At 60.8% G+C, this 54,755-nt stretch carries 57 protein-coding genes and 2 pseudogenes (1 of these 59 running past the window's edge); 29 read left to right on the top strand and 30 right to left on the bottom strand.

The annotated features are described in order from the left end of the window. Together BMI87_RS05015 and BMI87_RS05010 are read left to right on the top strand one after the other, a co-directional pair. On the top strand, nt 1–399 hold the final stretch of the coding sequence (locus BMI87_RS05015) for a glutamine-synthetase adenylyltransferase (protein ID WP_078520096.1). The gene continues 2,376 nt to the left of window position 1, outside the view; only the last 399 of its 2,775 coding nucleotides appear in the window; its start codon lies off the left edge, out of view; it ends in the stop codon at nt 397–399. Nucleotides 400–414: 15 nt separating this feature from the next. After that, nucleotides 415–681, top strand: a complete 267-nt coding sequence (locus BMI87_RS05010; protein WP_078520556.1) for a hypothetical protein — start codon at nt 415–417, stop codon at nt 679–681. Between the two features lie 8 nt (nt 682–689). Here the strand turns inward: BMI87_RS05010 and eda are convergent, their stop codons facing one another. Continuing rightward, nucleotides 690–1,331 (bottom strand): bifunctional 4-hydroxy-2-oxoglutarate aldolase/2-dehydro-3-deoxy-phosphogluconate aldolase, encoded by a 642-nt coding sequence (eda, locus tag BMI87_RS05005; protein WP_075775624.1) that lies wholly within the window; start codon nt 1,329–1,331, stop codon nt 690–692. A gap of 133 nt (nt 1,332–1,464) precedes the next feature. Beyond that, nucleotides 1,465–3,270: a phosphogluconate dehydratase gene (edd, locus tag BMI87_RS05000; RefSeq protein WP_078520095.1), complete on the bottom strand. Its 1,806-nt coding sequence runs from the start codon at nt 3,268–3,270 to the stop codon at nt 1,465–1,467. Nucleotides 3,271–3,510: 240 nt separating this feature from the next. Between edd and BMI87_RS04995 the strand changes: the two genes are divergently transcribed. From BMI87_RS04995 to BMI87_RS04965, 7 genes are all read left to right on the top strand, one after another. After that, entirely contained in the window at nt 3,511–4,719 is a 1,209-nt protein-coding gene (locus tag BMI87_RS04995; RefSeq protein WP_078520094.1) for an RSP_2647 family RNA methyltransferase, read from the top strand. Beyond that, on the top strand, nt 4,719–5,261 hold the full coding sequence (locus tag BMI87_RS04990; protein ID WP_078520093.1) for an RSP_2648 family PIN domain-containing protein: 543 nt from the start codon (nt 4,719–4,721) through the stop codon (nt 5,259–5,261). Before BMI87_RS04995 ends, BMI87_RS04990 begins: the two co-directional genes overlap by 1 nt. A 64-nt stretch (nt 5,262–5,325) precedes the next feature. Next, nucleotides 5,326–5,826, top strand: coding sequence for a DUF2478 domain-containing protein (locus tag BMI87_RS04985; protein ID WP_078520092.1), 501 nt, complete (start codon nt 5,326–5,328; stop codon nt 5,824–5,826). A 106-nt stretch (nt 5,827–5,932) separates the two neighbouring features. Further along, nucleotides 5,933–7,387, top strand: coding sequence for a glucose-6-phosphate dehydrogenase (zwf, locus tag BMI87_RS04980; protein ID WP_078520091.1), 1,455 nt, complete (start codon nt 5,933–5,935; stop codon nt 7,385–7,387). Continuing rightward, on the top strand, nt 7,384–8,055 hold the full coding sequence (pgl, locus tag BMI87_RS04975; protein ID WP_078520090.1) for a 6-phosphogluconolactonase: 672 nt from the start codon (nt 7,384–7,386) through the stop codon (nt 8,053–8,055). The genes zwf and pgl overlap by 4 nt, the downstream gene beginning before the upstream one ends. Before the next feature lie 16 nt (nt 8,056–8,071). After that, complete coding sequence (pgi, locus tag BMI87_RS04970; RefSeq protein WP_078520089.1) at nt 8,072–9,679, top strand: glucose-6-phosphate isomerase; 1,608 nt, start codon at nt 8,072–8,074, stop codon at nt 9,677–9,679. A 117-nt stretch (nt 9,680–9,796) separates the two neighbouring features. Then, nucleotides 9,797–10,117, top strand: coding sequence for a hypothetical protein (locus BMI87_RS04965; protein ID WP_078520088.1), 321 nt, complete (start codon nt 9,797–9,799; stop codon nt 10,115–10,117). Here BMI87_RS04965 and BMI87_RS04960 read toward each other — a convergent pair. Beyond that, nucleotides 10,114–10,539: a DUF1489 family protein gene (locus BMI87_RS04960; protein WP_078520087.1), complete on the bottom strand. Its 426-nt coding sequence runs from the start codon at nt 10,537–10,539 to the stop codon at nt 10,114–10,116. The two genes, BMI87_RS04965 and BMI87_RS04960, sit on opposite strands and share 4 nt — an antisense overlap. Before the next feature lie 159 nt (nt 10,540–10,698). Between BMI87_RS04960 and BMI87_RS04955 the strand changes: the two genes are divergently transcribed. Then, on the top strand, nt 10,699–12,963 hold the full coding sequence (locus BMI87_RS04955; protein WP_078520086.1) for an adenosylcobalamin-dependent ribonucleoside-diphosphate reductase: 2,265 nt from the start codon (nt 10,699–10,701) through the stop codon (nt 12,961–12,963). Between the two features lie 550 nt (nt 12,964–13,513). Beyond that, complete coding sequence (locus tag BMI87_RS04950) at nt 13,514–14,152, top strand: hypothetical protein (protein WP_078520085.1); 639 nt, start codon at nt 13,514–13,516, stop codon at nt 14,150–14,152. Nucleotides 14,153–14,532: 380 nt separating this feature from the next. On the opposite strand, the gene BMI87_RS04945 is transcribed toward BMI87_RS04950, so the two are convergent. Then, nucleotides 14,533–15,195, bottom strand: a complete 663-nt coding sequence (locus tag BMI87_RS04945; RefSeq protein ID WP_078520084.1) for a metalloregulator ArsR/SmtB family transcription factor — start codon at nt 15,193–15,195, stop codon at nt 14,533–14,535. A gap of 85 nt (nt 15,196–15,280) precedes the next feature. Between BMI87_RS04945 and BMI87_RS04940 the strand changes: the two genes are divergently transcribed. The 4 genes from BMI87_RS04940 (at nt 15,281) to BMI87_RS04925 (ending at nt 17,916) form a co-directional block, all read left to right on the top strand. After that, complete coding sequence (locus BMI87_RS04940) at nt 15,281–16,138, top strand: sterol desaturase family protein (RefSeq protein WP_078520083.1); 858 nt, start codon at nt 15,281–15,283, stop codon at nt 16,136–16,138. Next, nucleotides 16,131–16,847, top strand: a complete 717-nt coding sequence (locus BMI87_RS04935) for a DUF1499 domain-containing protein (protein ID WP_168175166.1) — start codon at nt 16,131–16,133, stop codon at nt 16,845–16,847. Before BMI87_RS04940 ends, BMI87_RS04935 begins: the two co-directional genes overlap by 8 nt. Further along, entirely contained in the window at nt 16,792–17,058 is a 267-nt protein-coding gene (locus BMI87_RS23005; protein WP_078520081.1) for a helix-turn-helix transcriptional regulator, read from the top strand. The genes BMI87_RS04935 and BMI87_RS23005 overlap by 56 nt, the downstream gene beginning before the upstream one ends. A 96-nt stretch (nt 17,059–17,154) precedes the next feature. Beyond that, the gene (locus BMI87_RS04925) at nt 17,155–17,916 is read left to right on the top strand and encodes a glutaredoxin (protein ID WP_078520080.1); all 762 of its coding nucleotides are present in this window, start codon (nt 17,155–17,157) and stop codon (nt 17,914–17,916) included. Nucleotides 17,917–18,287: 371 nt separating this feature from the next. Here the strand turns inward: BMI87_RS04925 and BMI87_RS04920 are convergent, their stop codons facing one another. Continuing rightward, nucleotides 18,288–18,611, bottom strand: coding sequence for an SHOCT domain-containing protein (locus BMI87_RS04920; protein WP_078520079.1), 324 nt, complete (start codon nt 18,609–18,611; stop codon nt 18,288–18,290). A 254-nt stretch (nt 18,612–18,865) separates the two neighbouring features. Here BMI87_RS04920 and BMI87_RS04915 point away from each other — a divergent pair, with 254 nt between their 5' ends. Genes BMI87_RS04915 through BMI87_RS04900 form a run of 4 tightly spaced genes read left to right on the top strand, consistent with a single transcriptional unit; the run spans nt 18,866 to nt 22,267 of the window. Continuing rightward, nucleotides 18,866–21,361 (top strand): heavy metal translocating P-type ATPase, encoded by a 2,496-nt coding sequence (locus BMI87_RS04915; protein ID WP_078520078.1) that lies wholly within the window; start codon nt 18,866–18,868, stop codon nt 21,359–21,361. A gap of 30 nt (nt 21,362–21,391) precedes the next feature. Next, nucleotides 21,392–21,787: a DUF302 domain-containing protein gene (locus tag BMI87_RS04910; RefSeq protein ID WP_078520077.1), complete on the top strand. Its 396-nt coding sequence runs from the start codon at nt 21,392–21,394 to the stop codon at nt 21,785–21,787. Between the two features lie 29 nt (nt 21,788–21,816). Further along, nucleotides 21,817–22,020, top strand: a complete 204-nt coding sequence (locus BMI87_RS04905; protein WP_078520076.1) for a heavy-metal-associated domain-containing protein — start codon at nt 21,817–21,819, stop codon at nt 22,018–22,020. Between the two features lies 1 nt (nt 22,021). After that, nucleotides 22,022–22,267: a glutaredoxin family protein gene (locus tag BMI87_RS04900; protein WP_078520075.1), complete on the top strand. Its 246-nt coding sequence runs from the start codon at nt 22,022–22,024 to the stop codon at nt 22,265–22,267. A 66-nt stretch (nt 22,268–22,333) separates the two neighbouring features. Here BMI87_RS04900 and BMI87_RS04895 read toward each other — a convergent pair whose 3' ends face one another. Continuing rightward, on the bottom strand, nt 22,334–22,720 hold the full coding sequence (locus tag BMI87_RS04895; RefSeq protein WP_078520074.1) for a DUF302 domain-containing protein: 387 nt from the start codon (nt 22,718–22,720) through the stop codon (nt 22,334–22,336). 28 nt (nt 22,721–22,748) lie between these two features. Next, entirely contained in the window at nt 22,749–24,134 is a 1,386-nt protein-coding gene (locus BMI87_RS04890) for a rhodanese-like domain-containing protein (RefSeq protein ID WP_078520073.1), read from the bottom strand. Nucleotides 24,135–24,427: 293 nt separating this feature from the next. Between BMI87_RS04890 and BMI87_RS04885 the strand changes: the two genes are divergently transcribed. The 3 genes from BMI87_RS04885 (at nt 24,428) to BMI87_RS04880 (ending at nt 26,440) form a co-directional block, all read left to right on the top strand. Then, nucleotides 24,428–25,162 carry a DUF4396 domain-containing protein gene (locus BMI87_RS04885; protein WP_078520072.1) on the top strand — a complete coding sequence of 245 codons (735 nt, stop codon included), beginning with the start codon at nt 24,428–24,430 and terminating at the stop codon, nt 25,160–25,162. A gap of 359 nt (nt 25,163–25,521) precedes the next feature. Continuing rightward, complete coding sequence (locus BMI87_RS21985) at nt 25,522–25,896, top strand: hypothetical protein (protein WP_143593930.1); 375 nt, start codon at nt 25,522–25,524, stop codon at nt 25,894–25,896. An 88-nt stretch (nt 25,897–25,984) separates the two neighbouring features. Next, complete coding sequence (locus tag BMI87_RS04880; protein ID WP_078520071.1) at nt 25,985–26,440, top strand: cytochrome c; 456 nt, start codon at nt 25,985–25,987, stop codon at nt 26,438–26,440. Nucleotides 26,441–26,695: 255 nt separating this feature from the next. Here BMI87_RS04880 and BMI87_RS04875 read toward each other — a convergent pair whose 3' ends face one another. The 4 genes from BMI87_RS04875 to BMI87_RS04860 form a co-directional block, all read right to left on the bottom strand. Continuing rightward, nucleotides 26,696–27,415 carry a DsbA family protein gene (locus BMI87_RS04875; protein ID WP_078520070.1) on the bottom strand — a complete coding sequence of 240 codons (720 nt, stop codon included), beginning with the start codon at nt 27,413–27,415 and terminating at the stop codon, nt 26,696–26,698. A gap of 4 nt (nt 27,416–27,419) precedes the next feature. Then, nucleotides 27,420–27,890 (bottom strand): cytochrome c, encoded by a 471-nt coding sequence (locus tag BMI87_RS04870; RefSeq protein ID WP_078520069.1) that lies wholly within the window; start codon nt 27,888–27,890, stop codon nt 27,420–27,422. A 199-nt stretch (nt 27,891–28,089) separates the two neighbouring features. Beyond that, nucleotides 28,090–29,034, bottom strand: a complete 945-nt coding sequence (locus BMI87_RS04865; protein WP_078520068.1) for a cytochrome c — start codon at nt 29,032–29,034, stop codon at nt 28,090–28,092. A gap of 2 nt (nt 29,035–29,036) precedes the next feature. After that, nucleotides 29,037–29,612 (bottom strand): cytochrome c, encoded by a 576-nt coding sequence (locus BMI87_RS04860; protein WP_078520067.1) that lies wholly within the window; start codon nt 29,610–29,612, stop codon nt 29,037–29,039. A 466-nt stretch (nt 29,613–30,078) separates the two neighbouring features. Here BMI87_RS04860 and BMI87_RS04855 point away from each other — a divergent pair, with 466 nt between their 5' ends. Further along, nucleotides 30,079–32,241 carry a protein-disulfide reductase DsbD gene (locus BMI87_RS04855; protein WP_078520066.1) on the top strand — a complete coding sequence of 721 codons (2,163 nt, stop codon included), beginning with the start codon at nt 30,079–30,081 and terminating at the stop codon, nt 32,239–32,241. 205 nt (nt 32,242–32,446) lie between these two features. Here BMI87_RS04855 and BMI87_RS04850 read toward each other — a convergent pair whose 3' ends face one another. Together BMI87_RS04850 and BMI87_RS04845 are read right to left on the bottom strand one after the other, a co-directional pair. Beyond that, nucleotides 32,447–33,841, bottom strand: a complete 1,395-nt coding sequence (locus BMI87_RS04850; RefSeq protein ID WP_210402189.1) for a cell wall metabolism sensor histidine kinase WalK — start codon at nt 33,839–33,841, stop codon at nt 32,447–32,449. Beyond that, nucleotides 33,838–34,560, bottom strand: coding sequence for a response regulator (locus BMI87_RS04845; protein ID WP_078520554.1), 723 nt, complete (start codon nt 34,558–34,560; stop codon nt 33,838–33,840). Before BMI87_RS04845 ends, BMI87_RS04850 begins: the two co-directional genes overlap by 4 nt. A 468-nt stretch (nt 34,561–35,028) precedes the next feature. Between BMI87_RS04845 and BMI87_RS04840 the strand changes: the two genes are divergently transcribed. Continuing rightward, nucleotides 35,029–35,406, top strand: a complete 378-nt coding sequence (locus BMI87_RS04840) for a rhodanese-like domain-containing protein (protein WP_246832093.1) — start codon at nt 35,029–35,031, stop codon at nt 35,404–35,406. A 15-nt stretch (nt 35,407–35,421) separates the two neighbouring features. After that, nucleotides 35,422–36,849, top strand: coding sequence for a multicopper oxidase family protein (locus BMI87_RS04835; RefSeq protein ID WP_078520064.1), 1,428 nt, complete (start codon nt 35,422–35,424; stop codon nt 36,847–36,849). A 98-nt stretch (nt 36,850–36,947) separates the two neighbouring features. On the opposite strand, the pseudogene BMI87_RS04830 reads toward BMI87_RS04835, so the two are convergent. The 7 genes and pseudogenes from BMI87_RS04830 to BMI87_RS04800 all read right to left on the bottom strand — a co-directional run. Further along, nucleotides 36,948–37,090 (bottom strand): annotated as a pseudogene (locus BMI87_RS04830) (integrase core domain-containing protein); the annotation flags it as partial. 221 nt (nt 37,091–37,311) lie between these two features. Then, nucleotides 37,312–38,658: an NAD(P)/FAD-dependent oxidoreductase gene (locus BMI87_RS04825; protein ID WP_078520062.1), complete on the bottom strand. Its 1,347-nt coding sequence runs from the start codon at nt 38,656–38,658 to the stop codon at nt 37,312–37,314. A 36-nt stretch (nt 38,659–38,694) separates the two neighbouring features. Beyond that, nucleotides 38,695–39,024 (bottom strand): YnfA family protein, encoded by a 330-nt coding sequence (locus tag BMI87_RS04820; RefSeq protein WP_078520061.1) that lies wholly within the window; start codon nt 39,022–39,024, stop codon nt 38,695–38,697. A 34-nt stretch (nt 39,025–39,058) separates the two neighbouring features. Beyond that, the gene (merA, locus tag BMI87_RS04815; RefSeq protein WP_078520060.1) at nt 39,059–40,474 is read right to left on the bottom strand and encodes a mercury(II) reductase; all 1,416 of its coding nucleotides are present in this window, start codon (nt 40,472–40,474) and stop codon (nt 39,059–39,061) included. Nucleotides 40,475–40,486: 12 nt separating this feature from the next. After that, nucleotides 40,487–40,717 (bottom strand): mercury resistance system transport protein MerF, encoded by a 231-nt coding sequence (gene merF, locus BMI87_RS04810; RefSeq protein WP_078520059.1) that lies wholly within the window; start codon nt 40,715–40,717, stop codon nt 40,487–40,489. Continuing rightward, nucleotides 40,714–41,010, bottom strand: a complete 297-nt coding sequence (locus BMI87_RS04805) for a heavy-metal-associated domain-containing protein (RefSeq protein ID WP_078520058.1) — start codon at nt 41,008–41,010, stop codon at nt 40,714–40,716. Before BMI87_RS04805 ends, merF begins: the two co-directional genes overlap by 4 nt. Nucleotides 41,011–41,022: 12 nt before the next feature. Next, nucleotides 41,023–41,421, bottom strand: a complete 399-nt coding sequence (locus BMI87_RS04800; RefSeq protein WP_078520057.1) for a mercuric transporter MerT family protein — start codon at nt 41,419–41,421, stop codon at nt 41,023–41,025. 73 nt (nt 41,422–41,494) lie between these two features. Here BMI87_RS04800 and BMI87_RS04795 point away from each other — a divergent pair, with 73 nt between their 5' ends. After that, nucleotides 41,495–41,926: a helix-turn-helix domain-containing protein gene (locus tag BMI87_RS04795; protein ID WP_078520056.1), complete on the top strand. Its 432-nt coding sequence runs from the start codon at nt 41,495–41,497 to the stop codon at nt 41,924–41,926. 37 nt (nt 41,927–41,963) lie between these two features. Here BMI87_RS04795 and BMI87_RS04790 read toward each other — a convergent pair whose 3' ends face one another. Continuing rightward, nucleotides 41,964–44,330 (bottom strand): hypothetical protein, encoded by a 2,367-nt coding sequence (locus BMI87_RS04790; protein ID WP_078520055.1) that lies wholly within the window; start codon nt 44,328–44,330, stop codon nt 41,964–41,966. Between the two features lie 229 nt (nt 44,331–44,559). Between BMI87_RS04790 and BMI87_RS21980 the strand changes: the two genes are divergently transcribed. Beyond that, nucleotides 44,560–44,802 carry a hypothetical protein gene (locus tag BMI87_RS21980; protein ID WP_146681512.1) on the top strand — a complete coding sequence of 81 codons (243 nt, stop codon included), beginning with the start codon at nt 44,560–44,562 and terminating at the stop codon, nt 44,800–44,802. Here BMI87_RS21980 and cyoE read toward each other — a convergent pair. Genes cyoE through BMI87_RS04765 form a run of 6 tightly spaced genes read right to left on the bottom strand, consistent with a single transcriptional unit; the run spans nt 44,775 to nt 49,968 of the window. Then, on the bottom strand, nt 44,775–45,692 hold the full coding sequence (gene cyoE, locus BMI87_RS04785; protein ID WP_078520054.1) for a heme o synthase: 918 nt from the start codon (nt 45,690–45,692) through the stop codon (nt 44,775–44,777). The two genes, BMI87_RS21980 and cyoE, sit on opposite strands and share 28 nt — an antisense overlap. Next, on the bottom strand, nt 45,689–45,865 hold the full coding sequence (locus BMI87_RS22475; protein WP_168175164.1) for a hypothetical protein: 177 nt from the start codon (nt 45,863–45,865) through the stop codon (nt 45,689–45,691). The genes cyoE and BMI87_RS22475 overlap by 4 nt, the downstream gene beginning before the upstream one ends. Before the next feature lie 13 nt (nt 45,866–45,878). Next, entirely contained in the window at nt 45,879–46,436 is a 558-nt protein-coding gene (locus BMI87_RS04780; protein ID WP_168175163.1) for a cytochrome c oxidase subunit 3, read from the bottom strand. Next, nucleotides 46,433–48,262 carry a cbb3-type cytochrome c oxidase subunit I gene (locus BMI87_RS04775; protein ID WP_210402457.1) on the bottom strand — a complete coding sequence of 610 codons (1,830 nt, stop codon included), beginning with the start codon at nt 48,260–48,262 and terminating at the stop codon, nt 46,433–46,435. Before BMI87_RS04775 ends, BMI87_RS04780 begins: the two co-directional genes overlap by 4 nt. A 27-nt stretch (nt 48,263–48,289) precedes the next feature. Next, nucleotides 48,290–49,324, bottom strand: a complete 1,035-nt coding sequence (locus BMI87_RS04770; RefSeq protein ID WP_168175162.1) for a cytochrome c oxidase subunit II — start codon at nt 49,322–49,324, stop codon at nt 48,290–48,292. Between the two features lie 11 nt (nt 49,325–49,335). Next, nucleotides 49,336–49,968, bottom strand: a complete 633-nt coding sequence (locus BMI87_RS04765; protein WP_078520051.1) for a hypothetical protein — start codon at nt 49,966–49,968, stop codon at nt 49,336–49,338. A gap of 138 nt (nt 49,969–50,106) precedes the next feature. On the opposite strand from BMI87_RS04765, the gene BMI87_RS04760 reads away from it, so the two are divergent. Beyond that, nucleotides 50,107–51,720, top strand: coding sequence for a histidine kinase (locus BMI87_RS04760; protein WP_168174829.1), 1,614 nt, complete (start codon nt 50,107–50,109; stop codon nt 51,718–51,720). 51 nt (nt 51,721–51,771) lie between these two features. Continuing rightward, nucleotides 51,772–52,377 (top strand): response regulator transcription factor, encoded by a 606-nt coding sequence (locus tag BMI87_RS04755; protein ID WP_078520049.1) that lies wholly within the window; start codon nt 51,772–51,774, stop codon nt 52,375–52,377. A gap of 177 nt (nt 52,378–52,554) precedes the next feature. On the opposite strand, the gene BMI87_RS04750 is transcribed toward BMI87_RS04755, so the two are convergent. The 3 genes and pseudogenes from BMI87_RS04750 to BMI87_RS22470 all read right to left on the bottom strand — a co-directional run. Further along, complete coding sequence (locus BMI87_RS04750) at nt 52,555–53,385, bottom strand: FTR1 family protein (RefSeq protein ID WP_078520048.1); 831 nt, start codon at nt 53,383–53,385, stop codon at nt 52,555–52,557. Between the two features lie 27 nt (nt 53,386–53,412). Continuing rightward, nucleotides 53,413–53,754, bottom strand: a complete 342-nt coding sequence (locus BMI87_RS04745) for a cupredoxin domain-containing protein (RefSeq protein WP_078520047.1) — start codon at nt 53,752–53,754, stop codon at nt 53,413–53,415. Nucleotides 53,755–54,209: 455 nt separating this feature from the next. Then, a pseudogene (locus BMI87_RS22470) lies at nt 54,210–54,755 on the bottom strand (hypothetical protein); the annotation flags it as partial.

Below are 54,755 nucleotides of genomic sequence, written 5' to 3'. Positions count from 1 at the left end.
GCCCGGATCTTCGCGGCCAAGGCTCCCGATGGCGATTGGGAGGCGAAGGTCGGCCCCGGACGGCTGCAGGATATCGAGCTTCTGGCGCAAAGCTTCGCGCTCCGCGCGGGCGTCCCGGCGCGCAAGGTCGAGGCACAGCTGCGCGCGGGGCCGCGTGGCGGATTCGTGACGCGCGAGGAGGGCGAGCAGCTCGCCACCGCCTATCGCTTCCTCTGGCGGCTACAGGCAGGCGGGCGCTTGCTGAGCGAAAAACGCCTGGATATGGCGGCGATCGGGGAGGGCGGCCGCGCTTTCCTGTTGCGCGAGACGGGGCTGGATGATCTCGATGCTCTGGCGGCGCGTCTGAACGAGGTCACGACCGAGACGGCCGCCATCGTGGACAGGGCTCTGGAGGGCTGAATGGCGCGCAAACTGATGGAATTGAGCGAGGCGGACCCGAAAGGACTGATCCGCGAGAGCTTCAAGATCGACGGAATCACCACGGAAGAGTGCCGCTCGATCTTCATGGATTGGGCGCTGAGCCTTGACCCCGGGATGGATGCGAACGAAGCGATGCGCACCGTGCTCGCGGCCTATCAAGCGCCGCCCGAGCACCCGATGACCCGGGTGCTCGAGGAAGGTCTGACCCGCGAGAGCGGCCCGCCGATGCGGCGGGGCGGCTGGCGGGCACGTCGTCCCTAGCAGGGTGGTTAGCGCGGCAGCGCCGCCGCCTCGCGCGCAAGCGCTTCGATCCCGGCCCAGTCGCCCGATTGCACCATCGCATCGGGCGCGACCCAGGAGCCGCCCGCGCAAAGAACGTTCGGCAGGCTCAGGTAATCATTGGCGTTTTTCATGCTGACGCCGCCTGTCGGGCAGAAGCTGACCTGTGGGATCGGGGCGCCGATCGCCTTCAGCGCAGGCGCGCCGCCCGAGGCTTCCGCCGGGAAGAACTTCAGCACGTCGTAACCCATCTCCAGAAGCTTCATCACTTCCGACGCGGTGGCGGCACCGGGCAGAAGCGGCAGGCCTTCGTCTTCGCAGGCTTTCACCAGCGTTTCGGTCGCGCCGGGCGAGACGCCGAATTTCGCGCCCGCGGCTTTCGCGGCTTTCACATCGGCCGGGGTCAGCAGCGTGCCCGCGCCGACCACGCCGCCTTCGACATCGGCCATCGCACGGATCGCGTCGAGCGCGCAGGGCGTGCGCAGGGTCACTTCCAGCGCAGGCAGGCCGCCCGCGACGAGCGCCTTGGCAAGAGGGGCGGCATGGGCCACATCCTTCACCACGATCACCGGCACGATCGGGGCCAGTTCGCAGATCTTGCGGGCGGATGCGGATTGTTCACTCGGGGTCATCGGATCACTCCAGTCTGGGCCGCCCGCTTGGGCGGAGAGGGCAGGACGCTCCGCGGGGGATATTTATCGCCAAGCCGAAAGCAGAACCCTGTCTTCGCCTTGGTACAAATATCCCCGCCGGAGGCAAGAAAACTCACAGCACCACGGAGGCGCCTTTGGTGGACGGGCCGACATGGGTGCGGAAGGCGCCGAACAGCTCGCGGCCGAGGCCGAACTGGTTGCCGCTGAGGTCGGGCACGACCGGCGTGCGGCTCTCGAAACCTTCGGTCAGGCAGGTCAGCTCGCCCGTCGTCGCGTCGAGCCGCACCATATCGCCGTCCTGCAGCTTCGCAAGCGGTCCGCCATCGGCGGCCTCCGGCGAGACATGGATCGCCGCCGGGACCTTGCCCGAGGCGCCCGACATCCGGCCATCGGTGACCAGCGCCACTTTCAGCCCGCGATCCTGCAGCACGGCGAGGGTCGGGGTCAGCGAGTGCAGCTCCGGCATCCCGTTCGCCTTCGGCCCCTGGAAGCGCACGACCACGATCGTGTCGGAGGTGAACTCACCGTTCTTGAAGGCGTCCTTCACCTCGTGCTGCTCCTTGAAGACGCGGACCGGCGCTTCGATCACATGGCGCTCGGGCTTGACGGCGGAGACCTTGATCACGCCACGCCCGAGATTGCCTTCGAGCTGCTTGAGGCCGCCGGTTTTCTGGAACGGATCGGCGGGCTTGCGTAGGATTTTCTCGTTCTGGCTCTCGGGGTCGGACTCTTCCCAGATCAGACCGCCCTCGGTGATCTTCGGCTCCTGCGTGTAGCGGGTGAGGCCGTCGCCCGCGACAGTCTTGGCGTCCTCGTGCAGCAGGCCCGCCTCCAGCAGATGACGGATCATGAATTGCAGCCCGCCCGCCGCATGGAAGTGGTTCACGTCGGCGAGGCCGTTCGGATAGACCTTCGCCATCAGCGGCACGACCGAGGAAATCTCGTCGAAATCTTCCAGATCGAGCACGATCCCGGCGGCGCGTGCCATCGCGGGCAGGTGCAGGACATGGTTGGTCGAGCCACCCGTCGCCATCAGGCCGACCATGCCGTTCACGAAGGCTTTCTCGTCGAGCACTTCCGAGGCCGGGCGGTAGTCGTTGCCAAGCGCGGTGATCTCGGCGGCGCGTTTCGCGCCTGCCACCGTCAGTGCCTCGCGCAGCGGCGTGTTCGGGTTCACGAAGGACGCGCCCGGAAGGTGCAGCCCCATGAACTCCATCAGCATCTGGTTGGTGTTCGCGGTGCCGTAGAAGGTGCAGGTGCCCGGGCCGTGATAGGAGGCCATCTCGGCGGCCATGAGCGCATCGCGGCCAACTTCGCCCGCGGCGAATTGCTGGCGCACCTTGGCTTTCTCGTCATTGGGCAGCCCGGTGGTCATCGGCCCGGCGGGGATGAAGATCGCCGGGATATGCCCGAAGGTCGCCGCCGCCATGATCAGGCCGGGCACGATCTTGTCGCAGACGCCCATGTAGAGCGCCGCGTCGAAGGTGTTGTGGCTCAGCGAGACCGCCGCCGCCATCGCGATCACGTCACGCGAGAAGAGCGACAGGTCCATCCCCGGCTGGCCCTGCGTAACCCCGTCGCACATCGCAGGAACGCCGCCCGCGACCTGTGCGGTGGCGCCGACTTCGCGCAGCGCCGTCTTGATCGTCTGCGGGAAGGTCTCGAAAGGCTGGTGCGCCGAGAGCATGTCGTTATAGGCGGTGACGATGCCCACATTGGGGGCGCGATCACCGGCGAGCGTGTCTTTGTCCTCGCCCATGGCCGCATAGGCGTGGGCCTGATTGCCGCAGCTGAGATGCGCGCGGGCGGGGCCTGCATCGGCAGCCGCCTGCATCCGGGCAAGATAGTCGCCGCGCGGGCCTTCGGAGCGGGCGCGGATTCGGTCGGTCACACGGGCGATTGTGGCATCGAGGGTCATCGGCGGGGCCTTTCCTTGCTATGCATCTCATGCGGAACATGCAGCCCTTGCGGGCCGCTCGCGCAGCGGGCGCGGATCGCGGTCGCTTCTTCGCTATCATGTTAGCGCTAACGTCGCAACCCGTTCCCTTTGCGGATTATCTGGGGCAGAGCGGGGATGCGGCAAGCGCGAGGGCTTTCGCGCCGGGTCGCTTGGCGCTAGGAAGGCGGCGCTTGAGACAGCGCGCGCAAGGAGCATCCGATGAGCCAGTCCGAAGACACCGCCACCCGCCCGACCGTTCGGCTGCGCCCGAAGGCCGAGGCCCGCGCGATCCGCCACGGCTTTCCTTGGGTCTATGCCGATGAGCTGGTGACCGACCGGCGCACCAAGGCGATCGCGCCCGGCACGATCGCGACGCTGGAGGATGGCGAGCGCCGTCCGCTCGCGACGGTGACGGTCAACCCGAACTCGAAGATCATCGGCCGGGTGATGAGCCGCGACGCGGAGGCGGTGATCGACCGCGACTGGATCGCCGCGAAGCTGTCCCGCGCGCTGGAGATGCGGGCGCGGCTTTTCGATGCGCCGTTCTATCGTCTGGTCCATGCCGAGGCGGACGGGCTGCCCGGCGTCATCATCGACCGCTTCGGCGATGCGGCGGTGATCCAGCCGAATGCGGCATGGTCGGAGGTGATGATCGCCGATCTCGAGGCCGCGCTGGCCGAGGTGACGGGCGTCACGACGATCATCAAGAACGCGGCAGGGCGCGCGCGCGCACTCGAAGGGCTGGACGAGGAAATGCTCACCTTGCGCGGCGGGATCGAGGCGCCGGTCGAGGTGCCGATGAATGGCGCGATCTATCTCGCCGATCTGCTGGGCGGGCAGAAGACGGGGCTGTTCTACGATCAGCGCCCGAACCATGCTTTCGCCGCACGGCTGGCGGAGGGCGCGCGAGTCCTCGACGTCTTCTCCCATGTGGGCGGCTTCGCGCTGGCCGCGCTGGCAGGTGGTGCGACCTCGGCGCTGTCGGTCGATGCCTCGGCTCCGGCGCTGGATCTTGCGACCAAGGGTGCGGCCGCGATGGGCATGGCGGACCGGTTCGCCACGCGGCAGGGCGATGCCTTCGACACGCTCGACGCTTTGAGCCGGGAAGGGGAGCGTTTCGATCTGGTGATCTGCGATCCGCCCGCCTTCGCGCCCGCCAAGCCCGCACTGCAGGCGGGGCTGCGCGCCTATGAGCGGATCGCTCGGATGGCCGCGCCGCTGGTCGAGCCGGGCGGCTATCTGGTGCTGTGCTCCTGCTCGCATGCCGCCGATCTGTCGCAATTCCGCGCAGCCTGCACGCGCGGCATCGGCAAGGCAGGGCGGTCGGCGCAGCTGATCCATACCGGCTATGCCGGGCCCGATCACCCGATGCTGCCGCAGCTAGCGGAATCGGGCTATCTGAAATCCCTGTTCTTCCGGCTCGACTGATGCGGGTCGTGCTCGATGCCTGCGTGCTCTATCCGACGGTGCTGCGCGAGATCTTGATCGGGGCGGCGAAGGCGGGGCTCTACCGTCCGCTCTGGTCGGCGCGCATCCTCGAGGAATGGGCGCGCGCCGCCGCCCGCCGCGCGCCTGCCGATGAGGCCATCGCGCGCGGCGAGATCGCGCTCTTGCGCGCGGGGTTCCCGAAGGCCGAGATTTCCGCTCAGCCGGGGATCGAGGCGCGGCTGGTGCTGCCCGACGAGAATGACCTCCATGTTCTGGCGGTGGCGATTGCGGGCAGTGCCGATGCGATCCTCACATTCAACGCGCAGGATTTTCCGCGTGGGACCTTGGCGGGCGAGGGGCTGGAGCGGCGCGATCCGGACGGCTTCCTCTGGCGGCTTCTGTCCGAGCATCCCGAGCAGATGCGCACCATCACCGAGGCCGTCCGTTCCGAAGCCGAGCGCCTGTCGGGCGAGCCGCAGCCGATCCGGGCGCTGATGAAACGCGCGCGTCTGCCGCGCTTCGGCAAGGCACTGGCGGCGTGATCTCGCGCTGCCTGTCCGGGTGTCGCCCCTTGACCGCCCGCGAAAGCCTCGCCAAACAGGCGCAATGATCGGGTTCATCACATGCCAAGAGCGCGGCGCGGCCGACAAGCTCCTTGCCCAGCTCGCCGACAGGCTGCTGTCGCAGGGGCGCGACGTGATCGGCATGGTGCGCGCCGAGGTGCCGCAGCGCTTCGAGTGCGAAATGCATCTGCGCCTTTTGCCCGAGGGCGAAACCCGCACGATCTCGCAGGATCTGGGGCAGGGCGCGGGGGCCTGTTCGCTCGATGCAGGCGCGCTCGAAGAGGTCGTCGCGCAGGTCGGTCATGCGCTTGAGATGGCGCAGCCGGGTGCCATCGTGATCCTCAACAAATTCGGCAAACAGGAGGCCGCAGGGCGCGGGTGTCGCGACCTGATCGCGCAGGCAATGGCCTCCGATTTTCCGGTCCTTCTGTCCGTTCCGCCCGAAACGCGCGCCGATTTCATGACTTTCGCAGATGGTATGGCCGAAGAAATCGTGCCGGAAATTCAGGCGCTTGAGGCATTTCTTTCGCGTGAGAGCGCTTAATCCGCGCCCTCGCGTTGTCTCGTGTCGCTCCCATGCTAGACTTGTTCAGGTAAGGTGAGTAAAAGGGGGTCGTTAGCGCTAACGGACCCCAAACACGGAGCAGCCCATGGTTTCGCGCGTCATTCCCGTCGATCGTTTCGACCTGGTGATTTTCGGCGCCACTGGCGACCTCGCCAATCGCAAAATTCTCCCCGGCCTGTTTCGCCGCTATTGCGCGGGGCAAATCCCTGATGGGTCCACCATCATCGGGGCTGCCCGCTCGGAGATGACCCCCGAGGAGTTCCGCGACCAGACCCGCGCCGCGATCGCCGAATTCGGCGGCAATAAATGCGACGACGAAGGCGCGCTGGACGGCTTCCTGCCGATGCTCGACTATGTCGCGATCGACGCGAAAGGCGATGGTGGCTGGGACGATCTGAAGTCGAAAGTCCGCGACGACACCGTCAATGCGTTCTACTTCTCGGTGGCTCCGGCGCTGTTCGGCGATCTGGCCGAGCGACTCCACACGCGCGGTATCGCGGGTCCGGAGGCGCGGATCGTGGTCGAGAAACCTTTCGGGCGCGACCTCGCCTCGGCCAAAGCGCTCAACGCGGCGCTGGCGGAGTATTTCGACGAGACGCAGATCTACCGGATCGACCATTACCTCGGCAAAGAGACCGTGCAGAACCTGATGGCGGTGCGCTTCGCCAACATCCTGTTCGAGCCGCTCTGGAACAGCCAATTTGTTGATCATGTGCAAATCACCGTGGCTGAAACGGTGGGCGTCGGCGGTCGCGGGTCGTATTATGACAAGTCGGGCGCGATGCGTGACATGGTGCAAAACCACATGATGCAGCTTCTGTGCCTGATCGCGATGGAGCCGCCCTATCACTTCGATCCCGATGCGGTGCGCGACGAGAAGCTCAAGGTGATCCGCGCGCTCCAGCCCGTCCAGCCTGCCGATATCGTGCGCGGTCAATACGCGGCCAGCAAGGATGCGCCCGGCTATCTCGAAGATGCCGAGGACCCGGAGTCGACGACCGAGAGCTATATCGCGATGAAATGCCATGTCGCGAACTGGCGCTGGGTGAACACGCCCTTCTATCTGCGCACCGGCAAGCGGCTGCGCGCGCGCACTTCCGAGATCGCGATCACCTTCAAGGAGCCGCCGCACCAGATCTTCGACGACGCCGAGGGCGAGTGGCGCGAGAACGTGCTCGTGATCCGGCTGCAGCCCAATGAGGGCATGAACCTGAAGATGATGATCAAGGAGCCGGGGCCGGGCGGGATGCGCCTCGTGCAGGTGCCGCTCGACATGTCCTTCGCGGACGCTCTGGGCGAGGAGGCCGACATCACCGACGCCTATGAACGCCTGATCATGGATGTGATCCGGGGCAACCAGACGCTGTTCATGCGCGGTGACGAGGTCGAGGCGGCCTGGGCCTGGACCGACCCGATCATCGAGGGTTGGGAGGCGCGTGGCGACAAACCTCAAACCTATGACAGCGGCGCGTCGGGGCCGGATGACGCGCTGATGCTGATGCATCGCGACGGACGCCGCTGGCGGGAGATTCGTGAATGAATTTTGAGAGTTATCCCGATCGCGAGATGCTGATGATGGGGCTTGCGGACCGCATCGCGAGCCAGTTGCGCGCGTCGATCAACAACGAGGGCCGCGCGACCTTGTCGGTGCCCGGCGGCTCCACGCCGGGACCGATCTTCGACATCCTTTCCGACATTGATCTGGACTGGTCGAAGGTCGCGGTGCTCCTCAATGACGAGCGTTGGGTGCCCGAGAGCTCGGAGCGTTCGAACACGCGTCTGATCCGTGCGCGGCTCCTGAGGGGTCGGGCGGCAGCGGCGACGCTTGTACCGCTCTATGCCGAGGCGGAACGTCCCGAGGACAAGATGGAAGAACTGGCCGAAGGCATCGCGCCGCATCTGCCGATCTCCGTCCTGCTTCTGGGCATGGGTGCGGATATGCACACGGCGAGCCTGTTCCCGGGTGCCGACCGGCTGAAAGAGGCGCTGTCGAACGATGCGCCGATCCTGCTGCCGATGCGGGCCGAAGCTGCGGGCGAGCCGCGTATCACCCTGTCCGCGCCCGTGCTACGCGACGCGATGTATACGCATATCCTGATCACCGGCGCGGAGAAGCGCGCGGCGATCGAAGCGGCCGAGAGGCTCCCCGTGGAACAGGCGCCGGTGCGCGCCGTTCTCAAGGACGCGACCGTTCACTGGGCTGAATAACTGGGCAGAGCAAGCGATGACCATCTGGCAAGACCTCCTCGACAAGGCGCAATCCGTACAATCCCGCGAAATCGGAGAATTGTTCGAAAAGGGTAATCGCGCTGCGGGGTTCAGCCGCGAAACCGGGCCGTTTCTGTTCGATTTCTCTAAGACCAATATCGATGCGGAGACGCTCGATCTGCTGGTGAAGCTGGCCGAGGAGAAGGAGGTCGCGGCCCGCGCCGAGGCGATGTTCACCGGTGAGAAGATCAACGACACCGAGGGTCGCGCGGTGCTGCATACCGCGCTGCGCAATCTCGACACGGACGTGTTCGTCGATGGCGAGAACGTCATGCCCGAGGTCCGCGCGACCTATGCCCGGATGGAAGCGTTTGCGCGCGATGTCCGCGAGGGCAAGTTCACGGGGCAGGGCGGCAAGATCACCGATGTGGTGAATATCGGCATCGGCGGCTCGGATCTGGGCCCGGCGATGGCGACGCTGGCGCTTGCGCCCTATCACGACGGGCCGCGCTGCCATTTCGTCTCCAACGTGGACGGGGCGCATATCCATGACACGCTGGCCGGTCTGAACCCGGAAACGACGCTGGTGATCGTCGCCTCGAAGACCTTCACCACGATCGAGACGATGACCAATGCGGAGACCGCGAAGCGGTGGATGGCCGAGAAGGTCGCGGATCCGGCGCAGCAATTCGCGGCGCTCTCGACCTCGGCTGAGAAGACCGCCGCCTTCGGGATCGATCAGGCTCGCGTCTTCGGCTTCGCCGATTGGGTCGGCGGGCGTTATTCGATGTGGGGGCCGATCGGGCTGTCGCTGATGATCGCGATCGGGCCGGAGGGTTTCGCGGGGTTCCTCAAGGGCGCCGCCACGATGGACGCGCATTTCCGCGACGCTGAGTTCAAGGACAACCTGCCAGTGCTGCTGGCGCTTGTCGGCATCTGGCACAACCAATTCTGCGACTACGCGACCCGCGCGGTTCTGCCCTATGATCAACGGCTTGCGCGTCTGCCGGCCTATCTCCAGCAGTTGGAGATGGAGAGCAACGGCAAGCGCGTCAGCATGGATGGCAAGGACCTGCCCTACAATTCCGGCCCCGTCGTCTGGGGCGAGCCCGGCACCAACGGCCAGCACGCGTTCTATCAGCTGATCCACCAGGGCACGCGGGTCATTCCGTGCGAATTCATGGTCGCAGCCGAGGGGCACGAGCCCGATCTGGCGCATCAACATACGCTGCTCGTGGCCAACTGTCTGGCGCAATCCGAGGCGCTGATGCGCGGGCGCTCGCTGGCTGAAGCGACTGAGATCATGCGCAAGAAGGGCTTCGAGGGCGACGAGTTGGACCGTCAGGCGCGGCACCGCGTCTTCCCGGGCTCGCGGCCGTCGACCACGCTGCTTTATCCGAAGCTCACGCCGGAGGTCTTCGGCGGGATCGTCGCGCTTTACGAGCATCGCGTATTCGTCGAGGGCGTGATCCTCGGCATCAACAGCTTCGACCAGTGGGGCGTGGAACTGGGCAAGGAGCTGGCGCTCGCGCTCGCTCCGGTGCTGAAGGGCGAGGATGCAGGCGAGGGCAAGGACGGCTCCACCCGGCAGCTCGTCGCGCGGGTGCAATCGCTGCGCGGCTAGATCAAGCTTCGTTGACGGTGCCGCCTCCGGGCGGAACCGGGGCGAACATCTGTCCGTTCGGCTTGAAGGCGGGGTGTAGCGCCCCGCCGTCTGACGTTCGAACAAAGGAATTCCACGATGATCGACTCGATGGAAAATAGCCCCGAAGGCGTGGTCGGTCTGATCGCCTCCGGCACCGTTCTTAAACATGATGTGACCGAGGCGATGCGCCTCGTCGGGTCTGCGGATCGGATGATGGTCGTCGTCGCGCCGCGCTTCGATGGCTACATGGCGGAACTGATCGGCGGGCTGCGCCAAAGCTGCGAAGACGGTCAGGCCGGGCGCTGCGCGCTGGTTGTGCCGGAGGATATGCGCTCCGAGGCGAGCATGCAGGGCGAGGGCGGCGCATTTCGCATCTTCACCGCGCAGGCAGAGGCGGAAAGCTGGCTCGCCGCTTAACGCAGGCCGATTTCCGACAGCGCCACGGCAAGCTCGCGGGGCAGGGCCTCTTCGCGGGCGCGGCCTTTGGGCAGATCGCGGGGCGCATCCTCGGGGCTGAGGTAACGCCAGCCCTGGAAGGGGCGGCGCATCAGCGCCTCGGTGCGGACGACCTCGCGGTCGAGCACGATGGCGCAGCGCGCGATCCCGTCCGCGCCCATCACTTCGGACAGTTCCAGAATGCGTTGACGTGCCAGCACCGCGCCCTTGAAGACCCAGTATAGCGACCCGCCGTTCAGGATCTCATCCGCGCGTTTCGGCCACATGCGTGTGACATGCATGGCCGGACCCTTGCCGTAACGGCTGGCCTGCCACGCGATCAGGTCTTCGACCTTCTCGGCGCCGACGCATAGCTTGATCAGATTCACCACTTTGTCACCCATGCCCCTTAATTAGGTTTTCGCTCCCGCGACGGCAATGTCCGATTTGCGTCTGGTCATGCGAAGAGGCCTTAGGTATAGTGTCAGCCCGCCCCCGACGCACGATATGCGGAGGGGGCGCTCGATTTTTACCTCACTCGAACTGCTGCCAGCGAGGACCTCATGAGCCGTTTTGCCGCCCCGATTGCCGAACAGATCTGGGACATGAAATACCGTCTGAAGGAACAGGACGGGACCCCGATCGACGCGACCGTTGAGGATAGCTGGCGCCGGATCGCGCGCGCCTTGGCCGAGGTCGAGGATAAGCCCGCGAAATGGGAAGAGAAATTCTACGGCGCGCTGGAAGATTTCAAATATCTCCCCGCAGGCCGGATCGCGGCAGGTGCCGGCACCGGCCGCGCGGTGACGCTGTTCAACTGCTTCGTCATGGGAACGATCCCTGACAACATGGGCGGCATCTTCGACATGCTGAAGGAAGCCGCGCTGACGATGCAGCAGGGCGGGGGAATCGGCTACGACTTCTCCACCATCCGCCCGCGCGGGGCCGAGGTGAAGGGCGTTGCCGCCGACGCCTCCGGCCCGCTGAGCTTCATGGATGTCTGGGATGCGATGTGCCGCACGATCATGTCGGCGGGCTCGCGGCGCGGCGCCATGATGGCGACGATGCGCTGCGATCACCCCGATATCGAGAGCTTCATCACCGCCAAGCAGGATTCGGCGCGGCTGAGGATGTTCAACCTGTCCGTGCTGGTGACCGACGCGTTCATGGAGGCCGTGAAGGCCGACGGTCCGTGGGATCTGAAATACGGCGACAAGGTCTATCACACGCTGAACGCCCGTGATCTGTGGAACAAGATCATGCGTGCTACCTATGACTATGCCGAGCCGGGCGTGATCTTCATCGACCGCATCAACAAGATGAACAACCTCAACTATGTCGAGCAGATCGCCGCGACCAATCCCTGCGGCGAGCAGCCCCTGCCGCCCTATGGCGCGTGCCTGCTGGGCTCGATCAACCTCGCACGTCTGGTGACGAACCCGTTCGAGGCGGATGCGGGTCTGGACCCCGAGCAGCTCGACGAGATGGTGCGCCTTGCCATCCGCATGATGGATAACGTGGTCGACGCCTCGCGCTTCCCGCTGGAGCAGCAGCGCGTTGAGGCGCAGAACAAGCGCCGCATCGGTCTGGGCGTGACCGGTCTCGCCGACGCGCTTCTGATGCTTGGCCTGCGCTATGGCTCGGAAGAGGCGGCCGCGCAGACCGAAGCCTGGATGAAGCAGATCGCGCGGGCGAGCTATCTCGCCTCGGTCGATCTGGCCAAGGAGAAAGGTCCGTTCCCGCTCTTCGATGCCGAGAAATACCTCGCCTCGGGCAACATGATGCAGATGGACGACGACGTGCGCGAGGCGATCCGCGAGCACGGAATCCGCAACGCGCTGCTGACCTCGATCGCACCCACGGGAACCATTTCGCTTTATGCGGGCAACGTGTCCTCGGGTATCGAGCCGGTCTTCGCCTATGCCTACAAGCGCAAGGTGCTGCAGCCCGACGGCTCGCGCACCGAGGAAGAAGTGGTTGATTACGCGGTGCAGATGTGGCGCGACAAGTTCGGGGACAAACCGCTGCCCGACTATTTCGTCAACGCCCAGACCCTCGCGCCGATGGATCACGTCCGGATGCAGGCCGCTGCGCAGAAATGGATCGACAGCTCGATCTCCAAGACCATCAACTGCCCCGAGGATATCCCCTTCGAGGCGTTCAAGTCGGTCTATATGGAAGCCTGGGACACCGGCTGCAAAGGCTGCACCACCTACCGTCCGAACGACGTGACGGGCTCGGTTCTCAGCGTGTCGGAGAAATCCGAAGACGCGCCGGAAGTCGATGAGGGCGCCGATGTGGTCTACCTGACCGAGCCGCTGGACCGTCCCGCGGCGCTCGAAGGCTCGACCTACAAGATCAAATGGCCGGGCTCGGAGCACGCGATCTACATCACGATCAACGACATCGTCCAAGGCGGTCACCGCCGTCCCTTCGAGGTCTTCATCAACTCCAAGAACATGGAGCATTTCGCCTGGACCGTGGCGCTGACCCGGATGATCTCGGCGGTGTTCCGGCGCGGTGGCGATGTGTCCTTCGTGGTCGAGGAGCTCAAAGCCGTGTTCGATCCGCGCGGCGGGGCCTGGATGCAGGGCAAATACATCCCCTCGATCCTCGCGGCGATCGGCGGCGTGATCGAGCGTCACATGATCTCGATCGGCTTCCTCGAAGGCGAAGGGTTAGGCCTGAAATCCGACCCCGAGGCAGACCGCATGGCCATCGGCGAAGCCCCCCGCGGCAAAGCCTGCCCGTCCTGCGGCTCCTACGCCCTGCGGATGGTCGAAGGCTGCATGACCTGCGCCGATTGCGGCCACTCCAAATGCGGCTGAGCCGGGTGAGTTGAAGAAGCCAGAAAAAGCAAATGAGTGCGCAGGCGAAAGCATAAGTCTGCGCACGACCTGTCAAGCTAGAATTGAAACTGGCAGACGCGCCTATTGGCATGGAGCGCACTTAGTGCTTCAAGAAATAGGCCGATGGCTCGACTAAGACCGTCGCGTTGCCCACGGGCTGAATCGTCGCCTCGTAGCCACCTGCTTTCATGCGGCGTAAATGGGATTTCTGCTCTGGGACCTTCCAGCAGTAAGGCTGGAAACGGCCCAAAGCGGTCCTTGGTGCCAAATGCAGGGGATGTCCGGCTCCCACCATCAGCGTTCTCACTCAGTCTCGGGCCGTATGTCATCGGCGCTGGCCTCTTGGCAAAGAAATGACATCAACCAACCCGACCAGCAGGTGCAACAAGTAGCTTAAATTAAGCAAATCCTGTCCGAGAGTTGGGGCGTAGCTCAAAGCAACGTTGCATCGCTGCAGTAGACGAAATGATCGAACTGGTTGATTGACCAGTATCATAGCTGGATACACTAAAAGGTGATGGGATAGGCCATGAGCCAACCCGGTAAAGCCCCATCAAGACAGCCCTCTTATGTCCAACTGATAGCGTTTCAGTTGATCGCGGCGGCATTAACACCTTTGGCGGCATTTTTCTCTACGGGAATACTTTACCAGTTATGGTCGCTGTCGGATGCGGAAGCCCTCCAATGGTCCGGCCTCGAGCCAGTCTTTTTCATGATGACATACTGGCCGATCGCGGCGATCGCCGTCCTTCCGAATACATTCTTATTTCTTTGGATGATGAGGAGGCGGTTGCTCGGTTCGCTTGCTATCTTGGCGATCGGGTTTCTCATTAGTTCGTTGTCTGGAATATCTTTTATCTCAATATTACAAAGCACTCTTCAGCCTGCGGAGGATATTTTTGTCGGAATCCTCCCAGAAAATTATCATCCACCAAAAATATGGCACGATGAGGCCTACTTTATTCGCGTGCTCGCCGTAGACGGCGTGATCACCTATGGGGCGTGGTATTCAACGATTATAAGCCTTCTATTTCGCGGTCTTCCGCTTCCTATCCGGCACCTTGAAAAAGCGAGCGGTTACGCAGTGGGGATAGTAGTATTCGTTTCCGTCTGCGCGCTGCTCTTCGCGAGCGCGATCTTGTTCTACACGCTGAACGCGAAGGCTTAGAGTAGATCCTCTGGCATGCCTTCCCAGTGCCCGTTTGGCTTCCCGTCTGCGGTTCGCAGCAGCGGATCACAGTGGTCGAGAGAGTTGTTTCTCCGTTGCCCAATGATGAGAAATCCCCGCTTTTCTGCCATTGGCGGGCACCGTAGCGAACTTCCGCTTCCCGTCCTTCCTGCTTCGGCGCAGTGAACGGCCCAAACCCGACATTCGAGCATCGCGTAGAGTGGGTCAGCAGGCGGTCCGTAGCAGACACTAAGCTGAGGTTGCTTTCTCCATAAGATCTCATGTGAAGTCTGGGCGAGTCATCATGGCATTTCGAAAGGCCTCGCACGCAGTGCGCTCACATAGTCAGATCGACCCGTAGCGGCATCGGCCTTTGTAAATCAGGATGTCGACCGAATGGTTCGACCGTCTTCGCGCCATTCAGGCAGACCGCCGTCAAGACGACGGGCATTGAAACCATTCTTGCGCAAGAACGCCACGGCTTGGTGGGCGTAGACGCAGTATGGACCACGACAATAGGCCACAATTTCGGTGTTCCGGTCGAAGTCCGTCAGGAACTTGTCCAGCTCCGTCACGGCCATGTTGAGCGCGCCCGGGATATGGGCATGGGCAAATTCGTCGGCGGGGCGCACGTCGAGGACGGTCACCGACCCTTCACTCAGTCGAGCGGCAAGCTCGTCGCGGTTGATCGGTTCCGGCGCGTCTTCGCCGTTCGATAGCCCGCGCAGAATCTCCCCAACCTGTGCGAGGTTTCTTTCGGCCACATCGCCCAAAATCCCCAACAACGTCAGCGTCCTCGCATCGGTCAGCCTGTAGATTATCGCCTTGCCATCGCGCCGACTGGTGACAAGGCCAGCGCGCCGCAATTGCTGCAAATGCTGCGAACAGTTCGCTACAGTGAGCCCGGTTTTTTCCGCAAGCGCCTCTACCCTGCGCTCGCTCTGGGCGAGCTGCTCAAGAAGCATAAGGCGTGCGGGGGCCGACAAGGCCCGCGCGACAAGGGCGTATTCTTCGAGAAGGGCCATCTTCGGGCTAATTGACATGGGCTGCCTCGGAATATTACATCATTCAATCGAATAATTGAATGATAGCGAACCCAGCCTGCGCCACAAGAGCAAAGCCGATCACATGACCGAAACGATCCTCTCTGCCGAGCCGAAGATCCGACTTGCCGCTTTCTTGGGCGTGTTGGCGGCGATGGCGTTGTGGGAGCTCGCGGCCCCCCGGCGGCGCAGAGAGATCCCGCGCTTGATCCGTTGGACCAACAATATCGCCCTGGTCTTTATAGATACGGTGATCCTGCGCCTGGCATTCCCGATCCTCGCAGTCGGATTGGCCGTCATGGCCGAGGACCGTGGCTGGGGGCTGTTCAACAATCTGGAGTGGCCGACTTGGGCGGCCATCCTTGTTTCGATGCTGGTGCTCGATTTGGCGATCTACCTTCAGCATGTCATGTTCCACGCGGTTCCCGGACTTTGGCGTCTGCATAGGATGCACCATGCCGATCTCGACTTCGACGCAACGACGGGCCTGCGGTTCCATCCGCTGGAAATCCTGATCTCGATGGGGATCAAACTGGCGGTGGTCGCGGCGCTCGGGCCACCTGCGGTCGCGGTGCTGCTGTTCGAGGTGATCCTGAATACGACCGCGCTTTTCAACCACGCTAATATCGATCTGCCGCGTCCGGTTGATAGAGTGCTGCGCCTGATCGTGGTCACGCCCGACATGCATCGCGTCCACCATTCCGTCGACCCGCGTGAGACCAATTCGAACTACGGCTTCAACCTGCCCTGGTGGGATCGGCTATTGGGCACCTATGTCGCGCAACCGGCAAAGGGGCATCAGGACATGGAGATCGGGATCGAACAGTTCCGCACGCGTCGTGATCTTTGGATCGACAGGATGCTGATCCAGCCGCTGCGCGGCCCAGCTTCGGGTCATGCTCTCGACCCACGCATCGCGGTGGAGGAAGATACAGATGCTTGAATTCATAACGCGACGCCTTGGCTATGTGGCGATCTTTCTGGGCCTTGTGTCCCTTGCACTTCTTGCTTTGTCCGTCTGGGGTTATCGTGCGGGCGGATGGCCTTGGCCCCAAGCCTATAACATCGCCGGTTGGGGTGTCTGGGCGGCATTAGTGGGGGTCGTCGCAGCGCTCGTGACGTTGGCGGGGGCTATCCGCAAGAGGCGCGGTGCCAGCAGTGCGCTGATTGGCCTGATCCTGTCATTACCTGTTGCAGGCCTCGGAGTGGCTTTCGAAATTGCTGCTCGGACGACACCGCCGATAAACGACATCTCGACCGATACCGAAGACCCGCCGGTCTACTGGTTCACCGCAACCCCAACGGACTACCCGGCTCAGAATGCCGAGCCACAACGCGCCGCCTATCCGGACGTGCGCCCGCTGGACCTTCCGATCCCGGTCGAAGATGCCTTCGCAGAGGCGTTGGCCCTTGTTGAAACGCGTGGCTGGGAGGTTCTCTCGACCGACCCTGCGGAAAACCAGATTGAAGCCATCGCCCGAAGCCGCATCTTCGGCTTCGAGGACGAAGTGGCAGTTCGGGTTACCGACATCCAGACAGGCAGCCGCATCGACATGCGGTCACGCTCGCGCCTTGGGCAGATCGACCGCGGGGCCAATGCCCGACGCATCGAGGCGTTCCTTGCGGAGCTGCAAGCACAAGTCACCGAATAAGATCGATCGGCAACGCAATGTGCTCGACGGACTGCTTCAGGGCCGGACACACAAGGAAATCGCGAGGATGCTCGGGATTTCCCAGCTCACAGCGAGGGTATATCAGGAGCGCTTGATGGAGAAATTCGGCGTCGCCAGCCGGGTAGAATTGATCGTCTGCGCGTCTAACGGGCACCTCCCCAAAGATGAAAGATCAAGTCAGCAAAACTGACGCAAGCGCATATGAGCGTTTTCACGGCTATTGCCGGAACCCTCCCGCGCTGCAAGGACGTTAGGAACCAGGTGCTATATTCGCCGGAGGAGACCAATGCCCACTGACGCTCCGCGCAAGACAGCGCAGCTTTACCGAATGGCCATGCCCGGTCATCTCTGCCCTTTCGGGCTCAAGTCAAAGGACCTGCTGGAGAGACAGGGGTTCGATGTCGAGGATCACCTCCTTGAGACGCACGACGAAACTGAGCAATTCAAGCAGCGCCACAGCGTGGAAACCACGCCGCAGACATGGATCGACAACGAGCGCATCGGTGGCTACGACGCCCTGCGCAAATATTTTGGCAAGCCGCTGCGCGAGGACGGGGAGACCACCTACACACCGGTGATCGCGATTTTTGGCGTTGCCTTCCTGATGGCGCTGGCTGTCGGCTGGGCGGCTCTCGGAACCATGCTTAGCGTCCGCGTCCTCGAGTGGTTCATCGCGATCTCGATGACTTTGCTTGGCATCCAGAAACTTCAGGACGTTGAAGGGTTTTCCACGATGTTCCTGAACTATGATTTGCTTGCCCGCCGCTGGGTCAGATACGGGTATCTCTACCCCTTCGCCGAAACTCTCGCTGGGCTGTTGATGATCGCCGGGGCGCTAACGTGGCTTTCTGCACCGCTGGCTCTGTTCATCGGCACCGTCGGGGCGGTCTCGGTATTCAAGGCAGTTTACATCGACAAACGAGAACTGAAGTGCGCCTGCGTCGGCGGAGGTAGCAACGTGCCCTTGGGGTTTGTATCGCTCACCGAAAACCTCATGATGATCGTCATGGGGCTCTGGATGGGTTTGCGGTTCCTTCTTTCTGTCTGACCAGCTTTCTCGCTCCTAATGTCTGTCCGCGACAAGAAAGCAAGACGGACACGTCCTCGTCAGCACCGGTCGATCACGACATGGGATTCACTAACGACGCCTCGGAGGCATATGCGCGCTCGCACAAGATGCGGAGCCAAGGATGTCGCGGGTGGTTGCGAGCGGTGAAGCCAGCATCGCCGTTACGAACCGCCTCCGGAGCAGACAGCATTGTGGGCTGAAACACAGGGCGACTTGGACCCAGCATCCAGCCCGATGCACCTGCGCCTGAGAATCGAATTTTCTCAGGCGCATGCTCGTGATCCGGCCAGCAAATGGCGCCTGTCTAAAGGCCTCTTCGCTTAGGCTTTACGTGTCCAAGAGTAGAGCTCTTACTCTTCCAGTGCTTTGCGCCGGGCTTGGTATTCCTCGGGGTCGATCTCGCCCTTTGCGAGGCGTTCCTTGAGAACGTCGAGCGCGGTGCTCTGGCTCCGGCTCGGGCCACGTTCCATCAGCCAGCGCACGGCGAGGATCGCAAGGACGATCAGGACGCCCCAGAAAATCACCATCATGCCGATGCCGAAGAAGCCGTAGCCGTCGCCCCACATCATCGGGTGTCCGTAGTAGCCGTCACCATAAGTGCCGGGCGCGTCAGCTAAAGCCGCATTGGCGGCCAGTGTCGAAAGAAGAGTGGTGTATACAGAAAGTTTGGTCATGTCGGCCTCCGCAGTTTCGCTTCGGGTTCGATACGCCGTTCACATGTCCAGCACTTTGAGCGAGGTCAAAAATGCGCGGTGAAACCGAGCGTTCACCAAACTGTGTTTTCCTTTGACGCACACTCGCCGAGTCACAGCGAAATCCAAAAAATCTATTTCCGGCCCTTGAGCCTCCAGTAACTGGAGCCCCTACATACCCGATAGATCCGAGTCGAAAAATCAATTTCGACTATGCTGCGATAGGAGAAATCGTCATGGATACCGCTGTTCATCACGCGCAAGAGCCCCTTGCGCTTCCGGCCCTTTCTGTCGATGTCGAGGGTATGACCTGCGCGTCCTGCAGCGCGCGTGTCGAGCGCGGCTTGAGTAAGCTTCCCGGCGTTTCCGACGCGGGCGTGAACCTTGCCACCGAGCGGGCAGAACTGCATTTCGACCCGAAGCAGATTTCGGCCGAGCAGATCGTCGAGGCGATCCGCGACACCGGTTATACCCCGGTGAGCACGGAGGCTGAACTGTCTATCGAGGGTATGACGTGTGCGTCCTGCGTGGGCCGTGTCGAGCGCGCGTTGAACAAGGCCCCGGGGGTTCTGGAGGCCAGCGTGAACCTTGCCACCGAGCGGGCCAAGGTGCGCTTATTGCCCGCGATGACTGACGCGGACACGCTCGCTGCAACGGTGGCTGATGCAGGCTATGAGGCACATCCGGTCGGCGACGCCGCTGAGGCTGCTGAGAGCGACGGGGAGAAGCGCCGTGCGTCATTGCGCGCGATGGGGCGCGACGTGGCGCTGGCGGCAATCCTGGGCGCGGTGATCGTTGTGGTGGGCATGGGGGGGGCATTCGTGCCCGCCTTCGACCGCGCGCTCGCCGCCGCCAGCCCGTTCGCGGGCTTCTGGGACTGGGTCCAATTCGCTCTCGCCAGTGTGGTGCTGTTTGTGCCGGGGCGGCGCTTTTTCAGGCCCGGTTTGATCGCGTATCGCCACCTGGCGCCCGATATGAACTCGCTGGTCGCTACCGGCACGGGTGCAGCCTGGGCCTACAGCACATTGGTTCTGCTCGCACCTGCCTTGTTCCCGCCCGAAGCGCGACACGTCTATTTCGACAGCGCCGCAGTGGTGATCGCCGCAGTTCTGGGCGGCAAGTATCTGGAAGAGATTGCCAAGGGTCGAACCTCCGCCGCGATCCGCAAGCTCGTGGGACTGCAGGCCAAAACCGCGCACCGGCTCGATAGTGAGGGCGTCGAGCAGGACGTGCCAGTCGCGCAACTACGTGTCGGCGACCGTCTCGTCGTGCGCCCGGGAGAGCGCATGCCGGTCGATGGCCGGGTGGTTGAGGGCCGCGCTCATGTCGACGAGGCTATGCTGACAGGCGAACCACTTCCGGTCGCCAAGACCGACGGCGACGAGGTCGTCGGCGGCACGGTCGATCAGGACGGACGGTTGGTGATCGAAGCGACTTCGGTCGGCGGTGACACGGTTCTGGCGCAGATCATCAAGCTGGTGGAAAGCGCTCAGACGGGCAAGCTGCCGATCCAAGGCCTCGCCGACCGGGTGGTGCGGGTCTTCACGCCCATCGTGCTGTTGATCGCGACGCTCAGTTTCATCGCTTGGATTCTGATCGGCGGCAACATCAGCGTGGCGCTGGTTGCGGCGGTGGCGGTGCTGGTTGTGGCCTGCCCCTGCGCGATGGGGTTGGCAACGCCAGCGGCGATCATGGTCGGCACCGGGCGGGCGGCGGAACTGGGTGTCCTCTTCCGCAAAGGTGAGGCGCTTGAAGCCCTTTCGCATGTCGACACTGTGCTGTTCGACAAAACCGGCACACTGACCGAGGGGCGACCGGTTCTAGTCGACATGGTTGCAGCCGAGCAGGACCAAGCGTTGCGTCTCGCTGCTGCGCTGGAGACCGCGTCCGAGCATCCGCTGGGTCGTGCCATCGTCACCGCCGCGAAGGAAAAGGGACTCGATTTACCCGAGGTGACGGACTTCCGCGCGGTCGCGGGGCACGGCATCGAAGGCCGCATCGACGGCCGGCTGGTGCGGGTCGGCGCGCACCGCTTCATGGCAGGTGAGGGGATCGAGCTGGGTGACCTCGGTTCGCGCGCGGCCGAGATGGAGGGCTCGGGACGAACGGTCGTCTATGTCGCGGTCGACGACGCAGCGCTCGGCCTACTGGCCATCGCCGATCGCGCTAAGCCCGAAGCGAAAGCGGTGGTCGACGCGTTGCGTTCGCAGGGCGTTTCCGTGGCGATGGTTACCGGCGACGCTACGGCGACAGCGCGGGCGGTGGCCGACCAGCTCGGCATCGACGACGTCCATGCGGAAGTGCTGCCGCAGGATAAGGCCAAAGTGGTCACGTCGCTGCAGAGTGAAGGTCACAGCGTTGCCTTCGTCGGCGATGGCATCAACGATGCACCAGCGTTGGCGCAGGCAGATGTCGGCATCGCTCTGGCGACCGGCACCGACATCGCCATCGAAGCCGCCGATGTCACCCTGACCCGAGGCCAGTTGGGCGAGGTGGTTACCGCGCTGAGCGCGGCACGGCACACGCTCGGTAACATCCGCGGCAACCTTTTTTGGGCGTTCTTCTACAACGTCATCCTGATCCCGATCGCGGCCGGGATGGCTGCGCCTTGGGGTATCCACCTCAACCCAATGGTTGCCGGTGTCGCGATGGGGCTGTCGTCGGTCTTCGTGCTTGGCAACAGCCTGCGCCTGCGCCGCCTGAAAGCGTTCAAGACCGGGGCCGAAGCCTGATCAACCCACTTGAAGAGAGAGGAAAAGACCATGAGCCAATTCACATTCGCTGTCACCAGCCCCGAGGGTTTCGACGCGACGGTCGCACGCGTGACCGAGGCGCTGAAGGACGAGGGCTTCGGCGTGCTGACCACCATCGATGTGGCCGCTACGCTCAAGGCCAAGCTGGGGCTTGAGCGTAGCCCCTATATCATTCTCGGTGCCTGCAATCCGCAGTTCGCCCATCAGGCGCTCGAAGCCGAGCCGGATATTGGTGCCCTGCTGCCCTGCAACGTCGTCGTTCGCGAAGAGGCAGAAGGCAAGGTCGGCGTGCTGTTCATGGACCCGGCGGCAGTGCTTGGCCTGGTCGCAAACGCTGACGTCGATCGCCTTGGCAAAGAGGTCGCCATCAAGCTGCGTCGTGTGGCCGAAACGCTTTCCGCCTGACCTATCAAAAACCAGAAAGGAGACAAAATATGAGCGACATCAATCTCAAGATTACCGGGATGACCTGCGGCCACTGCGTCAAGGCTGCGACCAAGGCGCTGGAAGGTGTAGCGGGCGTCGAAAGCGCCGAGGTTACGCTGGAACCCGGCGGAGCCGTCGTGAAAGGCGCGGCCGAGCCAACGGCGCTCATCGCCGCGGTGAATGAAGAAGGTTACGAAGCCGAGGTCCAGTAGGATGACCGAGGTGCTCGTCTATACCAGCCCTGGCTGCCCTGACTGCGCGGCGGTGAAGCGCTACCTGACCGAGCGTGGTATCGCATTCGACGAACGCGACGTCTCGCGCCCCGGCGTAGCCGAGGAGGCGAAAGCACGCTACGGCGTGCGCGTCGCTCCGATCACCGTCATTGACGGCGTAGCAACCTACGGAATCTTCGCCGACCAGAAGCCGCGTCTTGAAGCGACGTTCAATCGGTCGACTTGAAGTAACGGGCAATCCGTCAAGCGGCGGCGGGCGCAAATCTGCTCCGCCGCCGCATTTTCATTGAACTCAAATCGCCTCAATCGCCTTTGCCAGCATGTCGCGCACTTCGCCCGCGACCGACTTGAGCTGCGGATTGTCGATCGCCATCATCGAGGCCGCCGGGTCGATCGCGCAGACGAGGATATCCGCGCCGTCCTGCCGCAAAATGACGTTGCAGGGCAGCATCGCGCCGACGTTCGGCTCCAGCTGGATCGCCTGATGCGCCATCTTCGGGTTACAGGCGCCGAGGATCATGTAGCCGGCCATGTCCTCATCCAGCTTCTTCTTCATCGTGGCCTGCACGTCGATCTCGGTGAGCACGCCGAAGCCCTGCTCCTTGAGGGCCTCGCGCGTTCGGGTGTCGGCCTCTTTCAGGGTGGTATTGGTGAGGCGTTTGTCGATGGTGTAGCTCATTGTCTTGGATCCTCTGATGGTGAGCGGTTCAGGATTCGACCGGGTAGTCCTGCGCGGACCATGCGCCGAAGCTGCCCGGCACCGCGGAGACGTTCTTGAACCCGGCGCGGTGCAGCAGGCTCGCAGCGACGCTGGCGCGGTAGCCGCCCTGACAATACACCGCATAGTCGGTGGAACGGTCGAGTTCGTCCATCTCGTCTTCGAGCGTGCCGAGGAAATGGTGGATCGCGCCGGGGATATGGCCGCCGTCCCACTCCTCGTCCTTACGCACGTCGAGCGGGGTCAGATCGCTGCCCTTCAGTTCCTGCACGGTGACCTGCGGGATCTGCGCAAGCGGTCGCCCGGAGGTGCGCCATGCCGAAATGCCGCCGTTGAGGTAGCCCGCGAATTTCGTGAAGCCGACGCGCCAGAGCCGCAGCACGGCCTCGTCGATCTCGGCACTCGTTTCGCTAACAAGCGCAATCGGTTTGTCGGGATCGAGCATCCATCCGGCCCAGACCGAGAGGATCGGCTGCAGCCCGATATTGAGCGAGCCTTCGATGAAGCCGCCGCCGAAGGCGAGCATGTCGCGGATATCGACCAGTTGCACGTCCTTGTCGGCGATAAGCGCCTCGAACTCCTCCGGGGTCTTGCCGATGCAGCGCGGCAACCCGTGCATTACCTCGGGGCCCGCCGCATTGACCTTCTTGAGGCGCGGGTAATGCGTCGGCACCGGCGGCGCGTCCTTCGTCATCTCGTCCTTGAAGGCCTCAAGATCGGTGATCTGAACGTATTTGTTATGGGCCTTCTCATAGGCGATGCTGGTGGACATCCGGTCGCCGATATTCGGCCCGCAGGCCGAGCCCGCGCCGTGACAGGGATAGACCAGAACGCCCTCGGGCAGCTGCATGTAGAATTCCTGCGTGGTGCGGAACAGCGCCTCGGTCAGCTCCTCGGTCTTGTCGTCGCCCAGAAGGTCGGGGCGGCCGACCGAATCCACGAAGAAAGAATCGCCGCTGAGCACGCCCCACGGGTCGTCATTGTCCTTCTCGTAGAGCAGGAAGGAGACGTGTTCGGGCGTGTGCCCCGGCGTGTGCCGCGTCTCGAGCGTGAGCTGGCCGAAGGTGAATTTGTCGCCATCGCGGATGCCCTCATGCGCGAAGTCATATTCGGCGCCGCCTTCGACGCTGACGCAAAGCTTGGGCGTGCCATCCAGCCGGTCCACCAATTCGCGCGCGCCCGACAGGAAGTCGGCGTGGATATGGGTCTCGAACACATGGGTGATCGTCAGGCCGAGCGCCTTGGCGCGCTCGATATAGATATCGCAATCCGGGCGGGGATCGACGACCGCGGCGGTGCCGCTGCCGGTGTCGCCCAAGAGGTAGGAGCACTGGGCGATCCCTTCCGCAAGGATCTGTTCAAAACGCATGGTCATGTCATCTGCCTCCGAATTTCCGTCAGTTCGGGATTGCCGGAGAAATGCGCCGCGATCGGTTCATGTTCCAAAAATTGAATATGTTCCATTTGTAGGATGGGCATCGCGGCACTTAGACGCCGACAGTGTCGGCAGGAAGCGGCAAACCAACTTCGAATGCTGCGGCCGCCTGGAGCTCAGAGCAGGTGAATTGACGAAGCCAGCGAAGCGGGCGCGGTGACAGCCAGCCGGAACCTCACGTGAACTCGACCGTTTCGATGCGAAGTCACCCTATGCATTTCAGGAGTTCGACCATGATACCCGACTGGCTGCACGTCCTATCGTTAATCTCTCTCACTGCTGGCGCGATCTCCGCACTTTTCATCATTGGGGATGAGGCGAAGGACCCCCAGCACATGTGGATCATGAATGTCGTCTGGCCTGTCGTCGCGCTCTTTGCCTCAGGGATTGCTCTCTGGGGCTACTTCACCTACGGCAAGCTCGGGGCGCACAGCAAAATGCATGCAGCGATGGAGAAGGACGAGACCCCGCCAAACAAGAAATACACGCCATTTCCCATGATGGTGGCCAAGGGCGCATCTCACTGTGGCAGTGGTTGCACGCTTGGAGACATCATCTCGGAGTGGTTGCTGTTTTTCGTGCCGGTCATCGCGACTTGGTTCGGCTGGAAAGAACTCTTTGCCGAGAAGATCTTCGCCGCTTGGATTGTAGACTATATCTTCGCGCTCGTGATCGGGGTGGCCTTCCAGTATTTCACGATCAAACCGATGCGGAATCTCTCCGTGAAAGAGGGTATCATTCAAGCGATAAAAGCCGACGTCCTCTCCCTGTCAGCTTGGCAGATCGGGATGTATGGTTTCATGGCCGTTGCGCATTTCTGGATCTTTGCAAGCATTCTTGGCGTGAAGCTTGAGGTGAACAGCGTTGAATTCTGGTTCATGATGCAGATCGCGATGATATTCGGCTTCATCACCTCTTACCCGGTGAACTGGTGGCTGATCCGGAAAGGGATCAAGGAAAAGATGTAACTCCACGCTGGTCTGGCCCTGAGAGATGCCACCAATGTCAAGAAAAGTGCATTTGAGCGGAGGAAAGATCGATCGATGTCGATCCCGTGTTTCGACCCGTTGACGCGACTTTTCTTGACATGGCGACAACCATCTCGCCTCCGGGATGCCACGATCGGACGTGCCGACGAAACTCCATCGCAAAATTTGCCATCGCGCCTACCAGTCTGGGCGCGATAGATAGCTTGGCGTTTCAGGCGCGGGCGAATTACTCGATGTGACGACCTGCGAGTAGATTGCGCATTCAAGGGACTGCGGCGGCGGCTTGTTGCGTTGACTTGTGTCAAGGTGACAATCTGGAACCCCGGTAAGATGCTCGAATGAAGCATCTCAAAGGAATTCGGCGTGGCCAGGGGCAGCCCATGTGGGGCGCACTGTGGAGAATCTTCCTGGTGATCGCGCTCATCGCAGTCACTTTGCAGGTGCCAGCTGTTATCGAGGAACTGGGCAACCATACCTCTCTCACCGTATCGGCGCACAATGCCTTGCCCCCCATTGAAAGCGGCGTTTCCTTAGTGGGCTGCCATCGTGCGCATCACCATGCGCATTCACTATGTGCCCCAGCGGTTATCCTAACGGAAGAGGCTGGTATCGAACCAAAAATCTACGATAGCCATACCCTCCCAATAAATGTGCTTTCGATGGAAGGGCATATCGATAGCCCGCGCGCTCCCCCTCCCAAATCTCTCGTCTGACAGAAGTAACGGCTTCAAAGCTTTTGGCGCTGCTGCGGAACATCCTTCCGAGCGCCAACTAGCCACACACAGACGAAGGAAAAGAAAGATGAAACATTTTTATTTTGTGTCGACGATAGCGGTTGTCGCATCATCCTTGCTTGCCTTTTCGGCAAGCGCTGAGCAATCCGGTGTTATGCACGACGGTGCCATGATGGGCGGGCTTGTCGTTCCGGAAATGGATTCGGTTGAAGGGCGGCGCCTGTTCGCGTCGAAGGGCTGTGTCGTATGTCACTCAATCAATGGGGTAGGGGGGACAGACGCTCCGAACCTCGATGCGAGCACGATGGCAATGCCCATGGATCCGTTCAGCTTCGCTGCCAAAATGTGGCGAGGGGCTCCGGCAATGATCGCAATGCAGGAAACGGAACTGGGAGCCCAGATCCAATTTACCGGGCAGGAACTGGCGGACATCATTGCCTTCGTGCATGATCCGACCGAACAGAAATCGTTCTCGGAAGCCGACATTCCAGAAAATATTAAAGAGCACATGGAAGGTGACTGAGCTAGGCTCAAGCTGGCGGCCCGTCTTTCGGGCCGCCGGATTTGCTATGGCTTGCCGAATTGAACACCTTTGTTAGCTCGGGCTTTTTCAACGCGCCCGATCCGGCTGCGGTCCTGCTGAAGGCGCTAATACCTCGGCTCAGTAGGCCCCAGCAGGGGCAATGAAAATCCGTCGGCTTTGTCGCCGTAAGGTTCGCTAAAGGAACGAGAACTCTACGCGCCGTCATTAGCGGCGCTGTTTCCGCGCACTATTCGTTCATTCGCGGGCTTTATCAACGGCCTCTGCGAGCTTCTCGCTTTCGACAAAGCCCGGAACAAGATTATCGCCAATCACGAATGCAGGAGTTCCGCTAAATCCAAGGGATTGCGAGAGGCGCATCGAGGTCTCGATGTGCTCTGCAATTTCCGGGCGGTCCATATCCGATTTGAGGCGTTTCACATCAAGTCCGATGTCTTCTGCGATCCGAAGGACGCTCGCTTCGTCCGCATGCCCGTTCATGCCCATCAAAGCCCAATGAAAAGCCTCGTATTTACCTTGAAGCCGCGATGCCAACGCCGCTTTGGTGGCGAACACGGAGCCTTCCCCGAGAATTGGCCATTCGCGATAGACGAGACGGACATTGGGATCGGCGTCTAGAAGAGCCTGAACTTCTGGCATGGCACGCCGGCAGTAGGGGCAATTGTAATCAAAGAATTCCACGACGGTTACATCTCCATCAGGATTGCCGAGGACCGGTGCGTTTGGGTCCTGCTCAAGCAACGATCGTTGATCACTCAAGACAGATGCCTGCGCTTGAGCTTGGGCTTCGGCATCCTGACGCTGAAGGATTGCAACGGCTTCCATGACGATTTGTGGGTTCTCGCGGATCGCTTCATATACGAGTTCCTTGACCCGAGCCTCATCCAGATCGGCTGCCTGTCCCGTCATCGGAAGCAGGGCCAGCGAGGTAACGAGCACCAAATTCCTGAACAACATTTTATTATCCTTCCTGTTCTGCTTCTGTGCGTGCGGCCTGAGCCTTTCGCTCGCGTTCTGGCCAAGTTGATTTGATGAAACCAAGAACGTCATTGATTTCTTGATCGGTTAGCTTGTCACCGAACCCAGGCATTCCGCTGTCGAATTCGGAGCCTTGTTTCCGCATGAGCTCCTTCCCCCCAAGCTTTGTGTAGGAGAACAGGATTTGATCGCTGTGGTGCCAAGTATGTCCGCTACGGTCATGCGGAGGCGCTGGAAGACGACCGTCCGGGCCGGTGTCCCGCCAGTTCGGTTGCCCTTCGAGATCGGCACCGTGACACGATGCACAGTTTTCCGCATAGAGCACCCGTCCCCGTTCGGTGTCGATCGCGGTTTCGGAGGCTGATTTGTCTGGCGCTGGAATGGCGAGCCACCATACGGCACCTATCGCAATCACGCCAAGGCTCGAGAACGCCGCCAGATACGTCGGTTTCATAAAGCCTTCCCCCGTTCCGCCAGTCCGGATGAGAAGTGGCGGTTTGCGTCGTGCTCGGTGGGTTTGCCTTTGCAGTTCAACGGCGGCGTGCGAACTACACTCCGCGAAACCGTCGCATAAATGTGTGCTACTGGGGTGGCCCTCATTTTATTCTCTTCTTTTCGGAGACAAGATCGGTTTTCAGATATTCGTCGCAAGGTCACATATCTCGTTGCGATGCCTCGCCGACCCCTTGTGCGACGCGATCAGGAGATGGTTCATCGCCATCAAGCAGGTAGACGGCCATTGCTTCGAGGTCTTCTTTCGAGAGGAAACGTGTGTTGCCCTGCACGATCTCGGCCATGCCGCCGCCGAAAGCATCACCTGAAGGTGTCACTCCCGTGCGCAAGGCATAAGCGAGATTAGAGACGGTCCAACCTTGCTCGGACAGGGACTGTGGCGTAATCGCAGGAGCTTTGTTTTCGCCTGGGAGTGTGTCGCTTCCAGCAAAGACAGCATCGAGCTTACGACCGCCGCCAATATTGCGTGGGGTGTGACATGCGCCACAATGAGCGGCTCCTCTTACCAATTCCCGGCCGCGGTTCCATCTCGCGCTTTTCTCAGAAACAGGCTCTGTAGGAGGATCGTGCAGAAAGGCCACTCGCCAAAGCTTCAGCCCTGATCGCTGATTGAATGGAAACCCGACTTCATGCTCAGGCGCTGCTTTGGCAACCGGGGGGACAGTCTGGAACGCCGCCCATAGGTCCGCGATATCTTGATCCGTAAAGTCAGCATAGAACGGATAAGCGAAGGCTGGATAATAGGGGTGACCGTCGGGGCTGATCCCCTGGCGAACCGCCCTAGCAAATTGCTCGATCGTCCACCCGCCAATGCCGTGCGTTTTATCGGTCGTCAGGTTCGGAGGATAGAAAGTGCCGAATTCTGTCGCTAGACCAGCGCCACCTGCAAGCGCTGCGCTTCCTTCCTCTTTATTCGTGTGACACGAAATGCAGCCCGACGCCCGCGCCAAATACGCGCCGCGTTGGACATTGCCCGGTTGCGAGATCGGCGACGGCATTTTGCCGATCGGCCAGACTACTAAGGCCCCAACCGCAAGGGCGCCGAGCGCCCCTGCGGCAAGTGTAAGTTTTTTAAGCCAGCTCATCGTTACTTCGCCTCGAAGCGAAACTTCGCATGACATGAGGAGCAGGTTTGGGTGACCATGTTGAAAGCGCCATCCGCTGGCATCGAGGCATAATCCATCATTCCGCCGTCTGAGGCCGTCCCCATCATCGACGATGTGCCCATCATGCCGCCCCCAGAAGACTGCGTGCCCATCATCGAGCCTGCGCCAAGATTTGCCCCGGACGCCATCAGACCATTGCCCGCCGCTTCAGCGAGTCCCTCGCTCGCCGTCTTCAACTGGTCTGCTAATGCACTGAATTTGTCCCATTCCGACCAAATTTCCGGCTTCGCTTCAGACGGCTTGCTATCAGAACCTTCCGGAAACAGCTCCGTCAAGCCATCGCTGTGTTCGATGAACACGCGCGCTGCCGCACGCACCGCAGCAGCATCGTAGTCGGTCTCGCCACGCATCATCGGGGCCAATTTCTTTACCGATTGTCCCATCGCGCTCATGGCATCCATGCGCTCCTTGACAACACCCTCCGCACCGCCATGTGCGAATACTGCAGTAGCCATCGTTGCCCCTACCAAGAGGCCGATCGTCAGTTTGCTCTTCATTGTTCCGTATCCTGTGTTCGAGTTATTGATAGGTGAAATGGGCGATGCTCGATCGTCCAATTTTCAGGATAGGTGTTTGGGAGGAGGCGGCTCGCTCGGGACATCTCGGTCGGAAAAGCTCAGATCTGAATGCTCGCGTTCGCGGGAGGGTGACGAAGGCACCGGACAACATTACAAAGCTCCGCCGGTTCAGACTTTGATTTCTTGCCATTTGTTCATCGTGGGGTTCTGGACGGGACGTCTCATCGAATACTCGGGATGGCTCGAACCTCAACCATGGCGGGCAGTGATTTTTGTATCGAACTGTATCCTTGACCCAGAGGCAGAATAGCGAGCTAAACAAGTCTTGCCCACTTGACTGGAGGCCAGTTTCGCCAGGCTCGGAATCCAAATGGGTCGGTGAGCCGGTCCGCGAAAGTAGGTGAACGGAATTCGTGGCTAATCAAATGCCAGGGGAGACGATTTGATGAAGTTTAGATTCGCGCTGCATGGTTTCCTCTGGCTCGGCGCGATTGCAGTGGCCCAATTCGGCCTATTGATGCCGACAACAGCAACAGCCGCGAGTTCCTCTGCATATGAAGTTGCAGCCGTCGAGGCGCGGCTGATTTCGGCTCAAGACGCCGTGTCGGCAGAGGCTGAAACTCTTTCCGCCGGTCTGGAGCTCAATCTTGGCGATGGTTGGAAAACCTACTGGCGCTCTCCCGGAGAGGTAGGCGTTCCTCCGCAAATTGACTGGAGTGGATCTGAGAACGTTGCGAGCGTCGATTTCCTCTGGCCTGCACCGGAACGGTTTACTGCCTTCGGCATCGAGAATTTCGGCTATCATGAAGAGGTCGTCTTTCCGCTACAAGTCACTCTAGAGAACCCAGGGCAGCCTGTAGACCTCAAGGCCAACGTCAAGTTGCTGACCTGCTCGGAGGTGTGCGTCCCGCAGGACTTTGATTTGGTGCTCAGGTTGCCAAATGGAAGCGGAATTGATCAGGATTCGGCAGATCGCATCGGCACGTTTCTGGCGCGCGTTCCCGCCGAAGGGGATGCCGCAGGCATCGCCACCGCGAGGTCTCATATAAACGAAGATTTTACTCGCCTGACCATTGAGATTACGTCCAGCAGCGAGTTCCAGGCGCCGGATCTCTTTCCCGAAATCGGAAACGGAGGTGCGCTGGGAAAACCCGATATAAGAGTCGGAGGATCACGGACGCTTTGGGCGGAATTTCCCATTCTTGCTTATATGGCGGAGAAAGCTACACCTCTGTCAGTGACTGTTACCGATGGGCCAGAACGCGCCTTTACCGTTACGCCTGAACCTGTGACCGCCGCGCCAGTTCCTCCATTCGACGTTGCCCGAGTGATCCCAGGCGTCGATCAGTTGGTCTGGATTGCCCTTGTCGCATTTCTCGGCGGGCTGATCCTGAATGCTATGCCCTGCGTTCTTCCTGTCCTGTCTATAAAGCTTTCCTCAGCCATGAAATCCGAGGGTCGCAGTCGTGGTCAAGTGAGAGCAGGCTTCCTCGCCGCCGCAGCCGGAGTCATGGTCTTCATGTGGCTGCTTGCGACACTACTCTTCGCTTTGCAAAGGATCGGCGTTGCCGTCGGATGGGGGCTTCAATTCCAGAACCCAGTATTTCTGGTGCTGATGTTGCTTGTCCTCGGCCTGTTTACCGCGAACCTCTTCGGCTTCTTTGAAATTTCTCTGCCAGCGGCTCTGACAACTCGGTTAACGAGAGTTGGCGGCGGGGCCGGATACTGGGCTGATTTTGCCACCGGACTTTTCGGGGCTGTCATGGCAACTCCCTGCTCCGCACCGTTTCTGGGGACGGCTATCGCATTCGCTCTTGCGGGCCGTGCAATGGACATCGCTATGGTCTTCACCATGCTTGGGCTCGGCCTCGCCTCTCCATATATGCTCGTAGCTATTGCACCAGGTCTCGTTCGGTTCCTTCCGAAACCCGGCCGCTGGATGATCGCTTTGAAGACAGGCCTCGGTCTGCTCTTGATCGGCACCGCAGCATGGTTGTTTTATGTTCTCATCGGTGTAGCCGGTTGGCGCGCTGCGCTTGTCGTCGCTTCACTCGGAGCGGCGCTGGCTGTAGTGTCGGTATCTACATGGCTTTCAAGAAAACTGCGTTGGGCACTGGGGCTCACCCTTGCGGCACTAGCGATCGTGGCCGCGCCATCTTTGACCACGGGCCCTGAAATTGCCGGTCAAAGCGGGACAATCTCTTGGATCGCATTTGACCGTGGCGACATTGCCCGGCGGGTGTCGCGCGGAGAAGTCGTGTTCGTCGATGTGACCGCAGATTGGTGCCTGACCTGCAAAGCTAACAAGGCCCTCGTGTTGGAACGCGATCCAGTTCTCGCTGCCTTGAATGGGCCAGAGGTTTCTCCGATGCTCGCGGATTGGACGCGGCCGAACGAGGCGATCGCTCGATTTTTGGAAGCCAACAACAGATACGGCATTCCATTTAATGCGGTATATGGACCTTCCGCTCCCGAAGGGATTATTCTCTCGGAGATATTGTCCAGCGGTGCCGTCCTTACGGCGTTGCGAGATGCTGGTTCTTCCACAAATTCGGATGGCGATGGAAAGTATACTGAGCTGACGGGAGCGGCAGGAGCCCCGGACTGATGAGCGGCAACGCTCATCTCCATCACCACTTGTTTTGAGTTGGGGAGTCACTGTGCGATCCCTTTCGCGAGGATCTGTTCAAAACGCATGGCCATGTCGCCTGCCTCCGAAATTCTTTCAGCGCGGGATGCAGATGGGTTCTTTCATATGGCCCCGTGAGTGCCGCGGGCGCGTAGGAGCGGCTTCAGGCTTGCCTGCATCGTATCTAATCGAGCTGTGGCTTTGCTTTCGGCAGCCGAACTGTCGCGACGAGCCCCCCGCCGGGATGGTTCGCCAAGCTAATTTCACCTCCCTGTCCATGCAGAATTGACCGCGCGATCGACAGCCCCAACCCATGTCCGCCAGTTTCAAGAGAACGGCTTTCTTCAAGTCTGACAAACGGGTCAAAGACGCGCTCCAGATCGCTGGCTGGAATGCCCGGTCCTTTATCAGAGATCGTGATTTCGATGTCTTCACCGAGGACCTGCCACCCTACAGTCGCAGATCCGCCATACCTGACGGCATTTTCGATCACATTCCGCAATGCGCGACGTGTCGCGTTCGGGCGCAAGCGCACCCGGACAGTGGGACCGGCTGTTAAACCAAAAGACGCCACCATATCGGTTTGGAGAGTTTCGAGGAATGTCTGCAACTCAACTTCCTGCATCTCCTCGCTTCCCGAAAGCCCTTTCGCGAAGGTAAGAGTTGCCTCGACCATTGATTGCATTTCCTCGACGGTCGACACGAGGTTTTCACGTAACTCTTCTTCTTCAACCATTTCCGAGTGGACGCGCATGGCGGTCAACGGAGAGCGCAGATCATGCCCGAGCGCTGCAAGAACGCGCGTGCGGTCCGTCACGAACCGCGTCAGCCTTTCCTGCATTCGATTGAAGCCAGCGGTCAATTCTCGCACTTCCATGGGGCCTCTCTCTGGAAGCGCGTTCGCGTTCTCGCCACGTCCTAGACGGTCCGACGCTCTCACCAATCGCCTCAAGGGACCCAATAGGCCCGCCATTACAAACCAAGTAACCCCGACCAGAAGGGCCATCGCCGTAAGGCCGAACGTCAGAATTGAGTAGCGAGGCCATTGAATCGGTGGGCGTTCGAAGCGCGTGCTGACATTTAGCCATTGGCCACCGGCAATCGAGATCGAGAGGTTCATTTCGATTGCGGAGAGTTCGCCGCGCATCATGGCCAAGTGCATTTCCGTCATCTCGCGCGACAAATTCGGCAGTGGTAGGATAGCGCCTTGGATTTGGTGTAGCTCGACACGAATATCGCGACTGTAGCTTTCATTGAGAAGCCCGCGCACGCGTGCCTCAACCACCCCACCATCGGAATGATCCGTATGCTGAACGAGCGGCTTTGCAGTTAAGTCGAAGCGAACAAGTGGGGAGTTCGCCGCGCGGATAATCGACGGGCGCAAGTCTGCAGGCGCCTCTTCGATCAGGCGGGCGACGTTGGCAGCGCGTCCAGCAGCCTCAAATCCTAACGCCGCTCGAATGGCGAGGCTACGTTCATCTGCAAAAAGCCATAAGCTGATAAGCTGCGCTACGCCGAGCGCGGCGATGATCAGGAGCACGAGCTGGACTCTCAAAGACCGCATGAAGCGCCCGATCATCCGGAAACCTCTACGTCCACGGATAGGCAGTAGCCACCACCCCTAATCGTTTTTATGATACTGGGCCGGAGGATGTCGGGTTCTAGTTTGCGTCGAAGGCGAGAAATCTGGTTGTCAATTTTTCGATCCAACGGGCCGGCAGAAATACCTTGGGACAAATCAAGCAACTGGTCACGGCTCAACACCACCCGAGGTCGTTCTAGCAGGACCATCAGGAGCTTGAAGTCAGCGACCGTGAGGGCGGTCTCGTGTCCAGTCTTGTCAACGAGAACTTGCCGATCAACCTCCAAAGTAAGGTGTGCAAAGTGAACTTTCCGACCGCTCAAGTTTCCGGTGAAAACTTCCTGATTTTCGCTTCGTCGCAGGACCGCTTTGATCCTCGCAAGCAGCTCGCGGGGATTGAAGGGCTTCGGCAGATAATCGTCGGCACCGGTATCAAGGCCGGTAATTCGGTCCTCGTCATCTCCTAAGGCGGTCAACATGATGATCGGTAAGCGCCCTTTGTCCGATAAACGTTGGCAGACTGAGAGACCATCTTCGCCAGGCATCATGACATCCAGCACCAACAGGTCATAGTTGCCGAGAGCCAACTTCGTGTCCATCTCCTCCGCGTCTTTTGCAGCGGTCGCCCGCATACCGTTTTTCGTCAAATAACGAGTGACGCTTCTGCGGATTTGCTCGTGGTCATCTACGATAAGGATATGTGGAGCGTTCTGCATGGGTCTCATCAACTGTGCTAGCTCGACGTCTGGCATCTTTCTTGTAGCTAATGCTGTTAGCCTTAGTCCAATGCGACAAACGGATACAATTCCGCGACTGCACCTCGGAACGTTCAGATGTTTATACTTAGTCTGTCCCGCCATAGCCATTCTCGGAAGGAGCGCCGCTCTTGCTGACGGCCACCGTCATCGACCCACGGATCGCAAACTTTCTTCCACGGGTGGATTTGCATGGCCCGAGATTGGGCGCTGCGGCCCCAATTTCGCAGCCGGTTCTGGCGCAATGCTCTTAGATCATTTCTTCTGGCCGTTAGGAACAGAGCGAAGGCGCAAGCGCTAAGCGTAGAGGGCGTAAATGCACGAAATAAACTTTGGAGAAACAACATGCTAACCCGACGTGATACCTTGAGCATTTTCGCTTCGAGTGTCGTATTCGCATATGCGCCCGCTTGGGCGGAAACTCACGACATGTGGTCGCTCGAGGTTCTTCACGATGCATTGAACCGCGATTTGGCACGGCTTGTGGATATTCGCAGGCCAGACGAATGGACGGAAACCGGCGTCGCAAAAGGGGCTTGGCCAATTGATATGACCCATCCCCGGTTCGGGGAACGCCTCTTCGCGGCCCGCGATCTCGCGAAGGGACGCCCTGTCGCTTTGATTTGTCGGACCGGCCATCGTTCGGGTTTCGTCATGGGAAAGTTGCGTGAAGCGAATGCAACAGGTTTCGTTGACGCCGTAGGTGGGATGCTCGGCGCACCGGGCCTTCCTGGTTGGATCGAACAAGGTTTGCCCACCGTGTCGAAAGAAACCGCACTTTCTAACCTTCCCAAAGAACTCGCCTGAGAGACAATATAAACAATGATCGATCGTAGAGCATTCATCTCGGGCTTGGCGGGACTATCCTTCTCGGCTGCCCCGCTCGCTGCCGGCGCGCAGACAAAAGCCAGGAAATTGGCAATGCCGCCCTTAGTGGACGCAACGGGAGATCGGCGCTTCAGTCTGACTGCGCAGAAGGGCATGAGGGATTTCACCGGACTTGGGGCTGGTGAGACTTGGGGCTTCAACCAATCTTATTTGGGGCCAACACTTCGACTTTCTTCGCGGGCTTCGACGCAAGCGCGGATCGAAAACACACTACCCGAAGAAATCTCGGTTCACTGGCATGGCATGCTGATCCCCGGTCACGCTGACGGCGGTCCGCATCAGACGATTGCCTCTGGTGCGACGTGGGCTCCCGAACTGAATGTGATGCAACCCCCAGCCACGCTCTGGTATCATTCGCACGTTCACAGGGAGACCGGAAAGCAGGTTCAAAAAGGATTGGCTGGAGTTCTGCACGTAACGGACGGACAGGACGATGCGAAAGGCCTTCCATCGGAATATGGTATCGATGACCTTACATTGGTCCTGCAGGACAGGCGCTTCGACCGGCGCGGCCGCATCGACTACGGTCTGTCGATGCCAGACCAGATGATGGGCTTTATGGGCAATGTCATGCTGGTCAACGGTCAGATGGGCACCCATGCTGTCGTTCCGCGTGGCATTGTTCGCTTGCGTCTTCTCAACGGGTCCAATGCAAGGATCTATCCTTTGACCTTTGCGGATCGTCGCGAGATGCATCTCATTGCGACGGACAGTGGATATCTCGATCGTCCGGTCGCGATCGAGTCACTCGTGATCGCTCCCGGCGAGCGCTACGAGGTCCTTGTTGACTTTTCACGCGGAGAAGGGGGCACTTTGATGTCTGCGGCAAGCCCAAATCAAATGATGGGAGGGGCAGGGGCGGACTTCGAAGTGCTTCCATTTTCTGTGGATGGAACTCTTCCCGCACGCATCGCGAAAATCCCCACCGACCTAGGTGGGGATCTGCCAGCCGGGAAGAGCTCTTCCGGCGGTCGCCGCAAGATTACGCTCGATATGCCGATGGGGATGGGCATGATGATGCGCGGGCTCAATGACCGGTTCGGCATCAACGGCCGCGCCTTTGATATGAGGCGGATTGACCTATCGATTGCCAAAGGTTCAACGGAAATCTGGGAAGTCTCCTCAAGCATGATGATGCACCCGTTCCACGTTCATGGTGTGAGGTTTCAGGTTCTAACGGAAAACGGTCGAAACCCGAGCATTCAAAACACAGGTTGGAAGGACACAGTGCTTGTAAATGGTCGGGCCGAGATATTGATTGACTTCGACCAAGCCGCGGATCGTGGCACTCCGTTTATGTATCACTGTCATATCCTCGAGCACGAAGATGGTGGAATGATGGGGCAGTTCACTGTCACATGACTGCTAAAGCAGGGACATATGAGCTACTCCCTATCTCTTGGACAGTTTTCGGGAAGATTTAAGCTACTCTTTGCACCTGCTGATCGGGTCGGTTGATATCATTTCTCTGCCAACAGATCACCCGCCGGTGGCTTACCGCCCAGGGCTGAGTGAGGGCGCTGGTGGTTGTAGAAGGTCATCCATTTCCGGATGACCGCTTTGTCTCCGATCCGGTCTCCCAAGCATGCAGGTGGACGTATTCTCATCTCCGGTCTGAATACAAAGCCACCCGATTTGATGCCCCCCGCCACAGGCTTCCATGGCTACGACGCAGGGCAAAAGAATATCAAGAAAGTCCAGCAGCCGATGGCTGGCTCGTTCCGGGATTTGGGACACAGAGCCGGGAAACGATCTGTTTCCCGGCTCTCAACATTCTTATCGCGCCTTTCTGCGCCGAACCCTCCAGGCGAAGACGCGCAGGGCTCAGAACATCGACCCGATGTCGGATGCCCCCGTCGGGTAGGCAGCCGGCATGGCCTTAACCTGCGCAGCCGTCAGTCCCAGCTTGATCGCCAGTGAGAAGACGTTGATCAGTTCGGCGTAGTCGGGCCCGAACATGTGCGCGCCGAAGATCTTGCCGTCCTTAGCGGTGATTACCTTTGCGCCGGCATGGCTTTCACCCAAACGCTTCTGCGAGAACCAGCCAGAAGTGTCGGTGAGGCGCACCTCGACGTCCCCCCTCGCGCGCGCTTCTTCCTCGAGCATGCCGACCCGCGCCAGTTCGGGGATGGTGAAGACCACACTCGGCACACCGGTGTAATCGGGCTCTGTCCGCTTGTCCTTGAGCATGTTCGATGCCGCGATCTTGCCCTCGAAGACCGCTACCGGGGTCAGCGGCTTGCCGGGCGAGGCGGCGGCGTCGCCGGCCGCGAAGATGCGCGAGTTCGACGGCGATTGCAGCCATGGCGTGACTTTCACGCCGCCTTGCTCGGTCGCGATGCCTGCGGCGCCGAGCTCGAGATGGTCGACCGAGGGCACCCGCCCGGCACCATGCACGACAAGATCGGCCTCCATGGTGTCGGTGCCATCCGCCTTCCGGTAGACCACTCGGTGCGCCCCGTCCGCATTCTCGACACGCTCGATCGCGGCCTCGTCGATGATCTCGATCCCCGCGGAGCGGCTGCGATCAAGCAGCATGTCGACCAAGTCGGGATCGAACATCTTCAGCTGCCGCGCGCCACGGTCGAGGATCGTCACCTGAGCTCCGGCGCGTGCCGCGATATGCGCGAACTCGAAAGAGATGTAACCGCCGCCGACGAAGACGATCCGACGGGGCAATTCGGCGAGGTTCAGGAAGTCGGTGCTGTCGATCAGCTTCTCGGCGCCGGGGAACTCCAGAGGCCGTGGCTTGGCCCCCGTGGCGATCAGTGCGTGGCGGAAGGCGATCTCGCCCTGATCCTCGATCTCGATCCTGTCCTCGGCGGTGAAGCGGGTCCGACCGTGGAACGTCCGCACCCCAGCCTCCTTCAGCCCACTCTCCATGCTCTGGGGCACCGGATCGGTGAAGCTCTCCTTGTGCTTCATCAGGGCCGGCCAATCTATCCGGGTCTCGCCCGCGATGCCTTTGCCGGACAGTCGCTGCGCGGCCTCCATTGCCTCGGCTCCGGCGCGCAGCATCTTCTTAGGGTCGCATCCCCTGAGCGCGCAGGTGCCGCCGTAGGGGAGTTCGTCGACGACGGCGACGGACCAGCCGGCGTTGCTGCATTTCTTTGCGGCGGTGATCCCGGCCATGCCGGCACCGATGACGATCAGGTCGAGCTTGTCGGTCATCTTTGCTCCTTGTTCTTTCGTAGTGGCTGCGTGGGGTCAGACCGGCGCACGGGGCCCTGCGATAATGATGCCGGCGCCCAGAAGGCAGATGCTGACGCCGATCAGATCCCACCGATCCGGCCGGACGCCTTCGACCGCCCAGAGCCAGAACAGCGAGGCCGCGATATAGATGCCGCCATAGGCTGCGTAGGCTCGTCCGGCGGCGGCGCTGTCAGCCAGCGTCAGCAGGTAGGCAAACAGCGCGAGCGAAGCCATGCCCGGACCGACCCACCAGATCGGCTTGTCCAGCCGGAGCCAGACCCAGAAGGCGAAGCAACCGGCGATTTCGGCAAGTGCGGCGCCGATATAGGCGGCAAGGGTCGGCATGGGATTTTGGGTCTCCTGTCGTGGTCGAGGGTCGCTACCCCGCGCAGCAGCTGAGTGCACCGACGTCTTTCTCGAAAGTCTGGGCGGCAAGCTTCAGCCCCTCGACCGTCGTGAGATAGGGCATGATCGTGTCACCAAGCTCCTCGTAGGTGAACCCGGCCCTGAGGGCCATCGCGGCGGTCTGGATGCTGTCGGCGCCCTCAGGGGCGAGGATCTGCGCGCCCAGCAGCCGCTTGCTGCCCGCCTCCGCCACCAGCTTGATCAGCCCACGCGTATCGCGGGCCGCCAGTGCGCGCGGCACGGCGTCGAGCGGCAGAACCGAGGTGACGACCTCGTGCCCGGCGGCGCAGGCCTGCGCCTCGCTCAGGCCCACGCCCGCCACCTGCGGGTCGGAAAAGACCACCCAGGGCATCGTGCCATTGTCATAGGTGCGCGCCTCGTCCGCCACGGCGTTCCGGGCGGCGATCTTGGCGCCGTAGGCCGCCATGTAGACGAATTGATCGCGCCCGGTGACATCGCCCGCGGCCCAGACGTTCGGGTTGGCGGTGCGCATCTGCGGGTCGACGACGATCCCGCCCGGCGCATCGGTTTCGATCCCGGCGGCACCCAGGTTCAGCCCGTCGCTGTTCGGCATTCGCCCGGTGGCGAGCAGCAGGCGCTCGGCGCTGAAGGTCTCACCCTCGTTCCCGGTCAAACGCACGCCACCGCCGTGGCGCGCCACACTGTCGTAGCCGGAGACGCGCGCGAGGCGGATGCCCTCCCTGGCAAGGTAGATCTCCAGCGCCTCGGAGATCTCCGGCTCAGCCTCCGGAAGCACGCCTCTGCGGCTGACCAGCGTTACTGCGACGCCAGCCCGGACGAAAAGCTGCGCCAGTTCCACGCCGATGTAGCCCGCGCCGAGGACCAGCAGAGAGGAAGGTAGCGCGGTCATCTCCAGCGCCGAAGTGCTGTCGAGGGCGTCGACCTCCTCGATGCCTGGAATGGCCGGCACATGCGGCCGGGAGCCAGTCGCTAAGATGATCTTCGTCGCCGGAAAGGCGGCGCTGTTCACGGTCAGTCGGCCGTCGTCGTCGAAACGGGCGCGGCCCTCAATGTATTCTACATTCTCGTGCCGGGGCAGCACGTCGGCGTATTTCGCCGCGCGCAGCTCATCCACCAGCGCCTGCTTCTGTGCCACCGTCGCGGCCCACTCGGTCACGCGGGCCTCCCCCTCGATGCCGTTGAACCGGTTGGCCGCGCGCGCGTGGTGCAGGCCTTCGACCGCGCGGATCAGAGCTTTGGAGGGCACGCAGCCCACGTTGACGCATGTGCCACCAAGGGTTCCGTCACCGATCAGGGCGACCCGGGCCCCGGCCTCGGCAGCGGTGATTGCGGCCGAGAATCCGGCGGAGCCCGCGCCGATCACGGCAAGGTCATAGGCGCCGCCCTTGGAAGTGCAGCAATCTCTCATGTCAGTCTCTCTTCATCTGGTGCGTTGGCGCTGCCAGAGCGCGTAGAGGGTGATGCCGATGAACACCGCGAGCGCGGGCAGAAGCACGATGTCGAGCCAGCCCATCAGGGCCGAAAGTCCGACCGCGCCCAGCAGGATCACCAGGATCGGGGTGAAGCAGCACAGCGCGACGAGGACGGTGCCGATCAGCCCGTATTTCAGGAGGCGGTCATTTTTCTTGGAGGAGGTTTCGAGTTCGGTCACGACCCGCTCCCGTCGACCAAAGTCGCACCGTATCCGACGCCGGAGACGGTCGCGATCAGAGCGTCGGGGTCGGTGACGGAATCGTCGTAGTGCAGAACATAGATACCATCCTCGGCGTCGCCTTCGACGAACTCGGCGATCTCGACCGTGTCCACCCGCTTGAGCGCGGTCGCGACTATGTAGCTGCACGAGGGGCAGGTCAGCCCCGTGACGTGAAGCCGAGTCTGCGCTTCCTCAGCCAGGGCCACCGCGGGCACCACAAGCAGGATCGCAGCAAGCAGGATGCGTTTCATGAGAACTCCGTGTCAGAATGTCAGGACGAGGGGAGCGGCGTAGGGAAAGGCCAGAGCCAGGAGCACGACCGCCAGCGCTCCCCAGAGCAGCCCGCGCATCAGACGGCGATCCACGGGACGGGCGCAGGCACCGTCTCCGCAATCCTCGGTAGACACCGGGCGGTAGGCCTTCCAGAAGCCATAGCTGAGCGCCGCTGCCGCGAAGGAAAAGGTCACCCACTTGTAGGCGTAGAGCGCGGTGAGCTGCCCGATGAAGACCCCGGTAACGCCAAGGCTCACCAGAACAAGAGGCAGGATGCAGCAGGAGGTCATTGCCAGCGCGCCGAGCACCCCGGCGCCGGTCGCGGCCCATCCCGTCCTGTCGGGTCTTTCATCAGCCTTTCGCTCGGTCTCGATCGCTTCCGACGTCATCGCCTCATCCCGTTGTCTTTCATCGAGCTACAACGTAGGGTCTGTAGCAACTACAGGATCAAGGAGAAATCCAGTGCCAGACGATCACGCCAACGCGAGCGAGCTGAAGCGCTCCGATCTCGCCCGCCTGACCGGCTGCAATCTCGAGACGATCCGCTACTACGAGAGCGTCGGCCTGATGCCCGATCCGCCGCGCACCTCTTCGGGCCATCGCCGCTATGGCACAGCCCATGTGGAGCGGCTCAGCTTCGTGATGCGGGCCCGGGATCTCGGCTTCACCATGGAGGAAATCCGCGATCTGCTGGGCCTGGTCGATTGTGGAAGCCAAACCTGCGCCGAGGTCGAGCAGATGGGGCGCCACCATCTTGATGTGGTTCGCGCCAAGATTCGCGATCTTCAGGCGATCGAGGCTATCCTCGACGAGACCATTGCGTGCTGCACCGGCTCCGATACGCCTGAGTGTCCGCTGATCGACATCCTTCAGCAAGGACATACGGCGTCGTAAACGAGCTGGAGTCCCCACCGCATCGGGCAATCCGCAGCTATCGGGTCTCGAATTTCTTCCAAAGCGGCGTGCCGTGATACAGCCAGGGCCGGTAAAGGACGCGCCTCGGATCAGGCGCCTTCCGCGTTCGACCGTTCGCCTTTACCGAGTCTGCGCCCAGCCGCATTGCAGGCGTAAGCATCACCGGCGATGTTGTAGCGCGCTTGGGCACCTCGATCGTCTCATCGCTCCCGGGAACGCGAATTGCGGACATTCCCTCTTCGACCGGTGCCTCGCTGCCGGCGCTCGCGCCGGGGCCCTTGTATTGCCGCGGCTCGAACCAGTTGTAGTGGACCCTGTAGATGTTGAGGAATGCCATCAGAACAGCAGGATTGAAGACAGCCCCGTTGATGTAGGCCGGTCCGTTTCGCGACCCTTTGCCTCCAGCTCGTTTCGTTGGACTCGTTCGATGACGCAAGGAGGCCATAAAGGTGGAAACGGGCTGCACAGTGGCTCTCAGCGCTCGTCGCGCCAGCGCGGCCCTCAGGTCGGGATCGCTGATCTCTTGATCGAATGCGAGCTTCTTGAGCGGGTCGCGATATTTCTTCCGAAGAAGGGGGAATCCGACGATCTTCCGCGTTTCGCCGAAATACTCGGCCGGTGATCGTATCCAAATCTGCGGGAACTGGCGCGACTGGAAGTTCGCGATCGAATACGGGATTTTCACCCCGTTTCGCGCTTCTGTGAACGCCGTAGACATCCGTTCGGCACAGAACTGTTCCAAGAGATACCGGTCCGAGATTTCCTCGCCGAGAACCGCGCGGACCTTCTCTTTGTAACCCTCGAGGGCCTCTCTGAACCGCGCCATACGCTCCTTGCTTTTCGGCGCAGAGACCTCCTTGTCGAAAGAGATGACGAACCATTCGAACATGTCGTCATCGATCATGCCCCTGAAGACGTGCGGCACGACACGGACCATTGTCGCTTCCTGCTCACCGACAAGGGTGATCTTGCCCTTTGGCAGCATGTCCCGCAGGCACGCGAGGTGCGCGGCCTTCGTATAGGTCGGCTTCACCACACTTCCATTGAAGCTGCCTCGGAAGTCCCGGTCTGTGTCGTGAAACCCGAAATATCCCTGCCGGATCTGGTCCAACTGGAAGCGTTTGTCTTCGGCTTCGTTGAGTTTGTCCTGAATCTCCGGAGGAAGTGCGATGCCGGCATCCACTCTCTTTTCGTAGGCATTGTTCACGCGCTCGGAAAACACCCGCCAACGGCCCTCGGCGCTGGCAAAGAGCATGGCCTCGTCCAGCCGCCCACTGGGCCGCTGGAAGTGCATCTTGGGAACCGTGAAGCTGATGCCCGACTTCTGGGTGTAGGTCTGTCGAAGGTTGGTTGGCTGACCTGCGTCGTCGAGGTAGTGCTCCTCAATGAACTCGACGGGATCGACATTCGGATCGAAGTTCGCGTCGATCCGGAAAACATATCCGCTTCGAATATCCGCGGAGACAGAAAACTGGAGCGGTGTGAGCCGTCGATCGAGACGGCTCTCCCAGTTGACAGAGATCGTCACGTCATCGTGGGCGATCCTCGTGTGGCTGAAACGTTCCGACGCATCCTCTTTCTGCTTCCACTCCCTCAGCTTCGCTTGCTCGAAAGCCAGCAGGGTCTTCTCCAACCAGAAGATTCGACTGTAGAGGCGGCTGACGCCGATCTGTTTTCCGGTGTCGGGGTCGGCCAGCACACGGCGCATGGTTGTGATGCTGTCCCCGTTGACGATGCACCTCAGGATGCGGACGTTGTCGCGCAGTTGCTTCTGCGCTTGGTGATCCAGCGATACCGAGATCCGCGCGCCACGTTTACCTTTGCAGGGGCGGTGGATGATCCGGAACCCTGAGGGCTTCGCTCTTCGGCGATTGCCACCAGCCGCCAGTTTCCCGTGGGTGCCGTTGAAGATGAACTCGTCGGGGTTCGCGAGATACCGCGCGCCGCATGCGCCGCATACCGGCCCCATGAGGCTGCCGCCTGCGAAGAGCAGTCGATAATACTCTTCCAGGAAGTGCTCGTTCGACAGGATCGTGAAGCTGATGTCGCAGACGCCGTTTCCGCGCTGATGACCGCACTCCATGGATCGGCCGTCGTCCCAACCGACCGGATCACCGTCGTATTCGAAGACCTCCGAAATACGGGGATGATGATCGTCGCTCGACATGGTGTAGGAGCCGAGCCCGGTCGTCAGGGCCGGAATGCTCGCCGCGGCCGCCTGCTGGCGCTGTGCAGCGTTTTTTCCTTTGAACACCGGGATCGTGAAGTCCGGTGCAACACCGAAGTTGCCGCAGTCTGGGTCGCCGCATGTATTGAGGTTGAAATCTGCCAACACGGCAGGATAGACTTCCGGTAGGTTCAGCTGTTGAAGCTTCTTGACCATTCGGCCTCCGATCTTTCGGTATTGATCTGTCAAGAAGGCCTCCAGGACCGAACGAGATGTTGGCCATTTTTCCTGCCAACGAAATCCCAAAGCGATTTTTCTGCTTACTGTTGCGTCGGGACAATTCTCCCGCTGCTCGTGTAAACGGCGTGTAAAAATATGTTCATAAAATCAAACGGCTACCGAGACATTTCTCGGCAGCCGTTGCAGTTGTGTCCCAGAACCCGGAATGAGCCAGCCGATGGCGCTGGAGCCATTTATGAAATACGACCGCTCCCGTCTCGTCCTGCCCGGCAAGACTCCAAACGGGTTTGCACAGATCAAATCCCAGAACCTTGATGTTTTTGAAATACTCTTCCTTCCACCTATGCCCGCAACGATCGCAGCGGGTTGGTGGGAAGGCGGTTCATCCCATTATATCAGTCGCGGTCCTGTCTCACAGCCTCAGGATAAAAGAGCCGCCATGAGATAGCTGTCGATGACAAGCGCTCCGAACAGCAGGAGGATGTAGGTGATCGAGAAGCGGAAAGTTCGCATCGGCCAGCTCGGGTCGGGCGAAACAAGCATCGCTATTGAATAAAACAGAAACATGCCGCCGAGCGTCAGCGCAGCTGCGGGATAAATGAAGCCGGTCAAACCAATCAATGCTGGCACCAGCGTCACCGCGACCATCAGGGTAGTGTAGAACAGCACCTGCCAGCGCGTGTGAACCTCACCATGGGTAACCGGCAGCATCGGCACTTCGGCGCGGCGGTAGTCCTCGATGCGGTGGATCGCGAGAGGCCAGAAATGGGGGGGTGTCCAAACGAAGATGATCATCACCAGCAGAACCGGAAGCGCTTCGATTCGGCCGGTCACGGCCGTCCAGCCCAGAAGCGGCGGAGCCGCACCGGCGAGACCGCCGATCACGATGTTCTGCGACGTCGCGCGTTTGAGAAACCCCGTATAGATGACCGCGTAGCCGATGAGCGAGGCGAACGTCAGCCCGGCAGTCAGTGGATTGATCAAAGTGTAGAGGAGGATCAGACCGGCTGTGCCCAGAGCCAGCGCGAATACCAGCGCGTGGCCCGGAGAAATTAGCCCTGTCGGGATCGGGCGCCGGCGCGTGCGCGCCATGCGTGCGTCGAGGCGTTGATCGATCAGATGGTTAATTGCCGCCGCCGATCCTGCCGCCATGGCGATGCCGAGATTGCCCAGAACAAGCGCCCGGATCGGTAGAGCCAACGGATCGGCCAGAAGCTCGCCCACCAATGCCGTGAAGATCATCACCATCACGACCTTCGGTTTGCACAACTCCAAATAGGCTCTCGCCAGTTCGGAGACGGGCGTGCGCGGCGCTTCAATATGGGGCAAGCGGATCATACCGACGTCTCATCACGGGGCTCGCCCGGGTCGGGCAGGTCGCGGGTTTCACGCTTCAAGGCGCGCCAGAACCAGACGATCAGAACTGTGTAGACGACGACCGAAACCGTGAACCAGAACAACCACCACAGGATCGGTTCGCCAGGACTTTCAGGAACATTGAGGTTTAACATATCGGACCTCCGCTCAGTAGATGAAGAAAACGGCATAGAGTATCAGCCAGGTCATCACGACGAAGGTCCAGAACATCGCTGCCGCCTCGACCTGCCAGTGATTGCCTGCGGTGAAGGCCCGGCGCCCGTCGGCTCCCGCGATTACGGCCAGCCCAATCAGACCAAGCAAGATATGCAGGGCATGATAGCCTGTGCTCATGACGTAATTTTCGCCAAAACGACTGCCGACCGCCACTTGGAGGGTCGACCAGTCGTAGACGATCAGGGCCAAGGCGATGAGCCCCAGAAGCACGGAGAGCCACAGCCAGGAGGCACCGCTAGAGCCCTTTTGCACCCGGCCGAGGCCAAGAGCGAGCGGCGCGAGGCTGATCACGAGAAGCACCGTTACCGCAAGTCCGAGCGGGGTGTTCAGTGTGTCGGGGTGCCCGGTGCCCGCCAGCAGAAAGCGCGTTGAAAACAGAGTGACGAAGATCATCGCTTCGCCAATGATCACGAGAAAGAAAGAACCTCGATACATTCGTCGTTGGCGTTCGCTCAGATCCTTCGGGACATTGATGCTTGCGGTGCTCATGTCTGATCTCCCGCGCCGTAGTTGTAGAAATGGTCCATAACGAGGGGCTCTCGCACGAAATTGCCGTGCGGAGGCGGCGAACTGGTCTGCCATTCGAGCGTCTTGCCGCCCCAGGGATTGTCGCCTGCAGGTTCGCCGCTGATCGCACTGACGAGCAGGTTCAGAAGTGCGATCCCGAAGGCGAGCCCCAAGAGGAAGGCCCAGATCGAGACCCATTCGTTGATATTGCCGAGATAGGGCATGTATTCCGCGACCCGCCGGTTCATGCCATCAAAGCCGGCCACGAACATGCCGAGGAATGTCAGGTTGAACCCGAAGAACACCAGCCAAGCCGACAGCTTGCCCCAGCCCTCATTATACATCCGCCCCGAGAATTTCGGGAACCAATAGTAGAGGCCAGCAAGCCACGCGAAGACCATGCCTCCGATGATCGTGTAGTGGAAATGGGCCACGACGAAGTAGGTGTTGTGGAGCTGGAAATCCGCTGGCACGTCGGAGAGGAATACGCCTGTGAAGCCGCCGATGAGGAAATTGAACACGCTCATGAGGGCGAACAGCATCGGCGTGCGTAACCGAAGTCGTCCCTTCCAGAGCGTCCCCAGCGCGGCGATATACATGAAGCCGGTTGGGATCGAGATCAACTCCGTCGTCGTCATGAACGGGACCAGACGATTGTCCGCGACGGTGGTGAACATGTGGTGAGTCCAGACGTAGCTGGACAGCACCGTCACCCCGATCATTCCGGCGACGGCCCATCCGTAGCCGAAGAGGCGTTTGCGCGCGAAAACGGGAATGATTTCGAGCCACAATCCCCAGGCGGGGAGCATGATGATGTAGACCTCCGGATGACCGAAGAGCCAGAACAAGTCCTGCCAAAGAACCGGGAGGCCTTCGCTGTCGAAGAAATGGGTCTCAAGCGTGCGATCGGCGAGACCGAAGATCATCCCCGTTCCGATCACCGGCACCCAAAGCAGGTTCAGCACCGAGGTCACGAACATTCCCCAGACGAACATCGGCAAGCGGCCGAGGCCAAGTCCCGGGGCGCGCATGTAGAGCGTCGTGGATATGACGTTGATCGCGGTGAAGAGAGACGACAGTCCGAGCGCGAAGACACCGAGATAATAGAGATCTTGTCCAACCGCATCCTCGGCCGCGAGGGGCGAATATCCTGTCCAGCCTGTCTGGAAACCGCCTGCAAGGGGGCTCAGAAGGATCGCCATCACGCCCGGCACGAGGAACCACCAGCTCAGCCCGTTGAGGCGTGGAAATGTCATGTCGTCAGCGCCTACCATGACGGGGACGAAATAATTCCCGAAGCCGCCGACGATAGCCACGACGGACACCGCGAAAAGCATCAGACTGCCATGCACGCCAAATGCTTCGTTATAGGCCTGAGATGTCTGAAAAACGTCGAGATTTGGAGTTAGAAGCTCGAGCCGCATCATCATCGCCGCCAGCCCGGCAGCAAGGAACGTTAGGATTGCCGTGATCTGGTATTGCATCCCGATGATCTTGTGATCGGTGTGAAAGCGCAAAAAACGGCCGATCCCGTGCCCTTCGTCCCAGGCCGGCGCATTTCTGAACCAAGGCCGGATGCAGGCCTCGAATGCACCGCCGCCGAGGATCCAGCCAGCCGTGCCCGCGAAGAAAGCCGAAACCACCGGCCACTCCCCTGCCAGCCGGTCGTTCAGGAGGACCGCAACGAGCCAGTCGGCCCCCAGAACCCCGATCGCGGCCCATAATGCAGCCCGCAACATCGGCGCCGCATGATGCAGCCAGCCATGCCGCTTCTCTTTCGTCTCCATCGTTCCGGAATGATCGCTCATCGGCGTCCTCCTATCGCTCCCCCGGCATCAATTCCCTGAGCCGTTGCTGTCCATATTGGGCATCTGCATGTCAGTGTTCGATTGGCTGGAGGGCATGTTCATACTCCCCGATCCGCCAGAGCCTTCACTGCTCATATCCATGCTGCCGACACCCTGATCCTGCATCGACGCGCTGCCGGACTGGCCCGAACCGTTCATGTTCATGTTTCCGGACGCGTTGTCCTGCATTTGCATTCCGCCGGATTGGTCAGAACCACCGCCGCCCATATTCATGCCGCTCATCGAGCCGGCTTCTTGCTTCGCTGCGTCTTGCTGCTTGGCGACCCAAGTGTCGAAATCTGCGGCGGACACCACGCGCAGCTCGCTGCGCATCACCGGGTGGCCGGCGCCGCAGATTTGGGCGCATTGAATGCGCATGGTCGGATCGCTCAAAGTGTCCATGATCTTGGTCGGGGTCACGACGAGGTCGCGTGTCTCACCGGGGATTACAGCCTTTTTGATGCCCCAGGCAGGCGCCCAGAAAGAGTGCATCACGTCCTTGGACTGAAGGATGAAATGGATCGGTCGGTCGAGCGGAACAATTAACTTGTCGACGGTCTCGATACCTTCGTCCGGGTAGCTGAAGTCCCATTCCCACTGCTTTGCGGTAACCTTCACCGTGAGGGCGTTTTGGGCAACCGCCGCGCGTGCGCTCGACCACAGAGTTTCGAGCCCATAGACGCCGGGATAGATAATGAAGATCACATTCAGCAGGGCGCTCAGGCCGACCCAAGCCGCGATGAAGAGGCCATTGGTGGCGAATTGCGCCTCGGCTGGCTTCTCGTCGTCCTGTGGCACCCGGAACCGGATTGCCGAATACCCAATGATTAGAGTGACGATCACGAAGACCGGCACCGTCGCACGCATCAGGAAGAATATCGCCTCGCCGGTGACAGCGCCTTGCGTTGAGGCAATCAGGGGCCAATGTTCCACGGCCACTTGCACGAGCCATTCACCAAGCGCGCTGAAAACGACCCAAAGAGCGCTCAGCCAGAGGATGTGATTGCGGGTTTCACGGTCCATAGCCCTTCCCCTCACGCTTTCGGCTTGTCGTGGACGACGTCGATAGTGCCGCGCATGCCGTTCACGAAATGCTGGCCTGATTGTTGGAAGCAGCCGTAGGTCCATTGCCCGGGCTTGTCCGGCACCTTGAAGGAAATCGTCAGCTGCCCTGCGGCATCGAGCAGAGGCATAAAGCCCGACATCTCTTCCATCGGCCCCATCGGTCCTTTGCGAAGAACGTCTTTCACTGGCACGCCGCTCAAGTGCGCTGCGCCCCCCATGAACATGACCAGGTCGTGTCCGCTGACCACCTTGACGTCTACATCCTTAAAAAAGGGCACATGAAAACCGTCTACGTGACGCGGTCCGAAGACCGTATCTTTTAGGTTCGGTCCACGACCGACCATCCATTCGTGTCCTTTTCTGGGATGCGCTTCGGAGTCGTTTACGAGCGTTACGGTCACGGTTTCGCCCACGTGCCAAACCATATGCGCAGGCTCGAATGCGTAATCGAGCATATGAATCGTGAAATGCGTCCGGTCGGCAGGTCGGGCATTATCGGCCCAGACCAACATGCTGCCAGTCAGCACAGCCAGCACCACGGCTCCGGACAGGACCGACCAACCGCTGACGCTTTTCATTTCCCCTTTGAATTCGTTTTTCACCTTGCGACCTCCCCCTTTCGCTGGTGATTTCCTAAAAGGGTAACCGGCAAATTTTTGCCGAATAGCCACGCGATGGAGGACAGCTGTCCCCGGTTTGGAGGACAGCAGATCGACACACGCGTGGAAGGGAGGAGCGCGATGCCAACCGTCGATAGAGCGTCATCGGGGTTTCTGACGGCTTTCAGATGGCCTCTGATCGCCTTTTCGGCGATCCTCGGCCTCACACCGCACATCCTGTTGCTCAATCACACGACAGAGCAACGACTTACGATGATCATCATTATGCATGCGGCCATCGTGCCGACATTGACGGCGATCGTTTTACGGCTCCTCGAGCGGCGGGCAATGACACTCGAGGCGGCGAATGCCGAGCTTCGCCGCACGGCTTTGGATTTGGAGCGCAAGAACCGCCAGCATGAGGCATTGAGCGGAGCTGTTCGTCTGCTCGCCGCAGCACCTTCCGTCGCCGACATTCTCAACCCGCTTGCGGAGCTTTCCCGTGAAGCCCTTAGGGCCGATCGATTGCGCTTGATCTGGACTCCGCCAGGCGTCCGACCCGAAGTGGTCGTTGTCGGACGCTCGTTCGGTCGTGATATGGCCGCAGATGGCTCAGAGCGCGTCTTTACACTGCACGAAGGCGATACGGATTTGGGGAGGATCGCAGTTTCCACCGAGGATTGGGACAGCTTTGATGAAACCAGTCTTTCCATCCTCTCAGCGGAGCTCCGGCTTCGCTGGCGTCTCAGGCAGGTCGAGGCCAACGCACTTTCCGCGCTTGACCCGGGGCATGAGCGCTTTTCCGATATAGGTCCGCGCCAGACCCATCGTTTGTTACGGGTGATGTGCGATGCTGCCGAAGCCGACGGGGCGAGCCTTTATCTGCGCCACGCGGACACATGGCAGTTACAGGCAACGGAGGGCCGCACACATCCTGTGAGCGATGAAGTCTTTACCCGCCCAATTGGCGTCTGGTCCTTCGAAGACGGGGCGACGGTATGTGTCAAAGGCACGCAAGATGGCGCGCTGCTGCTCCAATCTGCGGGCGGGAGAAAGATCGACACCGCGACTCTGGACCCGCCATTGGTCCAGATGATTGCTGGTCACAGTGCGACTCTCACGCGTATCGTCGAAGGGTATCAGCAGGCTCTATGGGCTGAGCGTCAGCGCATCGCGCGTGAGTTGCACGACGAGGTTTGCCAATCGATCGCGTCGGTTCACATGCAGCTTGGTCATCTCGAAACACTGATCTCCGAGGGGCGCCCCACCGCGGTCGATCGCTGCCATCAACTGCGCGAAGCCGCGCTTGATGCCTACGAGGCCACGCGTTTGGCGGTGGATGGCTTTCGCCGGAAACCGGAAAATGCCGAGGTCGCAACGGACTTCCTCGAGGGGATTGCGAGAGCGACCAGCGAGACCCGTGGTATCGAGCTTGCGTTTCACGCCGGACCGATCGACCTCGAGCCGGAAACCGCATGGCAACTTGGGCGCATTCTTCAGGAGGCTATCGCCAACGCGGTGCGACACGGCAGAGCCCGGACGGTCACCGTCTCACTCAACAAGGCCGACGACGAACTCGTGCTGACGGTTCTTGATGACGGCACATTCCGCGATCCTGCGTCTGGGAGCACATCTTCGAGTGGTCATCACGGCCTGAAGATAATGGCCGAGAGGGTCGAAGAGTTGCACGGCTGGTTTTCAGTTTCGCATGACGATGCGGGAACCGAAGTGCAGGTGAAGCTGCCATCGATCTGATTTTGAATGCTTTATGTTTGATGTTAACTTGAAAACGGGGCGGTTCTAGAAATGCGCATAATCATCGTCGATGATCATCCGATCTTCCGGAGCGGGCTACGGCGCGTGTTAGAAGACTATGGTCACAGCGTTGTGGCGGAATGCGCAGACGGTGAAAGCGGTGTCGCGTCGGCACGGGATTTGACGCCCGATATCGTTCTCATGGATCTGCATATGCCCGAAGGTGATGGCATCGAAGCACTGAAAGCGCTCGGTGGAGACCCGCCGGTCTTGATGTTGACCGTGTCCGAGGACGCTTCAGACATGGAGGCCGCGATGGCTGCTGGCGCTGGCGGATATGTTCTGAAAAACGCGCAACCGACCGACCTGGTGAAGATGCTTGAGGCGGTCGCGCATGGCTACCGGGTTTACCCCGAGACCAATACCGCTCGACCTGACAGTGATGTCATGCTGAGCGATCGGCAACGCAATGTGCTCGACGGGCTGCTTCGGGGCCGGACACACAAGGAAATCGCGAAGATGCTCGGGATTTCCCAGTTCACTGTGAGGACATATCAGGAGCGCTTGATGGAGAAATTCGGGGTTGCCAGTCGGGCAGAATTGATTGTCTGCGCGTCTGGCGGGCACCTCCCAAAAGATGAGGGCTCAAGCCAATAAAACTAGGTGCTTTCTTGTCAGCTGAACTCATCCCCGATGATCGATAGAACGACACCTTGAATAGAGGGCGTTTTCTATGTGCCTCCTCTTGGGTTTGGCTAGCGCAAGAGAGAAAGACGACCCCGGCGCGGGAATAATCCCGGCCGGGGCAAAAAAATTGAATTGTAAGGACGAGCCTCAGGCCAGACGGGCCTGCAGGCTGCGGCTCTGCCAGCGCAGGATGCCTGCGACCGTGGCCCAGTAGACGATCCAGCCGCCCAGCGTCGCAGCGTCCGGCGCGGCGCGATAGCCAGTCAGCGCCGAGATCAGCCCGCCAAGACGGCCGCCGTCATCGAGCACCGCGCTCATATCCCAGAGCGGCGCGCCGAAGGGCAGGATGCCTGCCGAGACGAGATCATCGACACCGGTGGTGAAAAGCGCCGCGCCCAGAAGCAGCAGCATGACCTCGGACACACGGAAGAAGCCACGCCACGGCATGAAACGCGCCCCGGCCCGCAGCGCCGCATAGCTTGCCCCCGCGGCAGCCACGCCCACGGCGATCGAGGCGAGAACCCCTGCCATCTCGCTCTGCTTCGCCGCCGCGAGCGAGCCGTAGAGGAAGACAACCGTTTCCGAGCCTTCGCGTGCCACCGCCGCCATCGCGAGGATGAAGACCGCCCACCAGCTTTGGCGTATCGCGGCAGCTTTCAGCCCGGCCTCGAGGTCGCGTTTCAGCGTGCGGCCATGGCCGCGCATCCAGACCACCATCTGCACGATCAGCCCGGCCGCGACGAAGACCATCACCGTCATCAGGTCCTGCCGGACATCCGCCGACAGAAGCTTCGAGAAGCCCAACAGCGTCAGCGCAAAGGTCAGCGCCAGCGCGAGCCCCGTCAGCACGCCGCCCCAAAGAAAGCGCGCCGCTCGACGTCCGGCGCCTTCATGCGCGAGCCAACCTGCGAGAATGCCGATGACGAGAAGCGCCTCGACGCTTTCGCGCCACAGGATGAAGATGATCTGTCCGTCCATGACATTCTCCTGCGGGTGGAAGATGGATTATTTGACGACGATCGTGCCCTTGGCGGTGTCGAGATCCTCGTGGAATTCCTCGACGAAGGGGTAGTTGCCAGCAGGTAGTGCCGGAAGGTCGATCGTCTCGGTCTGGCCCGGCGCGATGATCTTCTCGATACGCAGGCGCTTGCTCTCGAATTCCGCTGCAGTCTTGCCGGTATTGGAAACGGTGAGCGTCACCCCGGTGTCTGCTGGCAGGTCGATCGTTTGCGGAGCGATGACCCCGTCTGTCAGGGTGATCGTGGGAACGGCCTCATCTGCCACGGCAAGGGCCGGCGCATAGGCCAGCACGATGAACGCGGGAATGATGCGTGAAATACGGGTCATGATGTTCCTGCTTGTCTGTTCGTCCGTCGAATAACCGACAAAAATACTTGGGTCAATAATGCCCGATAAAAATGCTAAGCTGTTTCGCCCGCAAATGGGCGCTCGACGCTGAACGGGCCGTGTCTGGCTTTCTCATTGGCGGAACCTCGCCACGGAGCTTCATGCGCTTCGGCCTGCCCAGAAAAATCCCTCTGGAAAGTATTTTGTAGGTCCCGGAGTGAACGTCGCTCTTCGCGTCTGGTAGGTCACACACAGAACCCTCCCCGTGGAAAGAGTTTCACTGTGGACGATAATGGGGTGAGCTTTTCCGAGCTAGCCACAAATGATGATCTTCGAGCACTAGCTAGGGCCCCGTAAGGACCGGCATGCACGTAACTACTTTAGGGGATAGCGCTCTGACGCAACTAGAGAAAAGTGGCATAGGTGGTGTTTGAAGCAGCTGGCATCCGCGGCGGCTAAAGCGTGATCGTATCCCGCTCGAACACCGCACCATAGTCCTCCCCATCCGGGCTGAAGGGGGCAATTCCTCGTTTCGCCAGCTCGTGGCGGAGGGCCTGCCAGTTCATACCATGCTCCACGGCGAGGTCGCGTAAAGTGATGAACCTAGCATAGAAGGCCTCGATGTCCTCGGTCGACAGGAAACGTTGTTTCGCTCCTGTTTTCGGATTTCGGCCTTCCGTTGACGGGATGTGCCCCATGCGCACGAGCCGGCGTAGGTAGACGTCCTTGAGCCCGCATTGCTTTGCGAAAACCTGAATGCTGATCCCGGGTGTAGTGGGGCGATCGAGCAACCTTTCGACTTCATCGAGCGTCACCAGAATCGCAGCGAACCCGTCGCGGCTTACGTGTTTGCCAACTCGATGAAGCCTTCTCTCTTCGATAAGGCGAATGATGGTGCCAGGAGAAACCTTCAGGCGGATAGCCGCATCCGACAGGTAAGCCCAGCTGTGCATCGGGACATAGACAGGCTCCGCTCCTTGCAGGAGACCGTCGATAAAACT

Source organism: Thioclava sp. F28-4, from assembly GCF_002020045.1.
In the GTDB taxonomy this organism is placed as follows: domain Bacteria; phylum Pseudomonadota; class Alphaproteobacteria; order Rhodobacterales; family Rhodobacteraceae; genus Thioclava; species Thioclava sediminum.
Note: the sequence above shows the minus strand (reverse complement) of the source record. Positions and strands in the feature narration are given on the sequence as shown.

Bases quoted from the DNA above. Each gene is read 5' to 3' on its own strand.
- BMI87_RS05010 (WP_078520556.1), top strand. From the start codon at position 415: ATGGAATTGAGCGAGGCGGACCCGAAAGGACTGATCCGCGAGAGCTTC.
- eda (WP_075775624.1), bottom strand. From the start codon at position 1,331: ATGACCCCGAGTGAACAATCCGCATCCGCCCGCAAGATCTGCGAACTG.
- edd (WP_078520095.1), bottom strand. From the start codon at position 3,270: ATGACCCTCGATGCCACAATCGCCCGTGTGACCGACCGAATCCGCGCC.
- BMI87_RS04995 (WP_078520094.1), top strand. From the start codon at position 3,511: ATGAGCCAGTCCGAAGACACCGCCACCCGCCCGACCGTTCGGCTGCGC.
- BMI87_RS04990 (WP_078520093.1), top strand. From the start codon at position 4,719: ATGCGGGTCGTGCTCGATGCCTGCGTGCTCTATCCGACGGTGCTGCGC.
- BMI87_RS04985 (WP_078520092.1), top strand. From the start codon at position 5,326: ATGATCGGGTTCATCACATGCCAAGAGCGCGGCGCGGCCGACAAGCTC.
- zwf (WP_078520091.1), top strand. From the start codon at position 5,933: ATGGTTTCGCGCGTCATTCCCGTCGATCGTTTCGACCTGGTGATTTTC.
- pgl (WP_078520090.1), top strand. From the start codon at position 7,384: ATGAATTTTGAGAGTTATCCCGATCGCGAGATGCTGATGATGGGGCTT.
- pgi (WP_078520089.1), top strand. From the start codon at position 8,072: ATGACCATCTGGCAAGACCTCCTCGACAAGGCGCAATCCGTACAATCC.
- BMI87_RS04965 (WP_078520088.1), top strand. From the start codon at position 9,797: ATGATCGACTCGATGGAAAATAGCCCCGAAGGCGTGGTCGGTCTGATC.
- BMI87_RS04960 (WP_078520087.1), bottom strand. From the start codon at position 10,539: ATGGGTGACAAAGTGGTGAATCTGATCAAGCTATGCGTCGGCGCCGAG.
- BMI87_RS04955 (WP_078520086.1), top strand. From the start codon at position 10,699: ATGAGCCGTTTTGCCGCCCCGATTGCCGAACAGATCTGGGACATGAAA.
- BMI87_RS04950 (WP_078520085.1), top strand. From the start codon at position 13,514: ATGAGCCAACCCGGTAAAGCCCCATCAAGACAGCCCTCTTATGTCCAA.
- BMI87_RS04945 (WP_078520084.1), bottom strand. From the start codon at position 15,195: ATGTCAATTAGCCCGAAGATGGCCCTTCTCGAAGAATACGCCCTTGTC.
- BMI87_RS04940 (WP_078520083.1), top strand. From the start codon at position 15,281: ATGACCGAAACGATCCTCTCTGCCGAGCCGAAGATCCGACTTGCCGCT.
- BMI87_RS04935 (WP_168175166.1), top strand. From the start codon at position 16,131: ATGCTTGAATTCATAACGCGACGCCTTGGCTATGTGGCGATCTTTCTG.
- BMI87_RS23005 (WP_078520081.1), top strand. From the start codon at position 16,792: ATGCCCGACGCATCGAGGCGTTCCTTGCGGAGCTGCAAGCACAAGTCA.
- BMI87_RS04925 (WP_078520080.1), top strand. From the start codon at position 17,155: ATGCCCACTGACGCTCCGCGCAAGACAGCGCAGCTTTACCGAATGGCC.
- BMI87_RS04920 (WP_078520079.1), bottom strand. From the start codon at position 18,611: ATGACCAAACTTTCTGTATACACCACTCTTCTTTCGACACTGGCCGCC.
- BMI87_RS04915 (WP_078520078.1), top strand. From the start codon at position 18,866: ATGGATACCGCTGTTCATCACGCGCAAGAGCCCCTTGCGCTTCCGGCC.
- BMI87_RS04910 (WP_078520077.1), top strand. From the start codon at position 21,392: ATGAGCCAATTCACATTCGCTGTCACCAGCCCCGAGGGTTTCGACGCG.
- BMI87_RS04905 (WP_078520076.1), top strand. From the start codon at position 21,817: ATGAGCGACATCAATCTCAAGATTACCGGGATGACCTGCGGCCACTGC.
- BMI87_RS04900 (WP_078520075.1), top strand. From the start codon at position 22,022: ATGACCGAGGTGCTCGTCTATACCAGCCCTGGCTGCCCTGACTGCGCG.
- BMI87_RS04895 (WP_078520074.1), bottom strand. From the start codon at position 22,720: ATGAGCTACACCATCGACAAACGCCTCACCAATACCACCCTGAAAGAG.
- BMI87_RS04890 (WP_078520073.1), bottom strand. From the start codon at position 24,134: ATGACCATGCGTTTTGAACAGATCCTTGCGGAAGGGATCGCCCAGTGC.
- BMI87_RS04885 (WP_078520072.1), top strand. From the start codon at position 24,428: ATGATACCCGACTGGCTGCACGTCCTATCGTTAATCTCTCTCACTGCT.
- BMI87_RS21985 (WP_143593930.1), top strand. From the start codon at position 25,522: ATGAAGCATCTCAAAGGAATTCGGCGTGGCCAGGGGCAGCCCATGTGG.
- BMI87_RS04880 (WP_078520071.1), top strand. From the start codon at position 25,985: ATGAAACATTTTTATTTTGTGTCGACGATAGCGGTTGTCGCATCATCC.
- BMI87_RS04875 (WP_078520070.1), bottom strand. From the start codon at position 27,415: ATGTTGTTCAGGAATTTGGTGCTCGTTACCTCGCTGGCCCTGCTTCCG.
- BMI87_RS04870 (WP_078520069.1), bottom strand. From the start codon at position 27,890: ATGAAACCGACGTATCTGGCGGCGTTCTCGAGCCTTGGCGTGATTGCG.
- BMI87_RS04865 (WP_078520068.1), bottom strand. From the start codon at position 29,034: ATGAGCTGGCTTAAAAAACTTACACTTGCCGCAGGGGCGCTCGGCGCC.
- BMI87_RS04860 (WP_078520067.1), bottom strand. From the start codon at position 29,612: ATGAAGAGCAAACTGACGATCGGCCTCTTGGTAGGGGCAACGATGGCT.
- BMI87_RS04855 (WP_078520066.1), top strand. From the start codon at position 30,079: ATGAAGTTTAGATTCGCGCTGCATGGTTTCCTCTGGCTCGGCGCGATT.
- BMI87_RS04850 (WP_210402189.1), bottom strand. From the start codon at position 33,841: ATGATCGGGCGCTTCATGCGGTCTTTGAGAGTCCAGCTCGTGCTCCTG.
- BMI87_RS04845 (WP_078520554.1), bottom strand. From the start codon at position 34,560: ATGCAGAACGCTCCACATATCCTTATCGTAGATGACCACGAGCAAATC.
- BMI87_RS04840 (WP_246832093.1), top strand. From the start codon at position 35,029: ATGTGGTCGCTCGAGGTTCTTCACGATGCATTGAACCGCGATTTGGCA.
- BMI87_RS04835 (WP_078520064.1), top strand. From the start codon at position 35,422: ATGATCGATCGTAGAGCATTCATCTCGGGCTTGGCGGGACTATCCTTC.
- BMI87_RS04825 (WP_078520062.1), bottom strand. From the start codon at position 38,658: ATGACCGACAAGCTCGACCTGATCGTCATCGGTGCCGGCATGGCCGGG.
- BMI87_RS04820 (WP_078520061.1), bottom strand. From the start codon at position 39,024: ATGCCGACCCTTGCCGCCTATATCGGCGCCGCACTTGCCGAAATCGCC.
- merA (WP_078520060.1), bottom strand. From the start codon at position 40,474: ATGAGAGATTGCTGCACTTCCAAGGGCGGCGCCTATGACCTTGCCGTG.
- BMI87_RS04805 (WP_078520058.1), bottom strand. From the start codon at position 41,010: ATGAAACGCATCCTGCTTGCTGCGATCCTGCTTGTGGTGCCCGCGGTG.
- BMI87_RS04800 (WP_078520057.1), bottom strand. From the start codon at position 41,421: ATGACGTCGGAAGCGATCGAGACCGAGCGAAAGGCTGATGAAAGACCC.
- BMI87_RS04790 (WP_078520055.1), bottom strand. From the start codon at position 44,330: ATGGTCAAGAAGCTTCAACAGCTGAACCTACCGGAAGTCTATCCTGCC.
- BMI87_RS21980 (WP_146681512.1), top strand. From the start codon at position 44,560: ATGAGCCAGCCGATGGCGCTGGAGCCATTTATGAAATACGACCGCTCC.
- cyoE (WP_078520054.1), bottom strand. From the start codon at position 45,692: ATGATCCGCTTGCCCCATATTGAAGCGCCGCGCACGCCCGTCTCCGAA.
- BMI87_RS22475 (WP_168175164.1), bottom strand. From the start codon at position 45,865: ATGTTAAACCTCAATGTTCCTGAAAGTCCTGGCGAACCGATCCTGTGG.
- BMI87_RS04780 (WP_168175163.1), bottom strand. From the start codon at position 46,436: ATGAGCACCGCAAGCATCAATGTCCCGAAGGATCTGAGCGAACGCCAA.
- BMI87_RS04775 (WP_210402457.1), bottom strand. From the start codon at position 48,262: ATGAGCGATCATTCCGGAACGATGGAGACGAAAGAGAAGCGGCATGGC.
- BMI87_RS04770 (WP_168175162.1), bottom strand. From the start codon at position 49,324: ATGGACCGTGAAACCCGCAATCACATCCTCTGGCTGAGCGCTCTTTGG.
- BMI87_RS04760 (WP_168174829.1), top strand. From the start codon at position 50,107: ATGCCAACCGTCGATAGAGCGTCATCGGGGTTTCTGACGGCTTTCAGA.
- BMI87_RS04755 (WP_078520049.1), top strand. From the start codon at position 51,772: ATGCGCATAATCATCGTCGATGATCATCCGATCTTCCGGAGCGGGCTA.
- BMI87_RS04750 (WP_078520048.1), bottom strand. From the start codon at position 53,385: ATGGACGGACAGATCATCTTCATCCTGTGGCGCGAAAGCGTCGAGGCG.
- BMI87_RS04745 (WP_078520047.1), bottom strand. From the start codon at position 53,754: ATGACCCGTATTTCACGCATCATTCCCGCGTTCATCGTGCTGGCCTAT.